At 72.6% G+C, this 57,671-nt stretch carries 45 protein-coding genes, 1 tRNA gene and 1 other RNA gene (2 of these 47 cut by a window edge); 13 read left to right on the top strand and 34 right to left on the bottom strand.

The features are described from left to right. Positions 1-11, bottom strand: the start of a protein-coding gene (locus ACFV9J_RS03370; RefSeq protein WP_385349134.1) for a YdcF family protein. 658 nt of this gene lie to the left of the window's left edge; the window shows 11 of its 669 coding nt (coding positions 1-11); it begins with the start codon at positions 9-11; its stop codon lies beyond the left edge, outside the window. A 14-nt stretch (positions 12-25) separates the two neighbouring features. Next, on the bottom strand, positions 26-1,126 hold the full coding sequence (locus tag ACFV9J_RS03365) for a helix-turn-helix domain-containing protein (protein WP_385349132.1): 1,101 nt from the start codon (positions 1,124-1,126) through the stop codon (positions 26-28). A gap of 154 nt (positions 1,127-1,280) precedes the next feature. On the opposite strand from ACFV9J_RS03365, the gene ACFV9J_RS03360 reads away from it, so the two are divergent. The 4 genes from ACFV9J_RS03360 to ACFV9J_RS03345 all read left to right on the top strand — a co-directional run bounded on the left by ACFV9J_RS03360 (position 1,281) and on the right by ACFV9J_RS03345 (position 3,695). Further along, entirely contained in the window at positions 1,281-1,709 is a 429-nt protein-coding gene (locus tag ACFV9J_RS03360) for a hypothetical protein (RefSeq protein ID WP_385349129.1), read from the top strand. Positions 1,710-1,717: 8 nt separating this feature from the next. After that, positions 1,718-2,104, top strand: a complete 387-nt coding sequence (locus tag ACFV9J_RS03355) for an ATP-binding protein (protein ID WP_385350082.1) — start codon at positions 1,718-1,720, stop codon at positions 2,102-2,104. A 154-nt stretch (positions 2,105-2,258) separates the two neighbouring features. Continuing rightward, positions 2,259-2,330 (top strand) — tRNA-Cys (locus ACFV9J_RS03350). Positions 2,331-3,074: 744 nt separating this feature from the next. Next, the gene (locus ACFV9J_RS03345; protein WP_385349126.1) at positions 3,075-3,695 is read left to right on the top strand and encodes a hypothetical protein; all 621 of its coding nucleotides are present in this window, start codon (positions 3,075-3,077) and stop codon (positions 3,693-3,695) included. On the opposite strand, the gene ACFV9J_RS03340 is transcribed toward ACFV9J_RS03345, so the two are convergent. From ACFV9J_RS03340 to ACFV9J_RS03295, 10 genes are all read right to left on the bottom strand, one after another. Next, positions 3,685-4,410: an SUKH-4 family immunity protein gene (locus ACFV9J_RS03340; RefSeq protein ID WP_385349123.1), complete on the bottom strand. Its 726-nt coding sequence runs from the start codon at positions 4,408-4,410 to the stop codon at positions 3,685-3,687. The two genes, ACFV9J_RS03345 and ACFV9J_RS03340, sit on opposite strands and share 11 nt — an antisense overlap. A gap of 172 nt (positions 4,411-4,582) precedes the next feature. Then, on the bottom strand, positions 4,583-6,904 hold the full coding sequence (locus ACFV9J_RS03335; RefSeq protein WP_385349120.1) for a xanthine dehydrogenase family protein molybdopterin-binding subunit: 2,322 nt from the start codon (positions 6,902-6,904) through the stop codon (positions 4,583-4,585). Further along, positions 6,901-9,357, bottom strand: a complete 2,457-nt coding sequence (locus ACFV9J_RS03330; RefSeq protein WP_385349117.1) for a 2Fe-2S iron-sulfur cluster-binding protein — start codon at positions 9,355-9,357, stop codon at positions 6,901-6,903. The genes ACFV9J_RS03335 and ACFV9J_RS03330 overlap by 4 nt, the downstream gene beginning before the upstream one ends. Then, entirely contained in the window at positions 9,354-10,247 is an 894-nt protein-coding gene (locus ACFV9J_RS03325) for a xanthine dehydrogenase family protein subunit M (RefSeq protein WP_052841719.1), read from the bottom strand. Before ACFV9J_RS03325 ends, ACFV9J_RS03330 begins: the two co-directional genes overlap by 4 nt. A 242-nt stretch (positions 10,248-10,489) precedes the next feature. After that, positions 10,490-12,133, bottom strand: a complete 1,644-nt coding sequence (locus ACFV9J_RS03320; protein ID WP_385350080.1) for a beta-N-acetylhexosaminidase — start codon at positions 12,131-12,133, stop codon at positions 10,490-10,492. Between the two features lie 16 nt (positions 12,134-12,149). After that, on the bottom strand, positions 12,150-12,995 hold the full coding sequence (locus ACFV9J_RS03315; RefSeq protein WP_385349114.1) for a carbohydrate ABC transporter permease: 846 nt from the start codon (positions 12,993-12,995) through the stop codon (positions 12,150-12,152). After that, positions 12,992-13,957 (bottom strand): carbohydrate ABC transporter permease, encoded by a 966-nt coding sequence (locus ACFV9J_RS03310; RefSeq protein ID WP_385349111.1) that lies wholly within the window; start codon positions 13,955-13,957, stop codon positions 12,992-12,994. Before ACFV9J_RS03310 ends, ACFV9J_RS03315 begins: the two co-directional genes overlap by 4 nt. Next, on the bottom strand, positions 13,954-15,252 hold the full coding sequence (locus ACFV9J_RS03305; RefSeq protein ID WP_385349109.1) for an extracellular solute-binding protein: 1,299 nt from the start codon (positions 15,250-15,252) through the stop codon (positions 13,954-13,956). The genes ACFV9J_RS03310 and ACFV9J_RS03305 overlap by 4 nt, the downstream gene beginning before the upstream one ends. A gap of 242 nt (positions 15,253-15,494) precedes the next feature. After that, a complete protein-coding gene (locus ACFV9J_RS03300; protein WP_356858584.1) occupies positions 15,495-15,779 on the bottom strand; it encodes a DUF3039 domain-containing protein in 285 nt (94 codons plus the stop codon). Between the two features lie 30 nt (positions 15,780-15,809). Next, complete coding sequence (locus tag ACFV9J_RS03295; RefSeq protein WP_385349106.1) at positions 15,810-16,382, bottom strand: YqgE/AlgH family protein; 573 nt, start codon at positions 16,380-16,382, stop codon at positions 15,810-15,812. Positions 16,383-16,615: 233 nt separating this feature from the next. On the opposite strand from ACFV9J_RS03295, the gene murA reads away from it, so the two are divergent. Next, positions 16,616-17,962: a UDP-N-acetylglucosamine 1-carboxyvinyltransferase gene (murA, locus tag ACFV9J_RS03290; protein WP_385349103.1), complete on the top strand. Its 1,347-nt coding sequence runs from the start codon at positions 16,616-16,618 to the stop codon at positions 17,960-17,962. Positions 17,963-18,166: 204 nt separating this feature from the next. On the opposite strand, the gene ACFV9J_RS03285 is transcribed toward murA, so the two are convergent. The 6 genes from ACFV9J_RS03285 to ACFV9J_RS03260 all read right to left on the bottom strand — a co-directional run bounded on the left by ACFV9J_RS03285 (position 18,167) and on the right by ACFV9J_RS03260 (position 25,208). Next, positions 18,167-18,448, bottom strand: a complete 282-nt coding sequence (locus ACFV9J_RS03285) for an HU family DNA-binding protein (protein WP_003950507.1) — start codon at positions 18,446-18,448, stop codon at positions 18,167-18,169. A gap of 352 nt (positions 18,449-18,800) precedes the next feature. Then, complete coding sequence (locus ACFV9J_RS03280; RefSeq protein ID WP_385349097.1) at positions 18,801-20,216, bottom strand: NAD-dependent malic enzyme; 1,416 nt, start codon at positions 20,214-20,216, stop codon at positions 18,801-18,803. Positions 20,217-20,641: 425 nt separating this feature from the next. After that, a complete protein-coding gene (locus ACFV9J_RS03275) occupies positions 20,642-22,978 on the bottom strand; it encodes a HelD family protein (RefSeq protein WP_385349094.1) in 2,337 nt (778 codons plus the stop codon). An 82-nt stretch (positions 22,979-23,060) separates the two neighbouring features. Continuing rightward, positions 23,061-23,849 carry an anti-sigma U factor RsuA gene (gene rsuA, locus ACFV9J_RS03270; RefSeq protein ID WP_385349091.1) on the bottom strand — a complete coding sequence of 263 codons (789 nt, stop codon included), beginning with the start codon at positions 23,847-23,849 and terminating at the stop codon, positions 23,061-23,063. 59 nt (positions 23,850-23,908) lie between these two features. After that, on the bottom strand, positions 23,909-24,433 hold the full coding sequence (locus ACFV9J_RS03265; protein WP_166661591.1) for a sigma-70 family RNA polymerase sigma factor: 525 nt from the start codon (positions 24,431-24,433) through the stop codon (positions 23,909-23,911). 184 nt (positions 24,434-24,617) lie between these two features. Beyond that, complete coding sequence (locus ACFV9J_RS03260; protein WP_385349088.1) at positions 24,618-25,208, bottom strand: CGNR zinc finger domain-containing protein; 591 nt, start codon at positions 25,206-25,208, stop codon at positions 24,618-24,620. 215 nt (positions 25,209-25,423) lie between these two features. Here ACFV9J_RS03260 and ACFV9J_RS03255 point away from each other — a divergent pair, with 215 nt between their 5' ends. Then, positions 25,424-25,987: a DUF1772 domain-containing protein gene (locus ACFV9J_RS03255; RefSeq protein WP_385349086.1), complete on the top strand. Its 564-nt coding sequence runs from the start codon at positions 25,424-25,426 to the stop codon at positions 25,985-25,987. A 612-nt stretch (positions 25,988-26,599) separates the two neighbouring features. Here ACFV9J_RS03255 and ACFV9J_RS03250 read toward each other — a convergent pair. The 7 genes from ACFV9J_RS03250 to stgR all read right to left on the bottom strand — a co-directional run bounded on the left by ACFV9J_RS03250 (position 26,600) and on the right by stgR (position 36,597). Then, a complete protein-coding gene (locus tag ACFV9J_RS03250; RefSeq protein WP_385349083.1) occupies positions 26,600-27,811 on the bottom strand; it encodes a uroporphyrinogen-III synthase in 1,212 nt (403 codons plus the stop codon). 109 nt (positions 27,812-27,920) lie between these two features. Continuing rightward, on the bottom strand, positions 27,921-29,279 hold the full coding sequence (locus ACFV9J_RS03245) for an MFS transporter (protein WP_385349080.1): 1,359 nt from the start codon (positions 29,277-29,279) through the stop codon (positions 27,921-27,923). Between the two features lie 132 nt (positions 29,280-29,411). Continuing rightward, on the bottom strand, positions 29,412-30,371 hold the full coding sequence (locus ACFV9J_RS03240) for a hypothetical protein (protein ID WP_385349077.1): 960 nt from the start codon (positions 30,369-30,371) through the stop codon (positions 29,412-29,414). 113 nt (positions 30,372-30,484) lie between these two features. Next, positions 30,485-31,717 (bottom strand): acyltransferase, encoded by a 1,233-nt coding sequence (locus ACFV9J_RS03235; protein WP_385350078.1) that lies wholly within the window; start codon positions 31,715-31,717, stop codon positions 30,485-30,487. A 110-nt stretch (positions 31,718-31,827) separates the two neighbouring features. After that, a complete protein-coding gene (locus ACFV9J_RS03230) occupies positions 31,828-34,032 on the bottom strand; it encodes a polysaccharide deacetylase family protein (RefSeq protein ID WP_385349075.1) in 2,205 nt (734 codons plus the stop codon). Further along, positions 34,032-35,324: a hypothetical protein gene (locus tag ACFV9J_RS03225; protein WP_385349073.1), complete on the bottom strand. Its 1,293-nt coding sequence runs from the start codon at positions 35,322-35,324 to the stop codon at positions 34,032-34,034. The genes ACFV9J_RS03230 and ACFV9J_RS03225 overlap by 1 nt, the downstream gene beginning before the upstream one ends. Before the next feature lie 301 nt (positions 35,325-35,625). Further along, positions 35,626-36,597 (bottom strand): LysR family transcriptional regulator StgR, encoded by a 972-nt coding sequence (gene stgR / locus ACFV9J_RS03220; RefSeq protein ID WP_385349071.1) that lies wholly within the window; start codon positions 36,595-36,597, stop codon positions 35,626-35,628. 83 nt (positions 36,598-36,680) lie between these two features. Here stgR and ACFV9J_RS03215 point away from each other — a divergent pair, with 83 nt between their 5' ends. Further along, the gene (locus tag ACFV9J_RS03215) at positions 36,681-37,976 is read left to right on the top strand and encodes an MFS transporter (protein WP_385349068.1); all 1,296 of its coding nucleotides are present in this window, start codon (positions 36,681-36,683) and stop codon (positions 37,974-37,976) included. A gap of 58 nt (positions 37,977-38,034) precedes the next feature. On the opposite strand, the gene ssrA is transcribed toward ACFV9J_RS03215, so the two are convergent. The 5 genes from ssrA to ftsE all read right to left on the bottom strand — a co-directional run bounded on the left by ssrA (position 38,035) and on the right by ftsE (position 41,979). Continuing rightward, positions 38,035-38,433: a transfer-messenger RNA gene (ssrA, locus tag ACFV9J_RS03210) on the bottom strand. A 113-nt stretch (positions 38,434-38,546) separates the two neighbouring features. Next, complete coding sequence (smpB, locus tag ACFV9J_RS03205) at positions 38,547-39,026, bottom strand: SsrA-binding protein SmpB (protein ID WP_052841735.1); 480 nt, start codon at positions 39,024-39,026, stop codon at positions 38,547-38,549. 47 nt (positions 39,027-39,073) lie between these two features. Continuing rightward, the gene (locus tag ACFV9J_RS03200) at positions 39,074-40,261 is read right to left on the bottom strand and encodes a S41 family peptidase (protein ID WP_385349065.1); all 1,188 of its coding nucleotides are present in this window, start codon (positions 40,259-40,261) and stop codon (positions 39,074-39,076) included. A gap of 68 nt (positions 40,262-40,329) precedes the next feature. Next, the gene (gene ftsX, locus ACFV9J_RS03195) at positions 40,330-41,247 is read right to left on the bottom strand and encodes a permease-like cell division protein FtsX (protein ID WP_385349063.1); all 918 of its coding nucleotides are present in this window, start codon (positions 41,245-41,247) and stop codon (positions 40,330-40,332) included. Between the two features lie 42 nt (positions 41,248-41,289). Further along, positions 41,290-41,979, bottom strand: a complete 690-nt coding sequence (ftsE, locus tag ACFV9J_RS03190) for a cell division ATP-binding protein FtsE (RefSeq protein WP_003975843.1) — start codon at positions 41,977-41,979, stop codon at positions 41,290-41,292. Between the two features lie 214 nt (positions 41,980-42,193). Between ftsE and ACFV9J_RS03185 the strand changes: the two genes are divergently transcribed. Next, complete coding sequence (locus ACFV9J_RS03185; RefSeq protein ID WP_003975842.1) at positions 42,194-42,388, top strand: hypothetical protein; 195 nt, start codon at positions 42,194-42,196, stop codon at positions 42,386-42,388. A 146-nt stretch (positions 42,389-42,534) separates the two neighbouring features. Here ACFV9J_RS03185 and ACFV9J_RS03180 read toward each other — a convergent pair whose 3' ends face one another. The 4 genes from ACFV9J_RS03180 to ACFV9J_RS03165 form a co-directional block, all read right to left on the bottom strand. Continuing rightward, a complete protein-coding gene (locus tag ACFV9J_RS03180; RefSeq protein WP_385349058.1) occupies positions 42,535-43,425 on the bottom strand; it encodes a hypothetical protein in 891 nt (296 codons plus the stop codon). Positions 43,426-43,751: 326 nt separating this feature from the next. Next, positions 43,752-44,858 (bottom strand): peptide chain release factor 2, encoded by a 1,107-nt coding sequence (gene prfB, locus ACFV9J_RS03175; RefSeq protein ID WP_385349055.1) that lies wholly within the window; start codon positions 44,856-44,858, stop codon positions 43,752-43,754. A gap of 76 nt (positions 44,859-44,934) precedes the next feature. Further along, positions 44,935-46,188, bottom strand: coding sequence for a serine/threonine-protein kinase (locus tag ACFV9J_RS03170; protein ID WP_385349052.1), 1,254 nt, complete (start codon positions 46,186-46,188; stop codon positions 44,935-44,937). A gap of 105 nt (positions 46,189-46,293) precedes the next feature. After that, positions 46,294-47,925 (bottom strand): serine/threonine-protein kinase, encoded by a 1,632-nt coding sequence (locus ACFV9J_RS03165; RefSeq protein WP_385349049.1) that lies wholly within the window; start codon positions 47,923-47,925, stop codon positions 46,294-46,296. 415 nt (positions 47,926-48,340) lie between these two features. Between ACFV9J_RS03165 and ACFV9J_RS03160 the strand changes: the two genes are divergently transcribed. The 5 genes from ACFV9J_RS03160 to ACFV9J_RS03140 form a co-directional block, all read left to right on the top strand. Beyond that, positions 48,341-52,033 (top strand): FHA domain-containing protein, encoded by a 3,693-nt coding sequence (locus ACFV9J_RS03160; RefSeq protein WP_385349046.1) that lies wholly within the window; start codon positions 48,341-48,343, stop codon positions 52,031-52,033. A 146-nt stretch (positions 52,034-52,179) separates the two neighbouring features. Further along, positions 52,180-53,574: an ABC transporter substrate-binding protein gene (locus tag ACFV9J_RS03155; RefSeq protein ID WP_385349043.1), complete on the top strand. Its 1,395-nt coding sequence runs from the start codon at positions 52,180-52,182 to the stop codon at positions 53,572-53,574. A gap of 4 nt (positions 53,575-53,578) precedes the next feature. Then, positions 53,579-54,943 carry a carbohydrate ABC transporter permease gene (locus ACFV9J_RS03150; RefSeq protein ID WP_385349039.1) on the top strand — a complete coding sequence of 455 codons (1,365 nt, stop codon included), beginning with the start codon at positions 53,579-53,581 and terminating at the stop codon, positions 54,941-54,943. Between the two features lie 91 nt (positions 54,944-55,034). Next, positions 55,035-55,952, top strand: coding sequence for a carbohydrate ABC transporter permease (locus ACFV9J_RS03145; protein ID WP_385349036.1), 918 nt, complete (start codon positions 55,035-55,037; stop codon positions 55,950-55,952). Between the two features lie 165 nt (positions 55,953-56,117). Next, positions 56,118-57,671, top strand: the 5' portion of a protein-coding gene (locus tag ACFV9J_RS03140; RefSeq protein WP_385349033.1) for a CDP-glycerol glycerophosphotransferase family protein. Its footprint extends 732 nt past the window's final position; the window shows 1,554 of its 2,286 coding nt (coding positions 1-1,554); its start codon is at positions 56,118-56,120; the stop codon falls past the right edge of the window.

Below are 57,671 nucleotides of genomic sequence, written 5' to 3'. Positions count from 1 at the left end.
TTGTCGCTCACGCGTTTCTCCCTGGTCACCGTCGCCGGGGGCCGATCGGCCCCTCCTTCATGGCCTTGATGCCCTCGATACTGCGCAGTTGGTGCACGAGTCCGTACCGCGCGGCTGTGCGGGTGGCTTGATCGAGGACCTGGAGCCCATCATCCCGCGTCGCTGTGTCGGAGAGCAGGACGTGGCCGTGGGCGGTGTCCAGCCGTACGCGTTGCATCGGTGAGTCGGTGGTCCCGCTGCTGCGGGCGATGTCGACGAAGTGCAGGGCCTGGGTGAGGTCGCCGGCGCCTCGGCGGGCAAGGGCGAGTTTCTGGTGGGCCACCGACCAGTCGTCGGGTTCGGTGAGGGCCTCGAAGTCTCGGGTCGCGGCCTGCATGACCCGGGTCGCGTAGTCATGCCGACCGTTCTTGCTCAGCGCCGTGCCCACCCACAGGCGGGCCCGGGCGCGGTCACGGTGGGAAAGACGGTCGTCGACGGCGAGGCTCTCGTATTGGCGGGCGGCTGCCTCCAGCCTGCCGGACATTTCCGTGACCACCGCGAGGGAAAGGTCGAGTTGGGCAACACGACGCGGGATGTCGAGCCGGGTGAAGACCGCGCGAGCACCGGCGTAGGAGTGCTGGGCGGAGAGTGGGCCGAGAACGGAGCCCTGATCACGCCTGAGGTCACCGAGCAGTGCCGTCGAGCGGGCAAACAGATACAGCCCCTTGTCATCCAGTCCCTGGGCATCGAACCGCGCCAACCAGCGGCTGAGCAGGCTGTCGGCGAAGGCGAAATTCTGACGGGAAAGGGCGACCACCACACGGTCCAGGTCGTCAGCCCACGATTCGTACTCCCAGGCTCGGGGTCCGGCGGCAGTGACGCGCCGCCCAGCGCCCTGCACAGTGCTGGCCATCTCGGAGAGGAGAGTCTCGAAGCGCAGGTGGGCAGGAGCGTCCGCACGTCCGAGGGCGGTGTCGAGGATGGCCCGGGTGTCGGGTCTGGGCTCGGTTTTCGCGCGCTTGCTCTCCCACTTCGAGACCGTCGCGACCGCCACACCGAGGTGCTCGGCAAAAGCCCGCACGCTCAGACGCAGGGCGAGACGCAGAGCCCTGGCCTCCAGACCGGTCCAGTGGTGCACGGTTGCCACGCCTCGCTCCCTTCCACCGCCATCGAAGCAGATGCAGGGGAAAGGGCGGGACGGAAGTAGGACGAAAGTAGAACAGCGGGTGATTGGCCGGGAGTTCGACGACCTCCATGCTCAGGAACGTCACCACGTGTCGGCCCTTTGGACGGTCTCTCCTATGGAAACTCTCACGGAACATCGCCTGGTCAGCGGACCTGTCGTCTACGGATTTCTGCGGCTGGTGCGCGTCTCCGAAGCCCGGAGGGAGGCGCTGGTCGCCTCGCTCGCCGATTACTCCCGCGGCCACGAACTGACGTTGTCCGGCATCTTCGCCGAACGCACGGCAGGCGCCGGCCCCGGCTCGGCCCCCTTCACCAGCCTGCTGGACGCGTTGGCCCTGCCGGACGTCTACGGCGTGCTCGCCCCGGCCCTGTCACACCTTGGCCCGAGGGCGATAGCCGCTGAACGAGGCCGAAGGATCGAGGCCGTCGGGTCCCGGCTGCTGCTGGTTCGCCGATCCCGCCCCACATGCCCGTCGGCCACCTCCATCACGGTGACCCACTGCCACAGCCCGGAAGCCGTCCGCCTCCTGGAGACCGAGTCATGAGGACAGCGATGAACAAAACGGTGCAGCGCTTCTTCGAGGCACGCCCCGAGTCGGTGGGGCAGGCGAGGAACTTCGTCTCCACGACCCTGACCGGTTGGGGCTGGGCGGAACGGCACGACGACATCCGCCTCTGCGTCTCCGAACTCGCGACGAACGCGATGATCCACGGCACTGTCGCCGACCACGGGTTCCTGGTCCGTCTCAACGCCGAGGACGGCTTTGTACGCCTGGAGGTGCACGACAGCCGCCGCCGACGCCCCGAGCCCCGTCAGACCGCCGCCACCGACTTGTCCGGACGCGGTCTCGTCCTGGTGGCCGCGCTCGCCGACGGCTGGGGCGTCCACGACCGCACACCGCTCGGAAAGATCGTTTGGTCCTGCTTCAAGGTCGCATGACGTATGACCGCGTCAGGACCGGGTCTTTGGCTGGGTGCCCACGGCTCGGGCGAGCGTTCATGAACGGCATATGGCAGTCGTGTTGCGGCCCGCCCGGATCCCTTGAGCACATCCCCGGCCCCGTCCTACCGTCGAGGCACCGAGTCACAGACCCGGCCGTGTGCCCGAGTGGCCCAGGGGCTCGCCTGCAAAGCGAGTTACGCGGGTTCGAATCCCGCCACGGCCTCTGCCCACCTGAAAGGGGGGACCCGGAAAGGTGTCTCCCTTTTACTCCTCCGTCTCAGACGCCGTCTGTGGCGGGGCGTAGGACGGCGTCATTGCCCTGCAAAGAATCGCTCACAGCATCAAGCAGATCGCTGTGGGCACGTCCGAGTGTGTACCTCTGTTGCTCCTCACGAGCCCTCCACTCAGCCCTGACTTCGTTCGTCGCCGTCATGATGCCGCGGGCCCACTCCTCAATCGCAGCGTGGTACTGCTCGATCAACTGCCAGAGCTCACGTGACGCCTGATGTACCCGAGCAGGTCTGAGGAGACGAAGAGGGAAGTAGGCCCTCGAATCTCGTTCACGCTGGAGCTATAGGCGCTCCAGACGTCGTGGTCTCCGCCCCCATACGCGCCCCACGGACCGCAGCCAGTCCACCCATGGCTGCGCCACCAAGCGCCCCGACCAGTCCGACACCCGCCGTCACCAACGCCACAAGTCCTTCGTCCATGGCGGGCAGGATGTCCCGGACGAAGAACGGATGCGCACGAATTCGGGCAGGTAGGGTCGCCACCTCTCTCATCGGAGAACTGTGGGCCGGAGCCGCCCCTAAGCCCGGGGCGGGCCGACCGCGACGATGGAGCACGTGATCTCCCTCCACATGAGCGAGAAGACCGGCACGCCCCGCGCGGAGACGGTCGGCGTACGATGACCATTTCGGGGGGGGACATGGTCAGGAGAACGTACAGGTGGTGCGCGGCGACCGCGGTGGCGCTGCTGCTGGCAGGTTGCGGAGAGTCGCCGAAGAGCGAGAGCACAACCGGCAAGGCGGCGCTCACGAAGGAACAGGTCGGCCTGACGCTGCCGGACGGCGAGGCCATGACGGGCTGGAAGCAGTCCCTCCAGCCCACAGCCGTTGAGATGGACAAGCTGTACCGCTCGCAGGCATGCCCCATCAATGGCAACGCCGGCTGCGAGAACTCCCGTTTCTTCGGCACCGCGGCCTTCCAGCGCGAAAACCCGCCCGCTTCCGTCACCTTCCAAGTCGTCGCCTACGACAGCGAAAAGGCCGCCCAGGACGCGTACGACGTGCTCTGGGACGGCTACTACGGCAACCAGGCCAGCGTGACGGGCCAAAAGGCCAGGAACCTGAAGATCGGCCCGATCGGTGACGAGCACGACGCCCGGCTCGGCACCTCCGGCTTCCATGGCGAGCCCGGCGCCATCACCCAGACCCGGGTCGGCACCACGCTGCTGTGGACCATGGAGAAGGCCGCGCACAAGGGTGACATCGACGAGGACGGCATTCGAGACCTGGCCTCGATGCTCGCCGAGCGGTCGCAGCAGGCTCAGAACGGCAACGAGCCCTCCGCCGCGCTCAACGGCTGACCGCGCGGCACCTCGGGCTCCGTGCCGCCCAACTGTCGGCGCCCGCTTCGTCGGTCCCCGCCACGGTCTCCAACCGCTCCGCCCGGCGCAGTGCCCAGAGGGTGAGGGCGAGGGCGGAGACGTCCGCCACCAGGGGGTGGAGGGTGCCGTCGGGTGTTCTCCACGTCAGGACGGTGCCCGTGGTGCCGTCGACGACCACGTGGGCGCCGTCCGCGAGGCGGCCCAGTCGTACGAGGTGGTCGGCGCCGGGCGGGGCCGGGTGCTCGGGGTGGTCCTCGACGTACTCCGCCAGGGTCGGCAGCGGCAGGTCGTCCGTGTCGAGGCGGAAGGGGTGGGCGTCCTCGGGCAGGCCCGTGTCGCGCAGGAAGCGGCGGGTGGGCTCGTGGGTGAGGGTCCTCGGGAAGTCGATGTCCTCGAAGCGGGTCACGCCCTGACGGCCGAACTCGCGGTCAAGGAAGCGGGGCGGCAGGTCCCGGGTGGTCCCCGGCTCCGCGCGGTGGGTCATTGCCAGGAGCAGGCAGCTCATCAGGGTGGACGTGTTCCACAGCGACGGCCGCTCGCCGCTCGCCTGGGGCCGCCGGGAGGCGCCGCGGGTCCAGGACGGGTCCTCCACCGTCGTCGCGAGGCGGACCCGGGTCAGCAGCGAGGGAGCCGCCGTCCGGGCATCCGCCGCCGCGCCCCGCGTGATCGTCGTACCGCCGGTGACCGCGTGCATCGTCTCCCCCGAGAAAGTATGGCCATCCGCGTGCCGGCGGTTGCCGTTCGCGCTCCTTCGGAGACTACGCGCCACCACTGACAACGCGCCTGCGCACGGACCCCGTTCACCTTGTAGGACGCACCGGGGCACGCACTCGTTGCCTCACGCGCGCGGGCGGCTCGACCGGCGCTCAGTGACCGGTGGCCACCGCGGCCTGCGGGCGGATCGGGAGGCGGTTCACCGGGCGTCCGGTGGCCGCGCGCACGGCGGAGGCGACGGCCGCCGGGGAGGCCACCACCGGGACCGCGCTGACGGCCTTGGCGCCGAAGGGGGCGACCACGTCGCGTTCCTCGACGAGCTTCACGATCCGGATGTCGGGGGTGTCGAGTGCCGTCGGGAGGGAGTAGCCGGTCAGGTCGGGGTGGCGGATCAGGCCGCGGGGGGTGCGGAGGTTCTCCGTGAGCGCGATGCCGACGCCCTGGGTGACGCCCGCCTCGATGCGGGCGGTCAGCTGGGCCGGGTTCAGGACGCGGCCGACGTCCTGGGCGACGGCCAGTTCCACCACGCGTACCGAGCCGATCTCGATGTCGACGTCGACCACCGCGCGGATCGCGCAGAAGGCCATGCCGACGAACGCGTCGCCCTGACCGGCCTCGTCCAGCGGTTCGGTGGGGTGCGGGCGGCACTGGGCGGTGGCCCACAGCTCCTTGCCGTCCAGCGCCTCGGTGACCGTCGTCGACAGCACCCCGTCGTAGGAGGTGATCTTGCCGTCGGCGATCTGGAGCAGCTCCGTGGACATCCCGAACTGGTGGGCCAGCGGCTGGAGGAGCTGGGTGCGGACCATCTTGGCCGCCCGTTCCACCGCGCCGCCCGACACCCACGTGTGCCGGCCGCGGCAGCCCGGCCCCGCCGGGGGCTGGTCGGTGTCGACGGGCGCCACCTGCACCTCGTCGACGCCGAGGGTGTCCTGCACGATCTGCCGGGCCAGGGTGGTGAAGCCCTGGCCGGTCTCGACGGCCGCGCACAGCACCGTCGCCACGCCGTCCTGGACCTTCACGGTGGCCGTGGAGACCTCGTCCGCGCCCTCCGCGCCGAGCATGTGCACCATGCCGATGCCGTAGCCCACTCCCCGGCGCACCGCGCCCGGTTCGCCCGCGCCCTCCGGGCCGCCGGGCAGCAGCCACTCGTCCGCGGGCGTGTCCTTGGGCAGCGCGGGGAGCGGGAAGTCGCGGACCGCCTGGAGGAGTTCGGCGACCGGCGCCGGGCAGGTGACCGTCTGGCCGGTGGGGAGGACGTCGCCGGTGGCCAGGACGTTGCGCAGCCGCACCTCGGCCGGGTCGAGGCCGAGCTTCTTGGCGACCTTGTCCATCTGCGCCTCGTACGCGGCGCAGACCTGCATCGCGCCCTCGCCCCGCACATGGCCGGAGGGCGGGTTGTTGGTGCGCACCGCCCAGCCCTCGATGAAGGCGTTCGGCACGACGTACGGGCCGCAGGCGAAGGCCACCGCGGCGGCCAGGGCGTCGGAGGAGGTGTCGGCGTAGGCGCCCGCGTCGAGCAGGATCTGCGCCTCGACCTTCACGATCCGGCCCTCGGCGTCCGCGTGGTGGCGGTAGCGCAGGAGGGTGGGATGGCGGTGGGTGTGCCCGAGGAAGGACTCCTCGCGCGTGGCGGTCAGTTTCACCGGGCAGCCGGTCTTCAGCGCCAGCAGTCCGAGCGGCAACTGGAAGCCCTGGTCCTCGCGGTCGGCGGTGGCGCCCGGCACTCCGGTGACGACGATCTTCACCTGTTCGGGCGACAGGCCGTAGCAGGCGGCGGCGATGTCGCGGTCGCCGTGCGGGTCGGTGGAGGCCAGGTACAGCTCCACGCCGCCGTCGGGGCGCGGTACGGCCAGACCCGCCTCGGCTCCTATGGGGGCCGGATCCTGGCGGCCGATGCGGTACAGGCCCTCGACGACGATCTCGCCGGCCGCCTCCGGGTCGCCGTGGCGCAGCGGGATGTGCCGGATCAGATTGCCGTCGGGGTGCAGCGGCTCGGCCTCGAAGGCCTGCTCGGGGTCGGTGACCGGGTCGAGCAGCTCGTACTCGACGATGACGGCGGCGGCGGCCATCCGCGCGGTGTCCGGGTGGTCGGCGGCGACGGCGGCGAGCGGCTCGCCGTGGTGGCGTACGGCCTCGGAGGCGAACACCGGACGGTCGGCCTGGCCACCGCGGCCGTGCAGCGGGCTGCCGGGCACGTCCTCGTGCGTGACGACCGCCCGTACGCCGGGCATCTCGCGCGCGTGGGTGGTGTCGATGGACACGATGCGGGCGCGCGGGTGCGGTGAGCGCAGCACCGCGGCCCACAGCAGGCCCTCGGCCCACAGGTCGGCGGCGTACGGGAAGGTGCCCTCGGTCTTGGCGCGGGCGTCGGCGGGCGGCAGGGACGCGCCGAGGCCGTGCGGGATCGGGTCGGGGACGGGGGTCGCCTCCTCGGCGGTCCCCTCGGCCTCCGCAGTCGCGGCGTCGTTGCTCACGCGTGGCCTCCGTCCCGGCCGTGGGTGCCGTGGTCTCCGTGGTCGCCGTAGGGCGGCCGGTCGTGCGGTCCTGGAGCGTCCTGCGCGCCGGGTGGTGGCGGGGAGTCGAACGCCGCCGGGTTGACGCCGCCCGCGCCGGGACCGGCCTGGTGCGGGATGCGGGGCTCCTCGGGGTCCGGTCCGGCCTGAGCGTCGGCGTCGGCGTGCGCCTCGCGTTCGGCGACGACCTCCCGGACCGCCTCCAGGACGCCCCGGTAGCCGGAGCAGCGGCACAGGTTGCCGCACAGGGCCTGGCGGGCCTCCAGCTCGGTCGGGGCCGGGTTGCCCTCCAGGAGGTTGTGCACGGTCATCGCCATGCCGGGCACGCAGAAGCCGCACTGGACGGCGCCGCGCCGGGCGAGCGCCCGCTGCACGTCCGACGGCTGCCCGTCGGTGGCCAGGCCCTCGACCGTACGCACCTCGCTGCCCGCGGAGGTGACGGCCGGGACCAGGCAGGAGGCGACGAGCCGCCCGTCGACCTGTACGTTGCAGGCGCCGCACTCGCCCTGCGAGCAGCCGTCCTTGGCGCCCGCGAGGCCGAGCCGCTCGCGCAGCACGTACAGCAGCGACTCGCCGATCCAGGCGTCGGTGACGGGGCGGTCGGCGCCGTTGACACGCAGCACGTAGGAGGCGAGGGGGTGCTCGTCCTGCGGCCCGGCGGGCGCGGACGGCTCCTGGGCACCGTCGGGGACGCCGTCGGCGGCGGCCTCGGGCCCGTCCGCGTCGCTCCCGGCGTCCGCCGCGTCGCTCCCATGACCGGTCGGGTCGGTCGGGTCGGTCGAATCGATCGGGTCGGACGAGTCGGTCGGGTCCGACGCGTCGGCCAGGACGCCCTGGGGGCCGGCCGAGGACTCGGGCCGCGGTTCTCCCGCGGGTGCCTGCCCGTGTTCCGGGGCGGCCTCGGGCACGCGCTCCCGGCCGGCGGTCGCCGCCCGGTCCGTCACGGGGTCTCCAGCGGCCTCCGGACGGGATCCGGCCCGCGCCTCCTCGCCGGGGCCCGCGGAACGCCCTGCCGGGCCCTCAGGGGCCTCCTCGGGCCCACGGGGTCCGTCGGTGGCGGTCCCGCTTCCGGCGGGGGTCCCGTCGGGCGCCCGTACGCCGGGACCGGCCCCGGCGGCCTCGGCCGCGGGCTCGGTGTCGTCACCGGGCGCGCGGTGATACGAACCGTCGGCGGTACGGGGCCCGTCCGGGCGCACGGCGGGGTCGTGCCCGGACGCGGCCGGTTCGTGCCCGTGCCCCGGCCCGCTCGCGGTGGAGCCGGGTGAGTGCGCGTTCGGGACGGGGTCGGTCCCGGGCGCGGGCGAGCCGGGGCCGTGCGGGCCGACGGCGGCGTCGGGGCCATGGTCCGCGCCGGCGGCGGAACCGGGCCCGCGGCCTTGGGCGCCCGCGGTGGAGCCGTACTCGGGCCCGCCCGCGGCGGCGTCGGGGCCGTGCCCGCCGACGGCGGCGTCGGAATCGGGGTCGGGGTCGGGCCAGGCCGCCCTCGCGGCGGGCCCGGGTCCCCGAGCGGACGCGGTCGAGCCCGGCCCGTGGGAGTCGGTGGCGGAGTCGGACCCGTAGCCCGCGTCGGCACCCGGCCCGGGCCCGCTCGCGCCGGAGCCGTGTCCGTGCCCGCTCGCGGTGGGCCGCTCCTCGTCGGTCGGTCCGGCCGGTCCGGTCCGCGGCGCGTCCTCGCCCCACGGCTGCCCGGCCGGCTGCGTCGCCCAGGGCGCGGGAGCGCCGCCGGGGAGGGTGGCCGGGGCACCGGTGCCCCACTGCTCGGCCAGGGACGACGTGGTGAACTCGCCCGACTCGTCCGGCAGGTCGCCGTCGGCGACGGGGATGGACCACTGCCCGGTCACGTCCTGGCCGGACGCCTGCCGGGCCGCCGCGGCGTCCGCCTCGGCCCGGGACGCCTGCGCGGCCTGCGCGGCCTGCGCGGCCTGGGAGAAGTCCCACTGTCCGGTGGGGCCCGGCTGGTAGGCGAACCGGTCGTCGTGCCCGGGGACGCCCTGCCCGGCGTGCACGTCGTAGGGCGCGGCCCCGCCGTACGGGTCCTGCTGGGCCGGGTAACCGCCGTACCCCTGGTGGGCGGCGGGGTCCTGACCGGCGTCCGGGGCCTGCCACTGGGTGCCGTCCACGGGCGCGGACGGTGCCGACGGTGCCGCCCAGGAGCCGGTGGCGGCGGGGTCGGTGCCGGCGGTGGTGGCGGGCGCGACCGTGATCTGGGGCGGCACGTAGCCGTGTCCGGGCGCGGCGAGCGGGCTGTCGGAGGAGGCGAGGAGCGCGTCCACGCCGCCCTCGGGGAGCTTCACGAAGGCGGTGGCGCCGTCGTCGTAGTCGCCCTGGGGCAGCGGGTCCCAGCGGCTGCCGCCCGGCGGGGTGCCCTGGCCGTGCTGATCGCCGTGCGGGTCGCCGTGCTGGTCGTCGGTCACGACAGGGCCCTCCCCAGTGCTCGTCGGGCCAGCGCGGCGACGGTGCGCCGCAGGTGCAGTACGGCGGGCGGAAGTTGCGGCACGGAGCCGTCCTCGTCCGGGGCCGCGTCGGGGATGCAGGCCGCGGCGACGTACTCGCCGAAGCCGTGCAGCGCCTCGGGGACGACGGCCCGGCCGTTGTCCCAGTCGATGAGCGAGGCCACCCACTGCTCGGCCTCCAGGGGCCGCAGCGGCATCGGCGCGATGGCGCCCACCGCGCACCGCACACCGCGCCTGGCCGGGTCCAGGACCAGCGCCACCGAGGCCGTGGCGCGGCCGGGTCCGGTGCGGCCGGTCGCCTTCAGGAAGACCTGCGGCGCGTGCAGCAGCGGCACGCGCACGTAGCCGATGAGTTCTCCCGCGCGGAGCATCTCCATGCCCGCCAGCAGGTGCGAGACCGGCATCTCCCGGCGGGCCCCGTCCGGGCCCGCGATGATCAGCGTCGCCTCCAGCGCGGCCAGCACCGGCAGCGCGTCCCCGGTGGGGGCGGCCGAGGCGATGTTGCCGCCGAGGGTGCCGGCGTTGCGGATCTGCGGCGGTCCGGCGGCGCGCGCGGCGGCGGCGAGCGCCGGGATGAGCGCGGCGAAGTCGGGGCGGCCCATGCGGGCATGGGTGAGGCCCGCGCCGAGCAGCGCGTGCCCGTCCTGGTACTGCCAGCCGCGGATCTCGCTGATCCGGCCGAGACCCACCAGCGCGGCGGGCCTGAGCTGCCCGGAGTTGACGGCCGCCATCAGGTCGGTGCCGCCCGCGACCGGAACGGCCGCGGGCATCGCGGTGAGCGCCGCCACGGCCTCGTCCAGTGTCGTGGGCAGCGTGACGGCCTGCGCCGCCTGCGGTGCGTGCGTGGTCAAACCGACTGCCCCTTCCCGCTGTCCCACCTGGTCCCGCCCATGTCGCCGTACGGTACGACCTGACAGGGCGGACGTGGCAACTCTGGCACATCTTCGCAGGGCCCGGACGCAGGGGTCCGCTAGGAGGCATTCGCCCGCCTCGTCGGCTAGATGGCCCGTTTTCGCACGGGATCTCCGATGATCGGAGTTACGCGCGATGGGCGCGAGTTGCCACTCTTCGGTGATGTTTAGGGGCGTTTCTCTTACTTGTTCGGCGGCGGCCCGTCCATCGGGCGGCCGAGCACACCGGGCCGCCGCTGCCAGGGCCGCGGGCCGGCCGGCGGGCGGTAGGCGACGCCCAGGGCGTCGAGCCGCCGGTAGTGGGTGGCCATCCGCCGCTCGAAGGCGGCGTAGTCCCGGTCGGCCGGGGCGGGCAGGGCGCTCCAGGCGACCTCGGCGAAGGCGGCGAGCCGCGGGAAGAGCTGGTAGTCCACCCGCTCCTGGTTCTCCGTCACCTCGGTCCACAGGTTCGCCTGGGTGCCGATCACGTGTCCGGACTCCTCGGGGGTCAGTTCCGCCGGAACCGGCTCGAACCGGTAGACGTCCTCCAGGGTGCGCACGAAGGCGATCGGCACGGGTTCGTCCTCGCCGCCGTCCTCCCGGAAGTTCAGGTACACCTGCTGCTCGGGGCACATCACGACGTCGTGCCCCGCGCGCGCGGCGGCGATCCCGCCCGCGTAACCGCGCCAGGAGGAGACGGCCGCGCCCTTGGCGAGTCCGCCCTCCAGGATCTCGTCCCAGCCGATGAGCCGGCGTCCGCGTCCGGCGAGCCAGGTGTCGAAGTGCTGGATAAACCAGGACTGGAGTTCGTCCTCGTCGGCGAGGCCGAGTTCCGCCATCCGCGCCTGCGCGGTGGCCGAGGCCCGCCACTGGTCCTTGGGGCATTCGTCTCCGCCGATGTGGACGAACTCGGAGGGGAAAAGCTCCAGGAGTTCCTCGAACACGCCCTCGTAGAAGCGCAGGGTGTTCTCGGTGGGGGCGAGGACGTTCGGGGATACGCCCCAGGTGTCCCAGACGGAGAGCGCGGTGGTGTCGATCACATCGGTGTTGCCGAGTTCCGGATACGCCGCGATGGCCGCCTGCGAGTGTCCGGGCACGTCGATTTCGGGGACGACGGTGATGTGCCGCGCGGCCGCGTAGGCGACGATCTCCCGGATGTCCTCCTGCGTGTAGTAGCCGCCGTGGGGTTTGTCCTCCCACAGCGGCGAGGCCCGGTGACCGAATTTCGTGCGCGAGCGCCAGGAGCCGGTCTCGGTGAGCTTCGGGTGGCGTTTGATCTCGATGCGCCAGCCCTGGTCGTCCGTCAGGTGGAAGTGCAGGACGTTGAGTTTGTGGGCGGCCATCAGGTCCAGCTGGCGCAGGACGCCGTCCTTCGGCATGAAGTGCCGCGAGACGTCCAGCATCAGGCCGCGCCAGCCGAAGCGGGGCGCGTCCTCGATACGGCCCAGGGGCAGCCGCCACCGGCGGCCGGGCAGCGGGGCGCGCCGGAAGGCGTCCGGGCCGAGCAGCTGGCGCAGGGTCTGGGCGCCCCAGAAGAGTCCGGCGGGACCGCCGCCGGTGAGCCGCACCCCGTCGGGGGCGATGTCGAGGCGGTAGCCCTCGTCGGCGAGTTCCCCGTCGAGGGACAGCCGGACGACGCCGCCGCCCCCCGCGCCGGGTGCCAGCGGCAGGCCGGTGGCCGCGCCCAGGGTGGCGCGCAGCCAGCGCTCGGTGTGCCCGGCGCCCTCGTCGGCCACCAGCCGGGTGTCGGGGCCGAGGTCGAAGTAGGCGTCCTGGGCCACCGCGTGCCGCGGCCGGGGAATCACGTCGGCCGCGTCCGTCACGTGCGTCACGTCCGTCACGTCCATCAGGTCCGTCACGTTGTCAGTCCTTTACCGCTCCGCCGAGGCCGGAGACGAGTCGTCGTTGTACCAGTACGAAGAAGACCAGCACCGGAATCGTCATCACCGTGGACGCGGCCATGACGCCGCCCCAGTCGGGATCGTCCGGCTTGTAGAAGACCAGCAGCGCCATCGGCAGCGTCGACTGGGAGGTGTCACTGATGATGAACGACTTGGCGAACAGGAAGTCGTTCCAGGTCGAGATGAAGGAGAAGACGCTGGTGGCCACGAGCCCCGGGAAGACCAGCGGGAAAAGGATCTGCCAGAGAAAGCGGCTCCGGCTCGCCCCGTCGATGTAGGCGGCCTCCTCCAGGGCCTCCGGCACCGCTTTCACGAAGCCCCGCAGCATCCAGATCGCGAAGGGCAGCGAGAAGGCGATGTGGGGCAGGATCAGCGAGCCCAGCGTGTTCAGCTGGCCGAAGTCCCGCATGAGGAAGAACAGCGGGATCGTGAGCGCCTCCACGGGCACCATCTGGGCCACCAGGAACATGATCAGCAGGGTGGTCCGGAAACGGAACCGGAAACGCGTCACCGCGGTCGCCGCGAGGAACGCGATCAACGCCGAGGCGATCACCACGGAACCCGCCACGATCAGGCTGTTGAGAAAGTAGCGGCCGAATTCCTGCTGTTCGAACACCCGCCGGAAGGAGTCCAGCGAGGGGGCCAGCGTCCAGGGCCTGGGCTCGCTCGACTCGATCTCCCCGGCCGGCTTGAAGGCGCTCAGCACCATCCAGTACAGCGGGAAGGCGACGACCACCGCGATCAGCAGCGCGGACACCTCGGCCGCGAGCCGCCACGGACGGCGCACCCGCGCACGCAGAAGATTCACAGCTCCTCCCCCTGGCGGCGCAGCAGCCGCAGGTAGACCAGCGTCACCGCGAGCAGGATCAGCAGCATGACCACGCCGATCGCGGAGCCGAGGCTGTACTGCGAGGACGCGAAGGCCTTCTGGTAGGCGTAGACGTTGAGGACCATGTTCTGGCCGGCGATGCCGCCGCCGCCCGTCATGACGTAGATCTGGGTGAAGACCTTGAAGTCCCAGATGACCGACTGGATGGTGACGACCACCAGGATCGGCCGGAGCATCGGCGCGAGCACCGAGCGCCAGATCCGCCACTGCGAGGCCCCGTCCAGCGCGGCGGCCTCCAGCACCTCGGACGGTACGGACCGGATCCCGGCGTAGACGGTCACCATGACGAACGGGAAGGAGCACCAGACCACTTCGAGCAGCACGAGCAGGAAGGCGCTGTAGCGCCCGTACGTCCAGGAGTGGTCGCCGAGGCCCAGCATCCGGTTGACGGGCCCGAAGTCCGGGTCGAACAGCAGCAGCCAGACCGTCGACCCGGTCACCGCCGGGGTCGCCCACGCGCCCAGCCCCGCCAGCATCAACGCCAGCCGCGGCACGGCCCGCACCCGCGTCAGCAGCACGGCGAGCGCGCACCCGACGGCCAGCGTGGACACCACACAGGCGGCCGCGAACACGATGGTGGCGAGCAGCACCCGCCAGAACTCCCCGTCCCCGAACAGCTCGGCATAGTTCCCGAACCCCTGAAAGGTCGCCGGCTCCCCACCACTGACCTGAGCCTGCGTGTACTCCAGAAACGAGATCAGCCCAAGCTGATAAACGGGGTAAACCAGCAGCCCACCAAGGACCACAAGAGCAGGCGCGAGATATATCCAAGGGGTAGCAGAGGAGCGCCCAAAGGGGCGCGGGGAACGGCGCGACAAGCCACGACGCACCGTCACCCGCCCACGCACCGCCCCCTTCGAGCTACTAGGCGACACAGTCATCCGGCGGAGCCAAACGCATCGTCCATCTTCGCCGCCGCGTCCCCCGCCGCAGCGCCCACGTCCTTCTTGCCGCTGACCACCTCCTGGAACATCGTCGGCAGCACCAGCGAGGAATCGATCGTCGCCCACGCGGGAGACGCCGGGACGAACTTCGTGCCCGCGGCGAGCGTGTCGACGAACGGCTTCACGAACGGCTCCCTGGCCGCCACCTGCTGCCGTACGTCCGTGAAGGTCGGCAGGAAGCCCATCGCGTCGAACAGTTCGCCCTGCGCCTTCTTGGACGCGAGCCGCTTCATCAGGTCGACGGCGAGGGTGCGGTGCGAGGTGCTCTTCAGGACGCCGATGTTGTTGCCGCCCGCGAAGGCGGGGGCGATGGAGCCGGGTTCGACGCCGGGCAGCGGCACCACCGCGTACTTGCCCTTCACGGCACCGGCCTCCATGGCCTGGTGGCTGAAGTCGCCGCCGATGGCCATGGCCGCCTTTCCGGAGGCGAAGGCGGTGACGGTGTCGTTGCCGGTCATGCCGGCGCACTTGGCGGCGGGGCAGTTGGCGTCCCCGAACAGGGACGTGTACGCCTTGATGCCCTTCTTGGCGGCGGCGCTGTCGATGGCGGAGGCGTAGGAGCCGCCCTTGCCGGTGGCGATGTCACCGCCGTTGGCCCAGATGAACGGCATCGCGCCGTAGGTGTAGGCGCCGCCGACCGCGATGCCGTAGAGGTCGGGCTTCGCGGCCCGGACCTGCTTGGCGGTGGACGCCAGTTCGGCCAGCGTCCTGGGGGCCTTGAGGCCCAGTTCGTCGAAGACGTCGGTGCGGTAGTAGAGGGCGCGGACGCCGACGAAGTAGGGGGCGCCGTAGACCTTTCCGTCCACGGTGACCGACTGGCGGGCGGTGGGGTCGGCGTCCTTGGCCTCGTCCCAGGCCGCGAACTCCTTGGATATGTCGGCGAGTCCGCCGTCCTTCACATAGCCGGCGGTGTCGGTGTTGCCGAACTCGATGACGTCGGGGGCGCTCTTCGGGTCGTTGAAGGCGGCCTTGATGCGCTGGGCGCGGGTCTCGACCGGGATGTACTCCACGGTGACCTTCGTGTCCGCGTGCGCCTTCTCGAAGTCGGCGAGGGCCGCGTCGACGACCTTCTCCTTCGGCTTGTTGTTGACCTCCTGGAACAGCCAGACGCGCAGGGTGCCGCTCTTCTCGTCCTTGCCGGAGGAGGAGTTGTCGGACGCCTGGGGTGCGCAGGCCGTCGCGGCGACGACGGCCGCGGCCAGCAGTACGGCAAGGCGGGGGGCGAGCTTCATGGAGTCTTTCCTCCGGACGTGCGTTGCAACATATGCAATGACGGTTTCGCTCTGCACAACACCCAGGAGCGTAGGGAGACATGAACCTGTCCACAAGAGGTCTGAACCAATTCGTAAACCTCTTTGTTAATCAGCCCCCACGCACGAAGGCCCCCGGAGTGTGCGCGGGCACACTCCGGGGGCCTTCGGGAAGATCTGAGGGGTCTGTACGGGCAGCGGCGCCGCTTCCCGGCGCCCGGCGCCTACTTCTTGTCGCCGCCCTTGCCCTCGTCCCCGCCGCCGCTCATGGACTCGTAGATCTCCTTGCACATGGGGCAGACGGGGTACTTCTTCGGGTCGCGGCCCGGCACCCAGACCTTGCCGCACAGCGCCACGACGGGGGTGCCGTCGAGGGCGCTCGCCATGATCTTGTCCTTCTGGACGTAATGCGCGAAGCGCTCGTGATCGCCGTCGCCGTGGGACGTCTGCGGCGCCGGCTCGACGAGGGTTCCCGTACCTGTCCCGCGCTCGGGCTCGAGAGTGCTCATAACGGCCAAGGGTACTGAAGCTCACACGCTTCAGTTGAGCGAAGGGTCGTCCGGATACGTCGCCACCATCGCCAGGTCGCCCCGCTGGCGGCGCAGCACCTCGCGCCAGAGTCTCTCGGGGAACGGCGAGGAGACGTCACCCGGCTCGGACTCGACCACGTACCAGGCGCCCTCGGTCAGCTCGTCCTCCAGCTGGCCGGGCCCCCAGCCCGCGTACCCGGCGAAGATCCGCAGGGCGCCCACGGCGGACGCCAGCAGCTCCGGCGGCGCCTCCAGGTCCACCAGGCCGATCGCGCCGTGCACCCGGCGCCAGCCCAGCGGCGCCCGCTCGCCCGACGCCCCGCCGGGGACGACGGCGACGCCGAGGGCCGAGTCCAGGGACACCGGGCCGCCCTGGAAGACGACGCCCGGCTCACCGGCCAGGTCCGCCCAGCCCTCCAGGATGTCGCCCACGTCGACGGGCGTGGGGCGGTTGAGGACGACACCGAGGGAGCCCTCCTCGTCGTGGTCGAGGAGGAGCACCACCGCACGCTCGAAGTTCGGGTCCGCCAGGGCGGGCGTTGCCACGAGCAGTCGCCCCGTGAGCGAGGACACCTCGGTCATGCCAGACATGATCCCGCATGTTCCCCTCCGGTGGGGAGGCAATCGGGGGCACGGGAGTGAACACGCACCCGCGCACGCCCCTCGATCGTGACCCCCCGTACGCGCCGGTGAACACCGCGTGTTGTGACAAATCCATGACGTTGCCGGACCGTGCGGAGGCGCATGGATGGGGGGTACAAGACGATTACCCTTTCCCTTCTGGCCCCTGCCCAACCCCACGGAACGCGAGATTCATGACCGTCAACGGCGCTGATGACGTACTGCTTGTCCACGGCGGAACCCCGCTGGAGGGCGAGATCCGGGTCCGCGGTGCGAAGAACCTCGTGCCGAAGGCAATGGTGGCCGCCCTGCTGGGCAGTGCGCCGAGCCGGCTGCGCAACGTGCCGGACATCCGCGACGTGCGGGTCGTACGCGGACTGCTGCAACTGCACGGGGTGACCGTCCGTCCGGGCGAGGAGCCCGGCGAGCTGGTGATGGACCCGACCCACGTGGAGAGCGCGAACGTCGCCGACATCGATGCCCACGCGGGCTCGTCGCGCATCCCGATCCTGTTCTGCGGCCCGCTGCTGCACCGCCTCGGGCACGCCTTCATCCCGGGTCTGGGCGGCTGCGACATCGGCGGCCGGCCCATCGACTTCCACTTCGACGTGCTGCGGCAGTTCGGCGCGACGATCGAGAAGCGGGCGGACGGCCAGTACCTGGAGGCTCCGCAGCGGCTGCGCGGTACGAAGATCAACCTGCCGTATCCGTCCGTCGGCGCGACCGAGCAGGTGCTGCTGACGGCCGTGCTGGCCGAGGGCGTCACGGAGCTGTCCAACGCGGCGGTCGAACCGGAGATCGAGGACCTGATCTGCGTCCTGCAGAAAATGGGCGCGATCATCGCGATGGACACCGACCGCACGATCCGCGTCACGGGCGTGGACGAGCTGGGCGGTTACACCCACCGTGCCCTCTCGGACCGCCTGGAGGCCGCCTCCTGGGCCTCCGCGGCCCTGGCCACCGAGGGCAACGTCTACGTCCGCGGGGCCCAGCAGCGCTCGATGATGACGTTCCTGAACACCTTCCGGAAGGTGGGCGGCGCCTTCGAGATCGACGACGAGGGCATCCGCTTCTGGCACCCGGGCGGGCGGCTGAAGTCCATCGCCCTGGAGACGGACGTGCACCCCGGCTTCCAGACCGACTGGCAGCAGCCGCTGGTGGTGGCCCTGACGCAGGCCACCGGGCTGTCCATCGTCCACGAGACGGTGTACGAGTCCCGGCTGGGCTTCACCTCGGCGCTCAACCAGATGGGCGCCCACATCCAGCTCTACCGCGAGTGCCTCGGCGGCTCGGACTGCCGCTTCGGCCAGCGCAACTTCCTGCACTCGGCCGTCGTCTCCGGACCGACCAAGCTGGAGGGCGCCGACCTGGTCATCCCCGACCTGCGCGGCGGCTTCTCGTACCTGATCGCCGCCCTCGCGGCCCAGGGCACGTCCCGGGTCCACGGCATCGACCTGATCAACCGCGGCTACGAGAACTTCCTGGACAAGCTCGTCGAGCTGGGCGCGAAGGTGGAACTCCCGGGCAAGGCCCTCGGCTAGACACCTCGCGGAAACGCCGATGGGGCGGGCACCCAACTCGGGTGACCGCCCCATCGGCGTTACGTCGAACGCCCCAAAGGGGCGCGGGGCTGTATCGACTTGCGGCTCCGCCGCGCGGACGCGACCAGCCACAACCGGCCCGCGGCCATACGACGACCCGCAGACCCGCAGCCCCGCAGTCCCCCGGCGCTGAAAGCGGAGCGCTTACTTACCCTTGGCGGCTTCCTTGAGCTTCGAGCCCGCGGAGACCTTGACGCTGTAGCCGGCCGGAATCTGGATCGGCTCGCCGGTCTGCGGGTTGCGGGCGGTGCGAGCGGCACGGTGGGTGCGCTCGAAGGTCAGGAAGCCGGGGATGGTGACCTTCTCGTCGCCCTTGGAGACGATGTCGCCGACAACCTCGGCGAAGGCGGCCAGCACGGCGTCGGCGTCCTTGCGGGTCACCTCGGCGCGGTCGGCCAGGGCGGCCACCAGCTCACTGCGGTTCATGTTGTTACTCCCGTGTTCTTCTTGCCGTTGAGGCGTGCCACGCGGCGGAGCCGCATGTTGGGCACAGCGATGCCGATGCTGCCAGGGCCCTCTGACATTCCCCGGACCCGGGTCGGTCGTCAGACCCTCGCGCCCAGGGAGGCATCCTGCCTCCACCTGCGGCGGTAAAGCCAATCCGGCACCCCCAGGAGTCGTGAGAACACCCTTGGGAGTCACACGCCGAGAGGGCCTGAGCCTTGCGCAACCCTAGAGGGCGATCCGAGGCCCGACATCCCGCGACGCGCCGGAGGGGCGGCCTGCCGTGGTGATCCTCACCACCACGCCACAGGCCGCCTTCCCCGACCGGGGGAAACTACGCCACCACTCCGGCGGCCTTCGCCGCGTCCCGCACGGCGCCCGCGACGGCACCGGCGACCTTGTCGTTGAAGACGCTGGGGATGATGTAGTTCGGGTTGATCTCGTCCTCGGTCACCACGTCCGCGAGGGCGTGTGCGGCCGCGAGCATCATCTCGGTGTTGACGGTGCGGGACTGGGCGTCCAGCAGGCCGCGGAAGACACCCGGGAAGACCAGCACGTTGTTGATCTGGTTCGGGAAGTCCGAGCGGCCGGTGGCGACGACCGCGGCCGTCTCCCGGGCGATCGCCGGGTCCACCTCGGGGTCGGGGTTCGCGAGCGCGAACACGATCGCGCCGTCGGCCATGGCGGCCACGTCCTGGCCGTCCAGGACGTTGGGGGCGGAGACGCCGATGAAGACGTCGGCGCCGTGCACGGCCTCCTTGAGGGTGCCGGTGAGGCCCTCGGGGTTGGTGTTGTCGGCGATCCAGCGCAGGGCCGACTCCGGGGCGGCGTCCACCAGGTCGGCGCGGCCCGTGTGCACGACGCCGTGGATGTCGGCGACGACGGCGTTCTTGACCCCGGCGGCGAGCAGCAGCTTGAGGATGGCCGTACCGGCCGCGCCGGCGCCGGACATGACGACCCGTACGTTCTCGATGGGCTTGCCCACCACGCGCAGGGCGTTGGTCAGGGCGGCCAGGACGACGATGGCGGTGCCGTGCTGGTCGTCGTGGAAGACGGGGATGTCGAGGGCCTCGCGCAGCCGGGCCTCGATCTCGAAGCAGCGGGGCGCGGAGATGTCCTCCAGATTGATGCCGGCGAAGCCCGGGGCGATGGCCTTGACGATCTCGACGATCGCGTCGGTGTCCTGGGTGTCCAGGCAGATCGGCCAGGCGTCGATGCCGGCGAACCGCTTGAACAGGGCCGCCTTGCCCTCCATCACCGGCAGCGCGGCCTTCGGGCCGATGTTGCCCAGGCCCAGGACGGCGGAGCCGTCCGTCACGACCGCAACCGAGTTGCGCTTGATGGTGAGGCGGCGGGCGTCCTCGGGGTTCTCGGCGATCGCCATGCAGACCCGCGCCACGCCGGGCGTGTAGACCATGGACAGGTCGTCGCGGTTGCGGATGGGGTGCTTGGACTGCATCTCGATCTTGCCGCCGAGGTGCATGAGGAAGGTACGGTCGGAGACCTTGCCCAGGCTGACGCCCTCGATGCCGCGCAGCTGCTCGACGATCTCGTCGGCGTGGGCGGTCGAGCCGGCCGCGATGGTGACGTCGATGCGGAGCTTGTCGTGGCCCGAGGCCGTGACGTCGAGGCCGGTGACCGAGCCGCCCGCGGACTCCACCGCCGTGGTGAGCTGCGAGACGGCGGTTCCGCCGGCGGGCACCTCCAGTCGGACCGTCATCGAGTAGGAGACGCTGGGCGCCGTTGCCATGGCCGACTTCCTCTGCTTTCACCGTGTAACTGGGTTGTGCCGTCCGATCGTCGCACCTACCACTGGGTACGCGGTAGCCGCCCCGGATTGCGAACTTTTTGTTCGCTCCGATTTCGGAAAACGACTTCCACCATACGAGAAGTAGCCCGTCGGGGGAAGGGGGCACCGGACGCGGCGGGCGGGACGCGCCCGGACCGCGGAAGGAACGCGGAAGGAACGCGGAAGGAACCCGCGGGACGGGAATTGTCTTGCGGGGATCGTTTGTTACCTTGGACGTGGCACCGGCTCGATCCAAGCCCCCGGGCCCAACCTTCGTCGCTACGAGCGACCACTTGCCGCGAGGCGAGCATGGCGGGTCGGTGCCACTTGAACGCAGCGGAGGCCCGCGCCGGGACGGCGCGGGCCTCTCGCGTGACCGGGGGCGCTCAGTCGCGCAGCAGGTCCGGCACCCCCGAGGCGTCCGGCTCGTCCCGTTCGCCGGAGACGACCGTCAGCTGCTGGGTGGCCCGGGTCAGGGCGACGTACAGCACGCGCAGTCCGGCGGGCGACTCGTCGGCGATCTCGGCCGGGGAGACCACGACCGTGGCGTCGTACTCCAGGCCCTTGGCCTCCAGGCTGCCCAGCGCCACCACGCGGTCGCCGAGCCCGTCCAGCCAGCGCCGGGCCTCCTCGCGCCGGTTCATGGCGACCACGACGCCGACGGTGCCGTCGACGAGGCCGAGCAGCCGGGCCGCCTCCGCGCGGACCGTCCGGGCGAGGGATTCCTCCACCACCGCGAAGCGCGGTTCGACGCCGGTCGAACGTACGGCCGACGGGGACGGCGAGCCGGGCATGGCAAGCGCCAGGACCTTCGCCGCCAGCTCGGCGATCTCGGCCGGGTTGCGGTAGTTCACGGTCAGCTCGAAGCGGCGGCGCGGGCGGGTGCCCAGAGCCTCGTCACGGGCGGCGGCCGCCTCGTCGGGGTCGGACCAGGAGGACTGGGCCGGGTCGCCGACGACCGTCCAGGTGGCGTGCCGGCCGCGGCGGCCGACCATCCGCCACTGCATGGGGGTGAGGTCCTGTGCCTCGTCGACGATGACGTGCGCGTACTCGGTGCGCTCCTGCGCGAGGCGCTCGGCGCGCTCCCACTGGGTCTCCTCGCGCTGCGGCATCAGCTCCTCCAGGCCGGTGAGCTGGTCCAGCGGGTCCTGCTCGCGCCGCTTGCGGGGGCGGGCCGGGGTGCCGACGATCGCCTGGAGTTCGTCGAGCAGGGCGATGTCGTGCACGGAGTGGCCCTCGCGCCGCAGCGAACGGGCCACCTTGCGGACCTCGCCCGGGTTCAGCACGCGCCGGGCCCAGCGGCCCAGGCGGCGCTCGTCCGCCATGGCGGCCAGCACGGCGCCCGGGGTCAGCTCGGGCCACCAGGCGTCCAGGAAGCCGGTGAAGGAGTCCTCGGAGCTGACGTCCTCGTCGAAGGAGGAGCGCAGCTCGGCGGCCAGCTCGGGGTCGCTGTGCCGGGCCCCGGCGCCCGACTTCTCCCACAGGGCGTCCAGGAGCAGCCGGCGGGCGCGCGGACGCAGCAGGTTGACGGGCGCGGTGCCGCCGAGGACGGTGCGGCGGATGCCGGCCAGCTCCTCGGCCTCCAGCTCGAGGCGGCGGCCGAAGGCGACGACCCTGAGCAGCACCGGCGAGTCGGCCGGCTCCAGCGCGCCGCGCGCGGCCCTGCGCAGTACCCGGAGCATGCGGGCGGAGCCCTTGGCCCGGGCGGTGGCCGGGGAGTCGTACAGCGTGGCCTCCGCTCCCGCGGCGTCGTCGGCCAGCGCACCGATCGCGCGGATGGCGACCTGCCCCTCCTCGCCCAGGGAGGGCAGCACGCCCTCGGTGTACGCCACGAGCAGCGGCGTCGGCGAGACGATCAGGATGCCGCCCGCGTACCGGCGCCGGTCCTGGTAGAGCAGGTACGCCGCCCGGTGCAGCGCGACGGCGGTCTTGCCGGTGCCGGGGCCGCCCTCGACGTAGGTCACGGAGGCGGCGGGGGCGCGGATCACCCGGTCCTGCTCGGCCTGGATGGAGGCCACGATGTCCCGCATGGAGTGGGTACGGGCCTGGCCGAGGGCGGCCATCAGGGCGCCGTCGCCGACGACGGCCAGCTCCTCGCCGTCCAGCCGGGCCGTGATCTCGGGCCGCATCAGGTCGTCCTCGACGCCGAGGACGCGCCGCCCCTTGGAACGGATCACCCGGCGGCGCACGACCCGGCCCGGGTCGACCGGCGTGGACCGGTAGAAGGGGGCGGCGGCCGGCGCCCGCCAGTCGATGACCAGCGGCGCGTAGTCCTCGTCCAGGACGCCGATGCGGCCGATGTGCAGGGTCTCGGCGATGTCGGCCGTGTTGTCGGGCCCGAGGGCGCCCTCGGCGGGCTCGACGGCCGTGTACGCGCCGTCCGGGCCCTTCTTGCCGTCCTTGCCGAGGAGCAGGTCGATGCGGCCGAACAGGAAGTCCTCGAACTCGTTGTTCAGGCGGTTGAGGTGGATGCCGGCCCGGAAGACCTGCGCGTCGCGCTCGGCGAGGGCGCCGGGCGTGCCGACGTGGCCGCGCTGGGCGGCGTCGTGCATGAGGAACTCCGCCTCGTGGATCTTCTCCTCGAGGCGGCGGTACACGCGGTCGAGGTGCGCCTGTTCCACGTCGATCTCTCGGTCCCGTACGGAGTCCGCCCGTGCGGCGTCCCTGCGTGCCGGGTCGTGCTCCGAGTCGACCGCTGAATCCTGTTGAGCCTGTGCGGCCACCGGGCCCCCTTCTGACGTGCTGGGCAGCCGTCAAAAATACGCGAAGGGGGCCCGGGAAGCTACGGCGCGCCCGCGGCCCGCGCTACGCGTCGACCTCCACGAGCCGCTTCCCGTCGAAGGTCATGACCTCGAAGTGGGAGATCTGGTTGGGTTCGAAGGCGGCGCCGCCGTGCACGTAGAGCGGCTTCCTGGCCTTCTCGGTGGTGGCGCCCGGGATGCCGTAGCCCCAGTCGGGGACCGTCCAGGAGGTGAGCGTCTCCCGCTCGCCGTTCTTGCCGACGGCGACCAGGGAGCACTTCTGGGGGCCCTTGAGGTTCTTCAGCTCCAGGACCGTCTCGGTGCCCCAGGCCTTCTTCTCCAGGGCCACGGTCGCGCTGACCCGCGTGCCCGGGTCGGTGGCGGTGACCCGGTCCGGCATGGCGGCGAAGGCGGACTCGGCGGGGCTCGCGGCCTGCTGCGTCGCCTCGGTCCTGCGGCCGCCGCCGTCGTCACCGCCGCCGCCCCCGCCGCCCGTGGTCGCCACGGCGGCGAACGGGCCGCCGATGATCAGCGCGGCCGCGGTGCCCACCAGGTAGAAATTGCGGCGGCGTTTGCTCGCGCGGCGTTCGGCGACCTCGTCGACGAGCTTCTCCGAGAGCCGCGCGCTGGGCTTCACGGTGAGCGACTCGGCGACGGCGGGCGTCCCGGTGCCCGGCAGGTCCGCGAGGGCCGCCATCATCGGCTCCATGCCGGCCAGCTCGTCGAGCTGCTGGGCGCACCACTCGCAGGTGGCGAGGTGGGCCTCGAAGGCCGTCGCCTCGGCGTCGTCGAGGATCCCGAGGGCATAGGCGCCGACGGTCTCGTGCTCGTTCGGCGCCGGTGTTCCCTGCATGGGGACAGAGTTACCCGTGTCCCCCGGGCCGAATCCCTGTACTCCCCCGTAGCCGCTCATCACGCCGTCACCCCCCGCTCCTCCAGAGCCAGCTTCATCGAACGCAGGGCGTAGAACACCCGGGAGCGAACGGTGCCGCTGGGTATGCCCAGTGTCTGCGCCGCCTCATTGACGGTACGCCCCTTGAAGTACGTCTCGACGAGGACCTCCCGGTGGGCCGGGGTCAGGTCGTCGAGCGCGTCCGACAGCGTCATCAGCCACAGCGCCTTGTCGATCTCGTCCTCCGCGGGGATGACCTCCAGCGGCGACGGATCGACCTCCTGCGGCCGGGCCTGCCGGCTGCGGTGGCCGTCGATGACGATGCGACGCGCGACCGTCACCAGCCAGGGGCGTACCGATCCGGTCGCACGGTTGAGCTGACCGGCGTTCTTCCAGGCACGGATGAGCGTCTCCTGGACGACGTCCTCGGCGCGCTGGCGGTCCCCCGCGACCAGCCGCAGCACGTAGGCCAGCAAGGGGCCGGCGTGCTCGCGGTACAGCGCGCGCATCAGCTCCTCGTCGGGTTCCGAGGACGTCTGCGACATGCGATGTCGGGCCCTCGCACCACGTTCATTGGCCACGACGGAATCCTTGCGCACGCCCACCTCCGATGTCCGGGGGTTCCCCCAGTCGGTCGCTCGCCCATTCGGTACGGACGCGAAGTGCGGCGTGTTCAAAACGAGATGAGGGATTTCTCCAAGGCGCGGTACGAACGGGACGCGGGCGGACCTACCGGGACAGCGCGACGCGGCGGCGGTGCCGGGCGACGCGCTCGCGGTTGCCGCAGACCTCGCTGGAGCACCAGCGTCGGCGGCGGCCGCGGGAGGTGTCCACGTACACGATGGGGCAGTTGTCGCCGGCGCACTGCCTGAGGCTCGCCCGCGCGACGGGGTCGGTGAGCAGTTCCACGGCGTCCCGGGCCAGCGCCCCGAGCAGCGCGGCGCACCGCGGTGGCACGGTCAGCTCCCGCACCAGCGTGCCGTCCGCGCCGGGGACCGCACGGGGTGCGGGGGGTGCGGCGAGGGCGAGTTCGTTGACGCGGGCGAGGGCGAGTTCGTAGGGGCGGTTGCGGGGCACCGGCCGGCCGCGCACCAAGCGGGCGGTCTCGCCGCGCAGTTCGCGGAAGCCGGTCAGCCAGGTGGGGTCGGCGTGGGCCAGCGGGGTGCCGGGCGGGACGAGTCCGGAGCCGGTGATCCAGGCGCGCAGGGCGTCGACGGAGTCGAGGCGTTCCGCGGGGTGGGTGGTGGTGATGAGGTCCAGACTGATCCGCCCGGTGTCGAACCGCAGCTCGTACGGGTCGGTGGCCGTACCCAGTGCCATGTTCCTGTCACCGCCTAGGGCTTGCCCGCTCAGGCACGGGCCCGGAAAGGGGAGCAGGGAGACCGCGCGCGGACCGCTTGCGGAGCGCTCCCCTCTACAGTGCCTGCCCGCACCCGCGCCCGGAACCCCTCGTACCGCCCCCTCGTGGACGCTCGCGTATGCGCCCGCGCGCCCGGGCCATGTCCGGCGCGGCGCGGCGCCCGTTGACTGGACGCATGACAGACATCAACGGGGAACGGCGGGCCCGTGCCGCCGGTGGAGTACTGGTCGCGGCCACGGTCGCCGCGGGGCTGATGGCCGGGGCCTTCTACGTCTTCGCCTGCGCCGTGATGCCGGCGCTGGCGCGCAGCGAGGACCGGGTGTACGTCGACGTGATGCGCGACATCAACGACGTGATCCAGAACCCGGTGTTCCTGCTGGTCTTCATGGGCGCACTCGCCCTCGCGGGCCTCGCGGGGTGGCAGTCGCGCGGGCTGCCGGGCAGCTGGTGGGTCTGGGCGGGCGCGGTGGCGTACGCCCTCGCCTTCCTGGTCACCGTGGTCGGCAACGTCCCCCTCAACGACGCCCTGGCCCGCCCCGGCGACCCGGCGGCGCTGCGCGAACGGTTCGAGGACCCGTGGGTGGCCTGGAACGTCGTACGCGCCGTGCTCTCGACGCTGGCAACGGCCTGCCTGGCCGCGGGCCTGACGACCCGGAACCGACGCCCGGCGCGATCCGCACCCCACACACCCCAACAGCCCACGGCACCCCACGGAACCCCCCACCCAACCGACCACTGAGCACCGGGCACCGACGGACACCCCACCGGCGCACACCCGCGGCCTGCCTCACCGCGGACCCGACGACACGGGACCACCTGCACGGCCTGCCGCCCCGGACACCACAGCGACTCACGGCGACCCACCGGGCACCCCACCCGACCGACCACTGAGCACCGGGCACCGACGGACACCCCACCGGCAGACACCCGCGGCCTGCCTGACCGCAGGCCCGACGGCAGGGGACCAGCGGCGCGGCCTGGCTCCCCGGACACCACCGCGACCCACGGGGCACCCCACCCGACCGGCGACTGAGCACCGGGCGTCGACGGACACCCGTGGCCTGCCGAGACCGCGGGCCCGACAACATGGGACCACACGCGCGGCCTGGCGCCGCGGGCGCCTCGCCGGTGGGCGCCGGTCCGCGTACGGCCGGCCGGCGGGCACCCGGCGCGGCGTCGTAGGGCGTGCCGTCTGCTGATCGGCCCGGGGGCCAGGGCCCGCGGTGGGGCCGTATCGTGCGTGGCCCGCACCACGCATCACAGCCCGCGCCCGCGTCCAGTCCACGCCGCCGGGACCGGCGCACGTGCCGCCGTATCGCGTCCGGCCCGGAGCGGCCGTGCCCGGCGGGGCTCAGTCGGTCGTGTACTTGGCGTCCGTGGCCGGGTCCAGGGCGAGGCGGTAGCCGCGTTTGACCACCGTCTGGATCAGCTTCGGGGTGCCGAGGGACGTGCGCAGGCGGGCCATGGCCGTCTCGACGGCGTGTTCGTCGCGGCCGGTGCCCGGCAGGGCGCGCAGCAGCTCCGCGCGGGGCACGACCCAGCCGGGCCGCCGGGCCAGGGCGCGCAGCAGGGACATGCCGGCGGGCGGCACGGTCCGCAGCTCCCCGTCGACGAGCACCGCGTGGCCGCGGATCTCCAGCCGGTGCCCGGCGACGGGCAGGGCCCGGGCGCGGGCCGGCAGCTCCTGGCACAGCAACTGGACGAGGGGCCCGAGCCGGAAGCGCTCGGGCTGGACCGTGTCCACGCCGTGCGCCTGGAGCGGCACCGCGGTGACCGGCCCGACGCAGGCGGGCAGCACGTCGTGGCCGAACGCGGCGAGCAGCTCCGGCAGCAGGCCCCGCTCCTCGGCCCGGCCCAGCAGGGACACCGCGGCGGGCGCGCTGGTGAAGGTCACCGCGTCCACGCCCCGCGAGACCGCGGCGTCCAGCAGCCGGTCCACCGGACCTAGGTCCTCCGGCGGCAGCCACCGGTACACGGGCACGCCCACCACCTCGGCCCCACCCTCACGCAGCGCCTCCACGAACCCCGGCAGCGGCTCGCCGTGCAGCTGTACGGCGATCCGGCGGCCCGCCACGCCCTGTTCCAGGAGCCGGTCCAGGACCTCGGCCATGGACTCCGAGGCGGGTGACCACCGTTCGGTCAGTCCGGCGGCCCGTACCGCGCCCTTGACCTTGGGCCCGCGCGCCAGCAGTTCCACCGTGCCCAGCCGCTCCAGCAGGGCGTCGCCGAGCCCCCAGCCGTCGGCGGCCTCGACCCAGCCCCGGAACCCGATGGCGGTGGTGGCGACGACGACGTCCGGCGCCCGGTCGACGATCCGCTTGGTCGCGGCCATCAGCTCGCCGTCGTCGGCCAGCGGCACGATCCGCAACGCCGGTGCGTGCAGGACGGTGGCCCCGCGCCGCCCGAGCAGCGCGCCCAGTTCGTCGGCCCGGCGGGCGGCGGTCACGCCCACGGTGAACCCGGCCAGCGGGCCGTGGCCGTGGCCGGGCTGCCGCGCTCCGTCGCCCACGCCACCCGCGCCACCCGTGCCACTCACGTCGCTTACGTCGCTTACGTCGTCCATCGCTCGCCGCGCTCCGATCCGTTCACACCCACGTGCACAGTCACGTGGCGACCGAGCCTGTCAACCGTGCGTGACGGGCTCGGTTCCGCTTCATGTCACCAGTGTTACGTCACACCTCGGCGTAGCTGCGCCGTGTCTTCGCCTCCGCCGGTCCCACCCCCGTCCCGCCGCGCCCTGTGGGACGGCGAAGGTATACCGACCAGGTCACCGCGATGCACACGGCGTAGCAGGCCAGGAAGGCGACGAAGGCGCCGGTGCCCGAGCCCGAGGAGAGGAAGGACTGACGGAAGGCCAGGTTGATCCCGACGCCCCCGAGGCCTCCCACCGCGCCGATCAGCCCCATCGACGCTCCCGACAGCCGCCGCCCGTGCCGCACGGCCTCCTCTCCCGTCAGCCCCTGGGCCAGCGCCTTGGAGTGGAAGATGTGCGGGATCATCTTGAACGTCGAGCCGTTGCCGAGCCCACTGAGCAGGAACAACGCCACGAACACGGTCACGAACAGCGCCAGCGACCTCTCCATGCTGGCCACGACGAGGACCGCGGTGGCCGCGGCCATGGCGACGAAGTTCCACAGGGTGATCCTCGAACCGCCGTACCGGTCGGCGAGCCTGCCGCCCAGCGGGCGGACGAGCGAACCGAGCAGCGGTCCGACGAACGTGAGACAGGCCGCCTGCAGCGGTGTCCGCCCGAACTGGGTCGTCAGCACCTGTCCGAAGGCGAAGCTGTAGCCGATGAAGGAACCGAAGGTGCCGACGTACAGCACCGACATGATCCAGGTGTGGGCGTCCCGGGCCGCGTCCTTGGCCGCTCCGGTGTCGTTCTTCACCGTGGTGAGGTTGTCCATGAAGCGCGCGGCGAGGACGGCGGCCACGAGGATCAGCGGGATGTAGATGCCGAGCAGCACCCGGGGCCCGCCGCCCGCACCGATGATCGCGAGCGCGACGAGCTGGATGACGGGCACACCGACGTTCCCGCCGCCGGCGTTGAGGCCCAGCGCCCAGCCCTTCTCCCTGAGCGGGAAGAAGGCGTTGATGTTGGTCATGGAGGAGGCGAAGTTGCCGCCGCCGATCCCGGCCAGCAGCCCGACCAGCAGGAACGTCGAGAAGGACGTGCCGGGCTCCATCACGACGAAGGCCGCGAGCGTCGGCACGAGCAGCATGCTCGCCGAGATGACCGTCCAGTTCCGTCCGCCGAAGACGGCCACGGCGAAGGTGTACGGCACCCGTACGACGGCCCCGACGAGGGTCACCACGGACGTCAGCAGGAACTTGTCGGCCGCGGACAGCCCGTACTCCGGGCCCATGAAGAGCACCAGCACGGACCACAGGGTCCAGACGGAGAACCCGATGTGCTCGGAGAGCACGGAGAAGGACAGGTTCCGCCGGGCCGTTCGCCGCCCCGTCTCCTGCCAGAAGGTCTCGTTCTCGGGATCCCAGTACTCGATCCAGCGTCCGCCACGGGCTTTCATCGCGCCTCCACGGTGCTCCACAGCTCGGTGGCACCGACGCTAGGCAGGACGCGTTTCGGGCTGGTGGGGCTGTGGATGACCGGGAGGGAACGTCGCTCTCACCCGGCACGGGCGCGGGGTGAGAGATCGCGGTCAGCCCTGCGGGGGCCGGGGCTGCCAGTGCGGGTTCTGCTGCGGGTGGCCCTGCGGCGGGTACGGCTGCTGCGGTTGCGGCGGCGCGTACGGCTGCGGCTGCGGCTGCGACTGCGACTGGGCGTACGGCTGCTGCTGCGGCGGCTGGGCGTACGGCTGCGGGGGCTGCTGGGGCGGATACGGCTGCTGGGCCTGCGGGGGCGCGTAGGGCTGGGCCTGCGGAACCGGCTGCGGGGCGTACGGCTGCTGGACCTGCTGCGGCCCGCCGTACGGCTGCTGCTGCGGGGGCTGGGCGGCGTACTGGCCGGGGGCCGGCTGTCCGTGGCCGCCGGGCATGGCACCGAACGGGTTCCCGTGCCCCGGCAGCTGCCCGCCGGGCGGCAGGTACCGCACCCGTCCCGTCTCGTCGGCCATCGGCACGAAGCCGGCGGCCTGCAGCCGGGCGGCGAACTTGGCGTTGCGCTTGCGGGTGACGAGGAAGCCGATGCCCAGGGCCGCCATGAGGACCAGCCAGATGATCCCGGAGATGAGGAAGTCGTCGGACGAGCCGCCCTCGCGGAAGGCGATGACCACACACGCGACGGTGCCGCCGAGCGCGCCGTAGCCCATGTTCTTCTGGGCGTTCTTGCCGGTGAGGTCGAAGTTGATGCGCGCCTTGAGGAGTTCGAAGGCGTCCGGCACGAGCGGTGGCAGGGACACGCCGTCGCCGGCGTTCGGGTACTGCGCCCAGTTCTGCGCGGCCCGGGTGCGGGCCTGCGGGCTCGGGTCGGGGACGAGCAGCATGGTGAGCGCGGCGTTGTTGCCCCCGCTCTGGCGCACGTCGGCGTATTCGTACCCGAACTGCTGGGCGACGAAGGCGAGCTTGGCGAGCTTCTTCACCGAGGACATCCGGCTGGTGAGCTGGACCGGCTCCCCGCTCGCCATCAACTCCAGCATCTTCTGCGTCTGCCGCTTGCTCATCCCGCTGCTCCCCCTGACCGGCTCACGCCACCCTGTTCGCTCCCGCAACCGGGGCAGTCTCGCACGCGGGGCCGACCCACGTCAGCCCCGGTACGAGTCAGCCCCGGTGCGCGTCAGCCCCGGTGCGCGGCGCGGGCCCTGGGACGCTTCGGTGCCGTGCGCTTCCCGCCGTCCGGCCACAGCTGGGGGCTGCGCTTGGCCGCCACGTCCTCCATCCAGCCGAACCAGACGATGCAGCTCCCGATGAGCAGCCAGGCGATGGCCAGGACCGGCCAGGGGCTCTCCAGCAGCCACGGGACGTTCTCGTACATGACCTCGAAGCCCCACAGCTGGTCCCACAGCGTGGCCGCGATCAGGATGCAGACGTTGTGCCACAGGTAGATCGTCACCGCGCGGGAGTTGAGCAGGGTGATCAGCCGGTCCCAGCGGCGCAGCCGGCGCGGCCACTCGGTCCACGACGGGCTGACGTGCAGGAGCAGCAGCACCGTGGCGAAGGACCAGACGGCCTGCGCGAAGGGGATGGAGTCCAGGTCGTACCCGGTCTTGAAGCCCTCCCGGAAGGCGTACCACAGGCCCAGTGCGGCGATCACCGGGGCCACCGAGGGCACGACGTAGCGCGGCAGCCGTTTCAGGACGCCTTCCTGGTGGGCCATGCCGAGGACCCAGCAGGCCCCGAAGGTGCTGAAGTCCGTGAGCGCGGACGGGAAGCGCTCGCCCGGCAGGTTCAGGTAGCCGAACTGGAAGGCGGCCGACAGGGCCAGCGGCGCGAGGATCGTCAGCCACGGCAGGGCGCGCAGCGCGCGCAGCAGCACCGGGGAGAGCAGGACGTACCAGAGGTAGGCGCGGATGTACCACAGCGGCCCGCCGAGTTCCGCGGCCCAGTCCTCGCCCAGGATGCCGTGGATGCCCGGCACGCTCTCGGCGAAGGGCGGGTCGCTCAGCGGCAGGACCCAGTAGAGGAGGTGGAACCACCACCACCCCGGATGCCCGTCCTCGTTCGGCCCCCAGCCCTGGAGCACCATGCCGGTCACGCCCACGACGCCCAGCAGCCACAGCGGCGGCAGCAGGCGTCGCATGCGGCTGCGGACGACCTGGACGGCAGGCCGCTTGAGGCTGCGGGCCATCAGGTTGCCCGCGAGGGCGAACATGACGCCCATGGACGGGAACACCACCGGCAGCCAGGCCCAGCCCATCAGGTGGTACAGGACCACCCGGAAGAGCGCCACCGCCCGCAGCAGGTCGAAGTACCGGTCGCGCACGGGAGCGCGCCGGGCCTGCTTCTGCTGGGGCACCACCGGCCCGCCGGTGTCCGTGCCCACGGGCGGGTGGAGGGGTGGTGCGGTCATGTGCGGGGCGCTCCGGGGCGGGGCGGGCGAGGCCGGGAAGGGCGTGGTCGGGAACGGCGTGGCCGGGCCGTGCGCGGGGGTCGGCCGCGTCGGGTCGTACGGCGGGGTGGTCATCCGACCGGCCTCCCGTCCATGGCGCCGGACCGCCGCTGGGGCGGCACGCCGTCGGCGCCGGGCGGCGGCGCGGACACCCCGCCGCTGCGCCGCAGCTTCTGCCAGCGCAGCCGGCCGCCGGTGAGTGCCGTGATCCAGGACTGGAGCAGCACCACGTACATGATCTGGCGGTACAGGATCTGCTGGAGGGGCAGCGAGATGAGCGGGGTCAGCTTCTCCCGGTCGAGCCGGAAGGCGTACGCCGCGCACACCGCCTGGATGGCCAGGACGCCCAGCCACGCCACGATCGTCTTCTCGGTCGGGCCGAAGACCAGGCCGTAGAGCAGGAAGACGTCGATCAGCGGGGCGAGCAGCGGGGCCAGCACCATGAACAGCGAGACGAAGGGCAGGCCCACCCGGCCGAAGCGGCCCGAGGGACCCTTCTCGATCACCGCGCGGCGGTGCTTCCAGATGGCCTGCATGGTGCCGTACGACCAGCGGTAGCGCTGGGACCACAGCTGGCCGACGGACTCCGGGGCCTCGGTCCAGGCGCGGGCGTTCTCGGCGTAGACCACCCGCCAGCCGGCGCGGTGCAGCGCCATGGTGACGTCGGTGTCCTCGGCGAGCGTGTCGTCGCTCATGCCGCCGATGGGTTCCAGGGCGGAACGGCGGAAGGCGCCGACCGCACCGGGGATGGTCGGCATGCAGCCGAGGACGTCGTACATCCGGCGGTCCAGGTTGAAGCCCATCACGTACTCGATGTGCTGCCAGGCGCCGATGAGGCTGTCCTTGTTGCCGACCTTCGCGTTGCCCGCCACGGCGCCCACCTTCGGGTCGCCGAAGGGCTGGACGAGTTCGCGGACGGTGGAGGGCTCGAAGACGGTGTCGCCGTCCATCATCACGACGATGTCGTACCGGGCGTTGGCCAGGCCCCGGTTGAGCGCGGCCGGCTTGCCCGCGTTGAGCTGCCGGATCACCCGGACATTGGGCAGGCCGAGGCCCTCCACGATGCGGGCGGTGCCGTCGCTGGAGCCGTCGTCGATGACGACGACCTCGATCGGGTGGTCGCTCTCCATGAGGGAACGCACCGTGTTCTCGATGCACTTGGCCTCGTTGTACGCCGGGACCAGCACCGTGACGGGTTCGGTGACCGCCGGTCCCCAGCGGAAGCGCCTCCGGCGCACCCGGCGGGCGTGGACGCCGGACAGGAGCAGCATCAGCACGAAGCGCCCGATGACCAGCGTGCCGATGACCGCCAGGCCCACCACCAGGCCGTCGGTGAGCTTCTCCGAGGCCTGGACCAGGAAGACCCACGCCCTGCCCTTCCAGAGTTCGGCGCCGGTCACCGGGCTCATGGCGCTGGGCACGTCCAGGGCCTCGGTGAGGTTGTCGAACTCGTAGCCCTTCTTCTTCAGGTCGGGCAGGAACCTGTCCAGGGCCTGCACGGTCTGGTGGCGGTCGCCGCCGGAGTCGTGCATCAGGACGATGGCGCCCTTGCCGTGGTGCGGGGTGGCGCGGCGGATGATCTCGTCGACGCCGGGCTTCTTCCAGTCCTCGCTGTCGGTGTTGTTGACGACGACGAGGTAGCCGCGGCTGCCGATGTACTCGGTGACCGGCCAGGACTTGTTGTCCATGGCGTCGGCGAAGGAGGAGTACGGCGGCCGGAACAGCGAGGTGCGCACCCCGGCCGCGCCGGTGATCGCCAGCTGGTTCTGCGACAGCTCCCAGTCGATGCGCTTCTTGGACTGGAAGGAGAGGTCGGGGTGGTTGAAGGTGTGCAGGCCCACCTCATGGCCCTCGTCGACCATGCGCTCGACGAGGTCCGGGTAGCGGGAGGCCATGGTGCCGGTGACGAAGAAGACCGCGTGCGCGTCGTGCTTCTTGAGCACGTCGAGGACCCGCGGGGTCCAGGTCGGGTCGGGGCCGTCGTCGAAGGTGAGGACGAGCCGGTGGTCGGGCACGCTGAGGCTCTCGGTGCGGCCGCCGCGCACGTCGATGACCGGGCCGCCCTCGAGGATCTTCTCGGGCACGTCGGTGGTCGCGGCGGGCGGCTGGACGCGGTGGTCGGCGAGGATCTCGCTGTGCACGTATCCGCGCAGCATGAGCATCGCCACCAGGGCGACCAGGACGAGCAGCGGAAGCAGCAGGCGCAAGGGCAGGCGACGGCGGGAGCCCTCACGGGCGCTGCGCGCGGCCCCGTGACGGCGGGTGCTGGATGCCATCAGAGGGTGTTCTCCGGGGACAGGGGAAGGGAGGGGGACGTGGAGGTGTCGGCGGCGGGCTCGGCGACCACGACGGAGGCGCCGGCCGGACCCGCGACGGGGTCCGGGCCGCCCGCGCCGTTGGCGTTGGTGCCACCCGCGCCCGGGTCGGTGTCCGTGGTGGAGCCGCCGGTGGGCTGGGTCGGGCCGACGGAGGGGTCGACGCCGCCCGTCGGGGCGGACGGGTCCGTGCCGGTGGACGGCGGCACCTCGGTGGACTGCGTCGGGTCGGGGCCGGTCGCGCCGGAGCCGCCCGGGTCGCGGCCGCTGCCGGTCGCCGAGGACTCGGGGTCGGCGCTCGTACCGGGCTGCCCCGTGCTGCCGCCCGGCACGCCGGCCGTACCGGACGCGGGTGCCTCGACGCCCGGTTCGGTCGTCACGCCGGCGTCGGCCGAGGGAGTGGCCCGCGGGGTGGTGGCGTCGCCGGTGCCGGAGGGCTGCGCCGACTGCGAGGGCGCCGGGGAGGTGTCGACCTGGCCGGCCGGTGCGCCCTCCTCCTGGCCCGGCACGGGCATCCAGGGCGCGTCGGAGTTGCCGGAGAGCAGCGTGGAGACGATGACGACGGCGTAGACCGCGCAGGCGATGCCGACCAGGATGCCGAGGCGGCGGTAGAGGCGGCTGCGGCGGCCGGACGCGTCGACGAAGACGGGCCCGTCGGAGGCCTCCGGGCCCCGCTTGCCGTGCCCGGTGTCGGCCCGCAGGAGCACGCCGTCGCCGAGGTGGACGGCGTCGAGCTGGACGGTGACCTCGTGCGGGTCGTGGGTGTGCCCGGCGGCGCCGGTGCCGGTGCCGGTGCCCGCGTCGCCGTCCGTGTCCGGCGTCTCCTGCCAGGGGTCGCGCAGTGCGGCGGTGGCGGGGCCGGGGGAAGGCGGGGGCACGGGGAGAGGTGCGGGTGCCGGTGCGGGTGCCGGTGCGGATGCGGGGAAGGCGCGGGTCGGCGGGACCGGGGCGGCGGGGCCGGCCGGCGGGAGGACGTCCGTCCGGTCGGGGTCCGGGCCGGTGCCCATGCCGGTGCCGGTGCCGCGGGTGTGGCCGGTGCCGGGCGCCGGGGCGGCGTTGCCGTGGTCGGCCCCGGCCGGGTCGGTTCTGCCCCAGGTTATCCGCCCCTGGGCCAGTGGGTCCGGGCCCGGCTCGCGCGGCGCGCGGCCGCCTATTCGGGAACCCGGGATCTGCGTCCGGTCGGCGTCGGAACTCCCGCGGCCACGCGGGCTCTCACCGGATTCGCCGAACCACCCCGGACCCGACGCGGTCATCGGGGCTCCCCCGGCCGGCGGCAAGGCCCGGGTAGGGGGCAGCACCTCGGTGGCGTCAGCATCTCGTCCAGCCTCCGAGAGATCACGAGCCCCGGACTCGACCTCGGGCCACTCCGGTTGGGCGTCTTTTTGCCAATTCTTCACGCGCGCGCACTTCCCCCCACGGAACACTTCCGGGTGCGCACACGACTCCGAGCACTCGTCGGCCGAACCGGCCCCCACCAGGTTCGAGCGCCCCCTGTATCACACCGTGCTCAGGCAAAGAATGTAGCGCACGCGGAGGATGTGTGGTTGCCGCGTGTCACTTGTGGACGGACATCACAGCGGCGTCGGCGGCCGGAATCCATCCCTCAGCGGGAGCCTCGAGCCAACCGTTTTCGGTCGCGACCTGCGCGGCTGCCCGGCGCAGCGCGTCGAGCGCGGGATGCACCAGTCCCTTTCGCCAGACGAGCGAGACCGGCGAGAGCGGCACGGGGTCGACGAGCGGGCGCACCACGGTCGAGGGCATGGCCGGAAAGCTCTCCACGGCGAGGATGGGATTGCGCGTCTTGTCCATGATGCGCCGGAACTCCTCCTCGCCGACCGCCAGCGGTACGGGGGACGCCACATGGATGCCGCGTCCCTCGAACAGGCGGTGCGCGAGGTCGGTCCACTCCGGCGTGCGCGGGTTGCCGGCCCCGGCGTACACGGCCTCTCCGGCGAGCGCGGAGAGCGGCACCCGCTCCAGCCGGGCCAGCGGGTGGTCCTCGGGCAGGACGACCGCCATGGGCTCGTGACGCACCGGCTGGTGTCCGAGTCCCGCCCGCAGCGCCGCGGGCAGCCCCGCGAACCGGCCGAAGGAGGCGTCGAGGCGCCCCGCGGCCAGTTCACCGGCGGCGTGGGTCAGTCCGCTCTCGTAACGCGCCATCAGTTCCTGCTCGGGCGCGAGCGACCGGGCCCGCTCCAGGACCAGGCGGCCGGTGACCAGCCCCGGGGAGTTGAGGTCGACCAGCAGCGGGCGGGCCTGCCCGAAGGCGGCCAGCAGTTCCTCCTGCGCCTGGAGGACCCGGCGGGCGTACGGCAGCAGCCGCTCGCCGTCGGCCGTCGGCGTCACCTGCCGGGTGGTCCGGACGAACAGCTCGGCGCCCAACTCCCGCTCCAGGCGCCGCACGTCCCTGCTGAGCGCCTGCTGGGCGACGTAGAGGCGGGCGGCGGCGCGGGTGAAGTGCAGTTCCTCGGCGACGGCGACGAAGGCGCGCAGGAGTCGCGGGTCGAGGTGGGCGGGTGCGGGCATCCGGCGAACTTACAACGGCGGTGCGTGAATGGCCACGGAGAAGGTGTTGGACCCCCCGATCGCCGCCGGGCGACGGTGGACCCATGCCGCAGCCGACCCCAGCGCACCCCTCCCGTCCCACTCCGGCCTCCCCCGTCCTGGCCGTCACCGCCGACACCCTGGTCGCGGCCGACTTCCGCCCCCGCGTCCGGCGCCGGCCACCCGGCCCGTACCGGCGGCTCCTGTCCACTCCCGGCGCCCGGGCGTTCACGATCGGGAACCTCACCGCCCGGCTACCCATGGGCATGTTCAGCGTCAGCGCCGTCGTGATGATCGCCGGCACCCGGGGCTCGTACGCCCTCGCCGGCGCCGTCACCGCGACCGGGCTGGCGGCGACGGCGCTGGTCGCCCCGTGGACCGCGCGGCTCGTGGACCGGTACGGCCAGGCGAGGGTGGCCGTACCCGCCACCCTGTTCGCCGCGCTGGGCTCGGTCGCCCTGCTGCTGTGCGTGCGGTACGGGGCGCCCGCCTGGACCCTGTTCGCCGCGTACGCCGCCACCGCCACGACGCCCAACACCGGCGGCATGGCCCGCGCCCGCTGGGCCCACCTGCTGGAGGGGGACGCCGACGCGCTGCACACCGCCAACTCCTTCGAACAGGCCACGGACGAACTCTGCTACATGTTCGGGCCGGTCCTCGCGGCGTTCCTGTGCACCGCGGTGTTCCCGGAAGCGGGCACGCTGGTGGGCGTGGTGCTGCTGGTGACCGGCATGCTGCTGTTCACCGCCCAGCGCGCGACCGAGCCGCCGGCCCGCCCGCGCCCTACGGCGAAGGCTCCCTTCCGGGCCCCGGGCATCCCGTCACTGCTGGTGGTGTGCCTGGCGATGGGCGGGGTGTTCGGCGCCATGGAGGTCGTCACCATCGCGTTCGCTGACGCACAGGGACATCGCGCGGCGGCCGGTCTGGTCCTCGCGTTGCAGGCGGCCGGTTCCTGCGCGGCGGGTCTGCTCTACGGCGCGATCAGGCCCGCCGGGCCGCCCGAGCACCGGCTGCCGTGGTGCGTGGCCGCGATGACGGCCCTGCTCACCCTGCCGCTGCTCGCGGCCTCCCTCAGCGGCTCCCTGCCCCTGCTGGCGCTCACCCTGCTGATCGGCGGGATGGCGACGGCTCCGACGATGGTCACCACGATGACGCTGGTCCAGCACCGCACCCCGGAGGGCCGCCTGAACGAGGGCATGACCCTCGCGGTGACCGGCCTGCTGGGCGGCATCGCCTGCGGCAGCGCGGCGGGCGGCTGGACGGTGGACCACGCCTCCCCCACCGCCGCCTACGGCATCCCGGTCACGGCGGCCGCGACGGCCCTCCTCCTGACCCTGCTGCCGGCCAGACGGTCACTGTGAACGCAGGAACCCCCTGGGTCGCCGACACGTGGCCGGTGACCCAGGGGGTTCCCTGGGAATGTGGAGATGGCGGGAATCGAACCCGCGTCCAACGGTGCGGAATCAGGGCTTCTCCGTGTGCAGTCCGCTTCGATTTTCTCAGCCCCGGAGATCACGCGGACAAGTCTCCGACGGGCTCAGTCACTGTTTGGTTTCCCTCTTCACCCCGTGACCGGGATCAAGGTTTAGTCCCCTAGCTGATGCCAGGATCCGGGTCGGGAACAGCCCCGGGCTGACACTCCCTTAGTAGGAGGCTCGCTTCGCTACCTGAGATCAGGCAGCGAGGGCGAAGGCCTGCTGGGAGGAATCGCGCTTGGTGTTGGCGATTATTTTTTCGGCCTGTGGTTTACGAGATCATGGCCGCTTCCTCGACACGCTTCCCCTGCTTCGACAGCCGCTGTCGAAACCGATCATCCCCATGTTGATTTTTCAAGTCCTCCGAAGAGGGGCTCGCACCCTCTGTGGAGTGCTGCTGCCATCGTACGTGACCAACGCGTACGGGTGCCAGCCTATTCCCGGCGGCGGGCGGCGTCAGGCCCGCTGCTTGCGCCGGATCGCGGAGATCGTCCGCTCCGCCTCGCGCCGGTCCTGCTTCTCCCGGAGGGTCTGCCGCTTGTCGTACTCCTTCTTGCCGCGCGCCAGCGCGATCTCGACCTTGGCCCGCCCGTCCTTGAAGTAGAGCGCCAGGGGCACGATCGTGTGACCGGTCTCCTGGGACTTCGACTCCAGCTTGTCGATCTCCACCCGGTGCAGCAGCAGCTTCCGCTTGCGGCGCGCGCTGTGGTTGGTCCAGGTGCCCTGGCTGTACTCCGGCACGTGCACGTTGTGCAGCCACGCCTCGTGACCGTCCAGCTGCACGAACCCGTCGGCCAGCGAGGCCCGCCCCTGGCGCAGCGACTTCACCTCGGTCCCGGACAGCACGAGGCCGGCCTCGTAGGTGTCGAGGATCTGGTAGTCGTGCCGCGCCTTCTTGTTCTGCGCGATCAGCTTGCGCCCTTTTTCCTTAGCCATAGTGCGGTCCATTTTGGCACTACGGAGGGGCCTGGCGGAAAGCCGATTTACGCGGTCGGCCCGAGCCCGCTCAGCACCGTCCGGGCCCGGGCGAGGGCGGCCGGGTCCGCCGGGTCGACCTCCAGGTCGGGCGTGATGCCCGTGCCGTCGACGCCGCGCCCGGAGGGGGTGCGGTAGTGCCCGACGGTCAGCTCGGCCACCGAGCCGCCGGGCAGCCGGCTCGGCATCTGCACCGAGCCCTTGCCGAAGGTGCGGGAGCCCAGGACGACCGCCCGGCCGCGGTCCTGGAGGGCCCCGGTGAGAAGCTCGGCCGCGCTCATCGTGCCGCCGTCGACGAGCGCGACCAGGGGTCTGGTGGTGTCGCCGCCGGCTTCGGCGTGCAGGGCCCGCTGGTCGCCGTCGACGTCGTACGTGGCGACCAGGCCGCCGTCGAGGAAGGCGGAGGCGGCGGTGACGGCCTCGGTGACCAGGCCGCCGGAGTTGCCCCGCAGGTCGAGGACGAGACCGGCGCCGGACGGCACCCGGGCCGCGGCCTCGCGCACCTGCTCGCCGACACCCTTGGTGAAGGAGGTGACCTTGAGGACGGTGAGGCCGTCGGCGAGCGTGCGGACGGTCACGGGGTCCGTGGACAGCCGGGCCCGGCGTACGGTCTCGGTCCACGCGCGCGTGCCGCGCTCCAGGCCCAGCCGGACGGCGGTGCCGGCGGGCTCCGGCTCGGCGTCGCCGCGGAGTATGGAGACGACCTCGGTGACGGGCCGCCCGTCGACCCGCTCGCCGTCGACACTGCGCAGCCGGTCGCCCTCCCGGATCCCGGCGTCGGCGGCGGGCGACCCGGAGCGCACCCGGGTCACCTCGATGCGGCCGTCGCGCTCACGGCGCGCGGAGAGCCCGACGCCGGTGTACCGGCCGTCGAGGGCGTCCTCCAACTCCTCGTACTCGCCCTCGGAGTAGACGGCGCCCCAGCGGTCCCCGCTGCGGCTGACCGCGCGTTCGGCGGCCTCCACGGGGGACTTGCCGTCGGCCATGGCCTCGGCCGCCGCGCGGGCGACGTCGTCGTGGCGGCCCTGCTGACCGGCCGGGGCGGCCGAACGGGCCGTACCGGGCCCGGGCTTCCGGTCCGTCCCGGGCAGCGAGCCCGAGGCCGCGCCCGCGACGAGCACGCTCGCGAACACCAAGGTCAGGGCGGCCCCGTGGCGTACGCGGCGGGGCTGACAGAACAGGTCACGGCCTGACATGCCGGTGAGTCTAGGACAACGCGTAAGGGCCGCACGGTCCGTTGACCGCGCGGCCCTCTTGGTATGTGTCACACCTTCAGGTACTTGCGCAACGCGAAGAACGCGGCCAACGCGGGCATCAGCAGGCTCGTGGCCAGGATGAGCGGCAGCTTCGTCAGGACGGCGTCCCAGCCGATGAAGTTGATCAGGTTCAGCTTCTCGGACAGCGCGAGTCCGTGATCGATGATGAAGTACCGGGCGATCACCAGGAATCCGCAGGCGACACCACCGCCGATGAGACCGGCGACCGCCGCCTCCATGATGAACGGCGCCTGGATGTAGAAGCCCGACGCGCCCACGAGGCGCATGATGCCGGTCTCGCGGCGCCGGCTGAACGCCGAGACGCGCACGGTGTTGACGATCAGCATCAGGGCGACCACGAGCATCAGGGCCATCACCGCGCGGGCGGCCCAGTTCATGCCGTTGAGGAGGCCGAAGAGGTTGTCCAGGATGCCCTTCTGGTCCTGCACGGACTGCACGCCGTCCCGGCCGTCGAAGGCGGTCGCGATGACCTGGTACTTCTCCGGGTCCTCCAGCTTGATCCGGTACGACTCCTGCATCTGGTCCGGCGTGAGGGAGCTGGCCAGCGGAGAGTCGCCGAACTGCTCCTTGTAGTGCTTGTACGCCTCGTCCTGCGACTCGTACGTCACCTTCTCGACGACGGCCATCTCGTCGAGGTCGGACATGATCTGCTTCTTCTGGTCCTCGGTCACCGCGCCCTTGGCGCAGTTGGGGTCGGACTCGGCGTCGCTCTTGTTGCAGAGGAAGACCGAGACGTTGACCTTGTCGTACCAGTAGCCCTTCATGTTGGTGACCTGGTCGCTCATCAGCAGCGAACCGCCGAACAGGGCCAGGGACAGGGCGACCGAGACGATGACCGCGAAGGTCATCGTCAGATTGCGGCGAAGACCGACTCCGATCTCCGAGACTACGAACTGGGCGCGCATGGCGTCTCGTTAAGCCTTTCGTTCCTCGTCGTCAGTGGCTCGTCAGTGCTGGTAGCCGTAGACACCGCGTGCCTGGTCCCGGACGAGGCGGCCCTTCTCCAGCTCGATGACGCGCTTGCGCATCTGGTCCACGATGTTCTGGTCGTGCGTGGCCATCACCACGGTGGTGCCCGTCCGGTTGATCCGGTCGAGCAGCTTCATGATGCCGACCGAGGTCTGCGGGTCGAGGTTGCCCGTGGGCTCGTCGGCGATCAGCAGCTTGGGCCGGTTGACGAAGGCGCGCGCGATGGCGACGCGCTGCTGCTCACCGCCGGACAGCTCGCCGGGCCTGCGGTCCTCCTTGCCGCCGAGTCCGACGAGGTCGAGGACCTGCGGCACGGACTTGCGGATCTCGCCGCGGGACTTGCCGATGACCTCCTGGGCGAAGGCGACGTTCTCGCCGACCGTCTTGTTCGGCAGCAGGCGGAAGTCCTGGAACACCGTCCCCAGCTGGCGCCGCATCTGCGGCACCTTCCAGTTGGACAGGCGGGCGAGGTCCTTACCCAGGACGTGCACCTGTCCGTGGCTGCACCGCTCCTCGCGGAGGATCAGTCGCAGGAAGGTGGACTTTCCGGAGCCGGAGGACCCCACGAGGAAGACGAACTCGCCCTTCTCGACCTCCAGGGAGACGTCCCTGAGGGCTGGGTGGCTCTGTTTGGGGTAGACCTTGGAGACGTTGTCGAATCGGATCACGGATGCACCACGGGTCGCCGGGGGTAGATGTGCGTGACCATACGCGAACCGGGGAGCGGACCGCAGTCACCGGTCGGGGTTGCGTATCAGTTGCGCGTTTTGTCCCCACGGGAGGGCGCGCGGGGCCCTGCGGAACCTGGCACAGTGGAAGGGGGAACGTTCGCGTCGTCGCGGGCGTTGTCCACAGGGAGCCGGCGGCAAGGAGGGTGAGCGCATGACGTACGACCGGTTGGTGTGCGCGAACTGCGCGGCGCCCGTGAGTGAGGGCAGGTGCCCGGTCTGCCGGGCCAACCGCGAGCGGCTGCAGCAGGAGAGCAACTTCTTCGCGGGGCTGAATCCGACGACGCTGATCGCGCTGCTGGCGGTGCTGATCGCCGCGGTGGCCCTGCTGGCCCACCAGACCGTCTGACGGCCCTGGAGCGGCCCTGGGGGCCGCCAGGACACGGACGGGCGGACGCGGGCACGGAGAGTGGCCCAGGACACGGGAGGGGCCCGGAGCGATGACGCTCCGGGCCCCTCCTTTCGCGTGCGCGGTGCGTACGCGGACGGCTACCGTCAGGCAGCTGCCCCGCGGCCGTTCATCAAGCGCGGCAGGAAGCGGAAGCCGATGCCGCCGGCGATCATCGTCGCGGCGCCGACCAGCAGGAACGTGGTCTCCGCGGCGCCGGTCTCGGCCAGCTCGTCACCGTTGCCCTGGGCGGCGGTGTCGGAGGCCGGGGCCTCTTCACCGGTGTCGGTCAGCGCGGAGGAACCCTCCTCCTGAGCGACGTTGTCGTTGCCGCCGCCATCGGGGGTGGTGTTGTCGCCGCCACCGGCACCGCCGGCGTTGCCGCCGTTGCCGTTGCCACCGTTGTCCCCGGTGCCGCCGTTGCCGTTGCCGCCGTTGTCGCCGGAACCGCCGTTGTCACCGTTGCCGCCGTTGTCACCGGCGCCACCGTTGCCGTTGCCACCGTTGTCGCCGGTGCCGCCGTTGTCACCGCCCTCGGACGTGCCGGTGGAGGTGCCCTCGGACGTACCCTGCGAGGTCCCCTCGGACGTCCCTTCCGAGGTCCCCTCGGAGGTGCCGACCGAAGTGCCCTCGGACGTGCCGACCGAGGTCCCCTCGGAGGTGCCCACGGACGTGCCCTCGGACGTCCCTTCCGAGGTGCCCTCGGAGGTGCCGACCGAAGTGCCCTCGGAGGTGCCCACGGACGTGCCCTCCGAGGTCCCCTCGGACGTGCCCTGCGAGGTGCCCTCGGTCACGCCGACACTGGAGCCCTCGGTCAGGCCGCCGTCCTCCTCGCCGCCCTGGACGCTGACGCCGAGGCCGAGACCCTGGTCGTCGGCGCTGGCGCTCACACCGATCTCGAGCGCCGAGGCCGCACCCGCGGCGGTCAGGGAGGCACCGGCCGCGATCACGGCGCCGGCCGCTATGCGCGCGACACGGATGCGCGTCTTCTTCGTCATGTAGTTGCTACCCCCAGTAGCCGTTTTAGTCGTCGAGGCCGCACTCGGGGGCCGTGATCGACGGGGGTGGCTGCATGTGTGCTCAAGCCCCCCGGTTCACATGCGCCCCAGAAATACGCATGCCGCGCCTCACCATTCCGAATGTTCAAAGCAACGTCAAGGCCATTGCGTACGCGATGTCCGGGTACGGGACGTATGCCGGACACAATGGGTGTGACTGTGATGCAAAACCCAGACATCACCGGCGAACGGGAGGCAGAGAAAAGGCAACCGCCGCCGAAGGGGCGGCAGTTGCCTTGTCGACAAAGCGGTGGTTCCGCCTCGCGTTACTTCTCCCGCTGCTTGCGCCAGCGAATTCCGGCCTCCAGGAAACCGTCGATCTCGCCGTTGAACACGGACTCGGGGTTGCCCACTTCGTGCTCCGTACGCAGGTCCTTGACCATCTGGTACGGGTGCAGCACGTACGAACGCATCTGGTTGCCCCAGGAGTTGCCCCCGTCGCCCTTGAGGGCGTCCATCTTGGCCTGCTCCTCCTGGCGGCGCCGCTCCAGGAGCTTGGCCTGCAGGACGTTCATGGCGGTGGCCTTGTTCTGGATCTGGGAGCGCTCGTTCTGGCAGGAGACGACGATGCCGGTGGGGATGTGGGTCAGGCGCACCGCCGAGTCGGTGGTGTTCACGCCCTGGCCGCCGGGGCCGGAGGAGCGGTACACGTCCACCCGCAGCTCGGACTCGTCGATCTCGATGTGGTCGGTCTGCTCGACCACGGGGAGGATCTCGACGCCCGCGAAGGAGGTCTGGCGGCGCCCCTGGTTGTCGAAGGGCGAGATGCGCACCAGCCGGTGCGTGCCCTGCTCGACGGAGAGGGTCCCGTAGGCGTACGGCGACTGCACGGCGAAGGTCGTCGACTTGATGCCGGCCTCCTCCGCGTACGACGTCTCGTAGACCTCGGTCTTGTAGCCGTGCTGCTCGGCCCAGCGCAGGTACATGCGCTGGAGCTTCTCGGCGAAGTCGGCGGCGTCCACGCCACCCGCCTCGGCGCGGATGTTGACGAGCGCCTCGCGCGCGTCGTACTCGCCGGAGAGCAGGGTGCGGACCTCCATCTCGTCCAGCGCCTTGCGGACGGCCGCCAGCTCGGACTCGGCCTCGGCGCGGGTGTCCGGGTCGTCCTCCTCCTCGGCCATCTCGAAGAGCACCCCGAGATCGTCGATCCGGCCGCGCAGGGCCTCGGCCTTCCGCACCTCGGCCTGGAGGTGCGAGAGCTTGCTGGTGATCTTCTGCGCCGCCTCCGGGTCGTCCCACAGGGAGGGCGCGGCCGCCTGCTCCTCGAGCACGGCGATGTCTGCCCTCAGCCTGTCGAGGTCCAGGACGGCCTCGATCGACTCCATGGTCGAGGAGAGGGACTTCAGCTCTTCGGATACATCGACGACTGCCACGCATCCAGCGTAACGGCTCCGTCCACCGGTCCACGCCGGGCGGGTGCGGGCACGGACGCCCGCGGGGTGCCGGGCCTCAGGGAGCGGCCGGTGCCGAGTTCCGCGTGTCCTGGGGTCCGCCGCCGTCCTCGTCACCGCCCGTGGCCAGCCACGTACCGACGCCGATCGCCGCCACCAGGGCGACGGCGCCCGCGCCCACCGCGATCCGGCGGCGCCGCGTGGCGGCGCGGTTGCGGGCCGAGCCGGGGCGCGGGGCGCCCGACGCGCGCGGGGCGCGGGCGGTGCCGCGGGCACCGCCGGCCAGTTCGTCGGGCGCGGGGACGCGCATCGAGGTGTGGGTGTCGCGGTTGGAGTCGACCGGCTTGGCGCCCGGCACCAGGGGCACGGCTCCCCGGCGCCGAACCGGTTCCGCGGTGGGCGCGGGGGCGTCCGGGGACCCCGCGGACGCGTCGGGGTCGTCCTCCGGCTGCTCGGCGTCGGGCTCGTCCACGTCCAGCGGGGCCATTCCGGCGAGCATCGGCAGCAGCTCGCGCAGCCGGGCGCTCAGCTCGGAGGCGCGCAGCCGGGAGGCCGGGGCCTTGGCGAGGCACTGGACCAGGAGCTGCCACAGCTCGTCCGGGATGCCCGGGAGCGGGACGACGGTCTCGGTCACGTGGCGGCGCAGCACCGCGCCGGGGTGGCCGCCGCCGAACGGCGTGAAGCCGGCCAGCAGCTCGTACAGGACCGTGGCGAGCGCGTAGATGTCGACCGCCGCGCGCGGGGGCAGGCCCTCGACGATCTCCGGGGCCAGGTAGTCGGGCGTGCCGATGATCTTCGTGGCGCGGGTGCGGCGCGGGGTGTCGATGAGCTTGGCCACGCCGAAGTCCGTCAGCAGCGCCGGGTGCGAGCCGCCGGGGCCGAGCGGGCCCTGCATGTCGAGCAGCACGTTCTCCGGCTTGACGTCGCGGTGCACGACCCCGGCGGCGTGCGCGGCGGCCAGCCCGTCGGCGACGTCGGCGGCCACGGCCACCGCGGCCTCGGGCGCCAGGCGCCGCTCCCGGTCGAGGCGGGTGCGCAGGTCCGTGCCGCGGACCAGGTCCATGACCAGCGCGAGGTCGTTGCCGTCGACCACCAGGTCGCGCACGGAGACGACGTGCGGGTGGTCCAGGCCGAGCAGGGCGGTGCGCTCCTGCACGAAGCGCGAGACGAGTTCCTGGTCGGACGCCAGGTCCTCGCGCAGCAGCTTGATCGCGACGGGACCGTCGGGTCCCTCGCCCAGCCACACCGTGCCGGCGCTGCCCCGCCCGAGGATCTGGTGGGCGGTGTACCGGCTGCCGATCTTCCGTGCCAAGACTGCTCCTACCGACGCGTGTTGCGCCTAAAAGTACGCGTCCGAGGAGCCGGGCTTCACCGCGGAGGCGGAAATCACCCTCCGGATGTCGACAAGTCTCCAGACTCAGCCTCCGCCGGAGCCGCCCAGCTCCCCGATCCAGTCGGTCACGGTGGTGAACCAGTCGGTGAGCTGGTCCCAGTAGCCCTTGCCGGTGCCGATCCAGTCCTGGAGCGGGCTCAGCTCCCAGACCAGCCAGCCGGCCACGAACAGGATGACGACGGTGAACAGGCACCCCTTGAGGCAGCCCAGGCCCGGGATGCGCATGGGGTTGGCGCTGCGCTGCCGCGGCGGCCTGGGCTCGCGCCGCGGCTGCTGCGGCTCGGGCGCGGGCGGCGGGGCGTACCGCTGCGGCTGCTGGGGCTGGGGGGTGGCGTACCGCTGCGGCTGTTGCTGCTGCGGGTAGCCGTAGCCGGGCTGCTGGGGCGGCGGGCCCTGCGGGGCCTGGCGCGGCTGCTGTGGCGGGCGGGAGACCTGCCGCTGCGGGCGGCGGCGCAGCGGGTCCTGGTTCGGGTCGAGGTACTGGACCTGCGTCTGTTCGTTGCGGTCGCGGGCGGCGCGCAGCTGGTTCTGCCAGGGGTGCGGGTCCTCGGGTCCGCCCTGTCCCGGGGCGCCGGGCTGTCCCGGCGGCACCGGCGGCATGACGGCGGTCGGGTCGGGCGCCCCGGTGCTCGGGAGTACGGCGGTGGGGTCGGCGGCGCCCGCCGGGCCCGAGGTGTGCGGCAGGACGCTGGTCGCGCCGTTCGGGTCGTAGGCGGCGTCGGGGGCGCCCGGGACCTGCGCGGGCGCCGGGTCGGGGGCGAGGAGCGCGCCCACGTTCTCGGCGGCGCCGATCTGCGCGCTGTTCGCGTGCACGCCGATGCCCTCGGCGACGACGCGCAGGCCGCGGGCGAGGTTCTCGGCGCTGGGACGGTCGTCGGGGTTCTTGCGCAGGCAGCGCTCGATGACCGTCCACAGCGGGTCGGGGACGGTGGAGGGGCGGCGCGGCTCGGCGCTCAGGTGCTGGTGCAGCACCTCAAGGGCGGAGCCCCCGCCGAACGGGGGGCGGCCGGTGACCAGCTCGTAGAGCAGGATGCCGGCGCCGTAGACGTCGACGGCGGAGGTCTGCGGGCGGCCCTCGGCGGACTCCGGCGCCACGTACGCGGGCGTGCCCACGAACTCGTGGGTGCGGGTGAGGCCGGGCGAGTCGGCGAGGCGGGCGATGCCGAAGTCGGTCAGCATCGGGTGCATCTCGCCGCCGGCCTGCTTCAGCAGGACGTTGGCCGGCTTCAGGTCGCGGTGGACGACGCCGTCGGCGTGGCTGGCGGCGAGGGCGTCGGCGATCTGCGCGGTGAGCAGAGCGGCGGCAACCGGGGTGAGCGGCCCGTTTTCGCGCAGGTACCGGTGCAGGTCCGGTCCGTCGACGAGGTCCATGACCAGGGCCAGCAGCTCGCCCTCGACGACCAGGTCGCGGACCCGGACGATGTTGGGGTGGGTGAGCCGGAGCAGCACGGAGCGCTCGCGCAGGAAGCGCATCACGATGTCGGCGTCGCTCGCGAGCTCTTCCTTGAGGACCTTGATCGCGACGGTCTCGCCGGGCTGTCCGGCCACGGCCGCCTCGGCGCCCGCGGTCTCCCGCTGGCGGGCACGCCATACGGTGCCCGTGGCACCGCGGCCGAGGGGCTCCTCGAGGAGGTACTTGCTGCCTACCGGCCGCACGTCATGCGCTCCTAGTTGCTTGCTGGCTGTTCGGACCCACTGTTACAGACCCAGTCGGTGTCCCACACCCAGTCGGTCCCAGTCCGACCCAACTGTAGTGCCGCCCCCCGGACCACGTTCGAAGGAAAGACGCTCGACCCGGTCCCGTGGTTGCCGCTGCCCGCACGTGACCGATCTCAAGCGGACGGCATTCGATCATCCGCAGGGCACCTGTCAGGCATTTTTGGGGGCAGAGCCGACCAATCAAGATCATTTGACGGCGGGCGGCGGGCGCGTTGTCAGTGGCAGGTGCGAGGATGCGTGCAGTACTGGCCGACGTGTTCGTGTGACGGTGGGGGAAGTCCGCGGTGGGGGACCGCGGTGACGGCTTCCGTCCCGGCGTGCGGGCGCCCGCGCGAAGGGACCGCTTACGGCGATGCAGATCCGGCTGACCGTCGTAGACCCGCTGGGCCCGCATGCTTCGGCTGCTTCGGCTGTCCCGGCGGGGGACCGCTCCGCGCGGTGTGACGTACTCGTCACCGCCCCGGCCGGCACGGCCCTGGCCGCGGTCGCCTCCGCGCTGGCCGCGACGCTCCCCGGCGAGGGACCGGGCTCCGGCCAGGTGGTGCTGTACGCCGGTGCGCAGCGGCTCGACGCCCAGCGCAGCACCCTGGGCGAGCCCCCGCTGATCGACGGCGCCGTGCTCTGCCTGGGCGCCCCGGGCGAGCCCGACCCGCACACCGAGCCGGCGGACGTCCCCGCCCAGCTCCACGTGGTCGCGGGCCCCGACGCGGGCGGCGTCCACCTCCTGCACGGCGGCCAGATCCGGCTCGGCCGCTCCGCCGACGCCGACGTCGCGCTCGACGACCCGGACGTCTCCCGCATGCACTGCGCCGTGACCGTCGGTCCCGACGCCCGCGTCTCCGTGGCCGACCTCGGCTCCACCAACGGCACCACCCTGGACGGCACCCGCGTGGGCGACCGCCCGGTGCGCTTCCCGCCGGGCGCGCTGCTGCGGATCGGCGAGTCCGCCCTGCGGCTCGTGCCGGTGCCGCCGGTGGCGGAGGTGCGGGTGGCGACGACGCCGGACGGGGAGGGACACGTACGGCTGTCCGGCCCTGGGAGGTCCTCGTCGGACGCCGGGGACGGCGACGCGGTGGCCCACGCGCGCGTGGCCGACGGGGCGGAGGGCGACCCGCGCGGGTCCGGCGCGGCGGGCGACTCCGCACCCGGCCCCACGGCCCACGGCACCGGGGCGGACAGCACGGCCCGGCCCCGCGGACGTACCCACCACGCGTACGGCACGTCGGCGTACGGCAGGGGCGCGGCGCCCGTCGAGCCGCCGCAGGTCCCGGGCCAGGGCGGCGCGCCCCGCATCGAGAGCCACGGCACCGGCCCCGTGGCGGGCCTGCCCCGGCAGGCCCCCGCAGGAGGCGAGACGCACGGCGGCACGGGGGGCGCGCGGGACGCGGGGGCGTACCCGGCCGGCGGACCGGGAGCGGGCGGGTACCGCGCTCCGGGCCCGCCCGACGAGGACGCACACGGCACCGGACCGTCCACGCCGGGCCCGTACGGCACGAGCGCCCGGGGCAGCGACGCCTACGACGCCGGCGCGACCGGCGGGGCCCCGTCCCGCACCGGCGGTCCCGGCGTGGACGCGTACGGCACGGGCGCGTCCGTCCCCAGCGCCCTCGGCGCGGGTGCTTCCCGCACCGGGCGCAAAGGGACCCCCCTGCGCGGGACCGAGGCGCCGCAGGAGGTGCGCCGGCGCGGCGGGATAGGAGCGTGGGCGCGGCGGCTGACCGGAGGCCGCGGAGGCGCTCCGGAGACCACCGGCGGGTCCGACGCCCACGCGTACGACGAGGCGGCGGCCGTCGGATCGGCACCGGCGGCCCCGCCCGGCACCTCGCGCGCCCCGGAGACCTGGCCGGACCCCGCCTCACTGCTGCTGACGGCGCTGGGGCCGGGGCCCCGGCTGTGGGAGCGCGGCCCGGAGCACCCGGAGGCGCTCACCGTGCGGCTCGGTACGGCCGACCGGGTGGCGCCGGGCGGTGACGCCCCGCTGCCCGCGGTGCCGGTGACCGCCGGTCTGCGCGAGGTCGGCGCGCTCGGCCTCGCGGGTCCGCGCGAGCGGCTCACCGGGCTGGCCCGCTCGGTGCTGGCCCAGCTCGCCGCGCTGCACTCCGCCGACACCCTGGAGATCGTCCTGATCAGCGCGGACCGCTCCCGTCCGCTCGCCGAGCGGACCGCCGAGTGGTCCTGGCTGGGCTGGCTGCCCCAGGTGCGCCCGGGACACGGCCAGGACTGCCGACTGCTGCTGGCCCACGACCGCGAGCAGGCCACGGCCCGCGCCGCCGAGCTGCTCCGCCGCCTGGACGACCACCTCGGGGACGAAGCCCGGTCCGGTGCCCGCCCCCAGGACACGGCCGAGGACACCACAGCGCCCAGGAGGGCTGCCGCGGGAGCCGTCCGGCCGCAGCCCTCCTGGGCGCGCCCCGACGACGGCACCGACCCGGCAGGCGGCTTCACCGGGCCGTACACCGTGGTCGTCGTGGACGGGGATCCCGGCGGTGCGGACGTGCGCGAGGCGGTGACGCGGCTGGCCCTGGAGGGACCGCGGGCCGGTGTGCACGTCGTGTGCCTCGCCGAGACCGCCGCCGCCTCCCCCACCTCCCCGGTGACGCGGACGTACGAGGCGGCCTGCGCGGTGTCGCCGGTGTTCCGGGAGTGCGGCGCCGTGGCGCTGCTCAGCGGCGACGTGGCGACGACCCTGCGGCTGCTGCGCGTCGCCCGCACGGGCACGAACCCGGGCACGAACACCCCGGCCGCTCCCGCCGGTCCGGTCGGTCACGGCACCCTCGGCACGCTGGACGCCGTCTCCCTGCCCTGGGCCGAGCGCTTCGCGCGCGCCCTGGCCCCGCTGCGTACCGACATCTCCGCCACCGGCGGCGAGCAGCACACGCGCGTGTCCGCACCGCTCCCCCGGACGGCCCGGCTCCTGGACGAACTGGGCCTGGCCCGCGCCACCCCCGCCTCCCTGATGGCCCGCTGGGCCGCCGCGGCCGACGACACGGAGTCCCTCGGGGGACGCGCGCAGGCCGTGCTGGGCGCCGGTCCGCGCGGCCCCGTCCTGGCCGACCTGGCCGCCGAGGGCCCGCACCTGCTGATCGAGGGGCCCGCCGGGAGCGGCCGCACCGAGCTGCTGCGGGCGTTCGTCGCCTCGCTCGCCTCGGCCGAACGCCCCGACCGGCTCGGCGTCGTCCTCATGGACGGCCGCGACAGCGTGAGTTCGGGCGGCGCCCGCGGCGAGGGCCTGCGCGTGTGCACGGACGTACCGCACGTCACCACCCACCTCACCGCCAACGACCCCGTGCGGATGCGGGAGTTCGCCCAGTCCCTGAGCGCCGAGCTGAAGCGGCGCGCCGAGCTGCTCGGGCGGTCGGACTTCGCCGAGTGGCACACCGGGCGCGAGGTGTCGGGCCGGCTCGTCGCCCAGCGCGGCCCGGCGGCCGCGGGGCCCGCGCCGGTCTCCGACTCCGGGGACGTGGAGTCCCCGCCCAGCTCCACCCTGCGGCTGCGCCCGGCCGCCGCCCGGCGCCGCACCGGTCCCGTCCCGCCCCTCCCCCGCCTGGTCGTGGTCGTCGACGACCTCGACGCCCTGGTCACTCCCCCGCTCGGTTCCCCCGGGCGGCCGGCGGCGGGGTCGGTGATGCGGGCGCTGGAGGCCGTCGCGCGGGAGGGCGAGCGGCTCGGCGTCCACCTGGTGGCCGCCACCGCGCCCGACGGCCGTACGGACCGCACGGAGCCCGCCCTGCGCGCGACCCTGCGCGTCACCCTGGACCCGCCGGTGCCGGGCCCGGACGAACCGGCGCCCGGACGCGGGCGGTTGGCCCGCCCCGACGGCCGCACCACCGCCTTCCAGGGCGGCCGCGTCACGGGCCGCATCCCCCGCACGGCGACCCTGCGCCCCACGGTGGTCCCCCTGGAGTGGCACCGCATGGGCGACCCGCCCACCCGCCGCCCCGTCCGCGAACTGGGCAACGGACCCACCGACCTGGCCCTGCTGGCCAGCGCCCTGGAGAGAGCGGCCCGAGAGGTCTCGGCGGCGGAAGTCCCGTCTCTCCTGTAACGCCGGACGCCTGATCATGGTCACGACGCGGTCACGAAACCCCGCTTGACCGCGGACGCGCCCTTGCCGCCCTCACCCCCCTGGCGTACACCAGAGCGCACGGGACAGCGCCGAGCGTTCGACGAGGAACGAAGAACGGGGCAGTGATGCGCACGAGCAGCACCATCCGGACACGCGGAACCGTCAAGAGGACCACCCGAGTCGCAGCCGCCCTCGCCGCGGGAGCGCTCGCGCTCTCGCTCACCGCGTGCGGCGCCGACGAGGACAACGGCAGCGGTGACAGCGACGACGAGGGCGGCGGCAAGCAGCCGGGCGCCTCCGTCACCCTCCCGAAGTTGGACGGCGAGAGCCTGGAGGTCGCCGCCGTCTGGACCGGCACCGAGCAGGAGAACTTCAAGAAGGTCCTCGCCGAGTTCGAGAAGCGCACCGGCGCCAAGGTGACCTTCGTGCCCGCCCAGGACCCGATCATCAACTTCCTCGGCTCGAAGATCGCGGGCGGCGCCCCGCCGGACGTGGCGATGCTCCCGCAGCCCGGCGCCATCAAGCAGGCCGTGGACAAGGGCTGGGCCAAGCCGCTGGGCGCCGAGGCGACCAAGGAACTGGGCGAGAACTACTCGCAGGGCTGGCAGGACATCGGCAAGGTCGGCGGCAAGACGTACGGCGTGTACTACAAGGCCGCCAACAAGTCGCTGATCTGGTACAACGCCCAGGTCTTCGAGAACGCCGGCGCCGCCGAGCCCAAGACCTGGGACGAGCTGCTCAACACGGCCCAGATGGTCTACGACTCGGGCGTCACCCCGTTCTCGGTGGGCGGCGCGGACGGCTGGACGCTCACCGACTGGTTCGAGAACGTCTACCTCTCGCAGGCGGGTCCGGAGAAGTACGACCAGCTCGCCCAGCACGAGATCAAGTGGACGGACCCGTCCGTGAAGGAGGCCCTCACCACGCTCGCCGAGATCTGGGGCAAGGACGACTACGTGGCGGGCGGTGCGTCCGGGGCGCTCCAGACGGAGTTCCCGGCCTCGGTGACGCAGACCTTCACCGGCGGCGACCAGCCCAAGGCGGGCATGGTCTACGAGGGCGACTTCGTCCAGGTCAACATCGGTGAGACGAAGGCGAAGGTCGGCACGGACGCGAAGGTGTTCCCGTTCCCGGCCGTGGGCGACACCGCGCCGGTGGTGTCCGGCGGCGACGCGGCCGTGGTCTTCAAGGACTCCAAGGCGGCGCAGGCGCTGGCCACCTGGCTGGCCTCGCCGGACGCGGCGGAGATCCAGGCGAAGCTCGGCGGGTTCCTCTCGCCCAACAAGAGCGTCGACGCGTCGGTGTACCCGAACGACGTGCAGAAGAAGATCGCCGAGGCGCTGGTCGCGGCCGGTGACGACTTCCGCTTCGACATGTCGGACCAGGCCCCGCAGGCCTTCGGCGGCACCCCCGGCAAGGGCGAGTGGAAGGTGTTGCAGGACTTCCTGAAGAACCCGAAGGACGTCGCGGGCGCCCAGGCGAAGCTGGAGGCGGACGCGGCCGCCGCCTACGGCGGCTGACGCGATGACGTCGGCCACGGCGGCGGGAGCCTCGCGGGGCCCCGCCGCCCCCAAGTCACCCAAGTCACCCAAGTCGCGCAGGAGCGTGACCGGCACCCGCAGGTCCGTGGCGGCGCTGTTCCTGCTGCCCGCCCTGGTGCTGCTCGGCGCGCTCGTGGTCTACCCGATCGGGTACTCGCTGATCCGCAGCTTCTACGACCAGTCCGGCGACTCCTTCGCCGGGTTCGACAACTACGAGACGCTCTTCACCGACGACGGCATCCGCACCGCCCTGAAGAACAACGTCATCTGGGTGGTGTTCGCGCCGACGGTCGCCACCGCGCTGGGCCTGATCTTCGCGGTGCTGACCGAACGCATCCGCTGGGGCACGGCGTTCAAGCTGGTCGTCTTCATGCCGATGGCGATCTCGATGCTGGCGGCCGGCATCATCTTCCGCCTGGTGTACGACCAGGACCCGGACAAGGGCGTCGCCAACGCGGTGTGGGTCGGGGTGCACGACACGTTCGCCGAGTCGTCCGCGTTCCCGAAAGCGCACCCGGGCCGCGACTCGCCGCTGGAGCCCGCCGGCGGGGGCGCGTTCGTCACGAAGCAGCCGGTCGGCGCGGGCACCCCGGTCGCCCTGCCCCTGGTGGGCGTCGCCCCCGACCTGATGCCCGACGGCGCGAAGAAGGCCGTGTCCGCCCAGCCCGAGGACGGCAAGGTCACCGGCACCACCTGGCAGGACTTCACCCGCGGCAAGGGCGTCGGCAAGCTGGGCGGCGTCGACGCGGCCGAGCTGGGCTACGCCGGGATGAAGATCGAGGCGGTCAAGGACGGCGAGGTCGTGGCGACGACCACGGCGGCCGGGGACGGCACCTTCACGCTGCCCGCGGCGGCCGACGGGGCACTGCTGAGACTGCCCGCCGACAACTTCGCGGAGCCGTACAACGGCCTGAACTGGCTCGGCCCCTCCCTCGTCACCCCGGCGATCATCGGATCGTACGTATGGATGTGGGCGGGCTTCGCGATGGTGCTGATCGCGGCAGGACTGGCCGGGATGCCCCGGGAGCTGCTGGAGGCCGCCCGGGTGGACGGCGCCAACGAGTGGCAGGTCTTCAGACGGGTCACGGTGCCCTTGCTGGCGCCGGTCCTCGCGGTCGTCGTCGTCACCCTGATGATCAACGTGCTGAAGGTCTTCGACCTGGTCTTCATCATCGCCCCGGGCTCCTCCCAGGACGACGCGAACGTGCTGGCCCTGGAGCTGTACCGCAAGGGCTTCGCCTCCGACCAGCCGGGCGTCGCCAGCGCCATCGCGGTGTTCCTGCTGCTCCTGGTCATCCCGGTGATGTGGTTCAACGTACGGCGACTGCGGCGGGAGGTCAGGCGATGATGTCGCGTCCGCGGTGGAACGGCTGGGGGTCCGGGGGCCGCCCCCCGGGATGGCGCAGTAACGTACGGCGACTGCGGCGGGAGGTGCGGCGATGACCGCGGACGCGGGTTCCCTGACCCCGGCGGCCGCCCAGCCGCCCGAGACGGTCGTCAAGGCCAGGCAGCCGCTCGCGTCCCGGCTCGCCGAAACCGTCAGCGGCGGGCTGGTCCGGGTCTTCCTGATCGTGGTGGGCCTGTTCTGGCTGGTCCCGACGATCGGGCTGCTGCTGTCCTCGCTGCGCACGCCCGAGGACATGGCGGCGAGCGGCTGGTGGAAGGTCTTCACCGAGCCGTCCCAGCTGACCTTCCAGAGCTACGAGGAGCTGCTGAAGAACGGCGACATCACCTCGTCCCTCCTCAACACCGCGCTGATCACCGTGCCCGCGACCGTCCTGGTCGTGGTCATCGGGGCGCTGGCCGGGTACGCGTTCGCGTGGATGGACTTCCCGGGCCGCGACTGGTGGTTCCTGGCCGTGGTCGGGCTGCTCGTCGTGCCCGTGCAGGTCGCCCTGATACCGATCGCCGAACTCTTCGGGAAGATCGGCCTGTTCGGTTCGATGCTCGGCGTGATCCTCTTCCACGTCGGCTTCGGCCTGCCCTTCGCGGTGTTCCTGCTGCGGAACTTCTTCGCGGAGATCCCGCGGGAGCTGCTGGAGGCGGCCCGCCTGGACGGCGCGGGCGAACTGCGGCTGTTCGTGCGGGTGGTGATGCCGCTCGGCGGGCCCGCGATCGCCAGTCTCGGCATCTTCCAGTTCCTGTGGGTGTGGAACGACATGCTGGTCGCGCTGATCTTCTCGGACTCCGGGAGCCAGCCGATCACGGTCGCGCTGCAGACCCAGGTACGGCAGTTCGGCAACAACATCGACGTGCTCGCGCCGGGCGCGTTCATCTCCATGGTGATCCCGCTGGCCGTGTTCTTCGCGTTCCAGCGGCAGTTCGTCTCCGGCGTGATGGCGGGCGCCGTCAAGTAGCCGCCGCGACAACACCCTTGAGGGGGCGGGCCGGTCACCGGCCCGCCCCCTCATCCGTACGGGCACGACGTCCCCCGAATGCCCCGGGGACCGTAACCAAGCGGGTCCACCGGCCGTTGCCGGGCAGAACGCCCGCACCGATCCCGCCGACCGATGGAAGTCCCCGTGCCCAGGTTCAGTGTCATCGTTCCCGCGTACCAGGTGCAGGCGTATCTGCACGCGTGCCTGGAGTCGGTGCTGGCCCAGTCGTACCCGGACTTCGAGGTGATCGTGGTCGACGACTGCTCGCCGGACGCCTGCGGCGCGATCGCCGACGAGTTCGCGGCCCTCGACCCGCGCGTCCGCGTCATCGGCCTGCCGCGCAACGAGGGGCTGGGCCCGGCCCGCAACGCCGGCATGGAACGGGCGGGCGGCGACTACCTGGTCTTCCTCGACGGCGACGACACCCTCACCCCGCACGCGCTGCGGGGCATCGCCGACCGGATCAAGGAGACCGGCGAGCCGGACGTCCTGGTCTACGACTACGCGCGCACGTACTGGACCGGCGAGACGGTCCGCAACCAGGCCGCCGCGCACCTCACCGAGCAGGGCCCGGCGCCGTTCCGGCTCGCCGACCGGCCGGGACTGCTGAAGCTGCTGATGGTGGCCTGGAACAAGGCGGTGCGACGGGAGTTCGCCGTGCGCGAGGGCTTCGCCTTCCCGCCGGGCTACTACGAGGACACGCCGTGGACGTACCCGGTGCTGATGGCGGCGGGCTCCGTCGCCACCCTGGACCGCGTCTGCGTCCACTACCGGCAGCGGCGGCGGGGCAGCATCCTGGGCACGCCGGGCGAGCGCCACCTGGACGTCTTCACGCAGTACGACCGCGTCTTCGCGTTCCTCGAGACGCGCATGGAGACACACCCGCAGTCGCGCAGGGAGCTGGCCCGCTGGCGGCCGCTCCTGTACCGCCGCATGGCCGACCACCTCACGACGGTGTACACCCGCCCCGGCCGCCTCCCGCTGTCCCTGCGCGCCGAGTTCCTGCGCCGGGCCCGTGTCCACTGCCGCCGCTACCGGGTCCCCGGCGCCCGGGCCCCGCTGCCCGTCCGGCTGCGCCACGCCCTGCTCCGCCTCGGCCTGCGCCGCACCTACGGCGCCCTGCGGCTGGCGTCGGCCCTGCGCCGCCGTACGGCGGGGGTCGCCGCGGGGCTGCTGCGCGCGGCCCGGACCGGCGCCCTGCGCCTGCACTACCGCGTCCAGCGCTGCCTCCCGCTCCGCGCCGACCGGGCCGTCTTCGCCGTCGAGGGCGACCGGGGGTACGGCCGCGACCCGGGCGCGCTGGAGGAGGCGTTCCGCCGTCTGGCGCCGCACGTGCGCACGGCGTGGGCCGCCGACCGGGTGCACCACCACACCGTGCCGCCCGGCACCCGCCGCCTGGTCCCGGGCACGGCCGCCCACTGGACGGCCCTGGCCCGCTCCCGCTACCTGGTGCGCGAGGGGGCCTTCGGCCCGGGCCTGGTCAGGCGGCGGGGCCAGATCCTGGTCCAGACGCAGGCCGGGACGCCCCTCAAGCACATGGGCCTGGACCTCCAGGAGCGCCCGGCCGCCGCCCAGGGCACCGACTTCGCCCGGCTGCTGCGCGAGGTCGACTCCTGGGACTACGTGGTCTGCGCCAACCGCCACTCCTCCCTGACCTGGGAACGCGTCCACCCGGGCGACTGGACCGCCCTGGAGTAC

It is taken from the genome of Streptomyces sp. NPDC059906 (genome assembly GCF_042730645.1).
GTDB classification, from domain to species: domain Bacteria; phylum Actinomycetota; class Actinomycetes; order Streptomycetales; family Streptomycetaceae; genus Streptomyces; species Streptomyces rubrogriseus.
The sequence above is the reverse complement of the archived record's forward strand: the minus strand, read 5'-3'. Positions and strand labels throughout refer to the sequence as shown.

Excerpts from the sequence above, each read along its gene's own strand:
- ACFV9J_RS03300 (WP_356858584.1), bottom strand. The coding sequence starts at position 15,779 with ATGAGCACTCTCGAGCCCGAGCGCGGGACAGGTACGGGAACCCTCGTC.
- murA (WP_385349103.1), top strand. The coding sequence starts at position 16,616 with ATGACCGTCAACGGCGCTGATGACGTACTGCTTGTCCACGGCGGAACC.
- ACFV9J_RS03320 (WP_385350080.1), bottom strand. The coding sequence starts at position 12,133 with ATGGACGTGACGGACGTGACGCACGTGACGGACGCGGCCGACGTGATT.
- ACFV9J_RS03340 (WP_385349123.1), bottom strand. The coding sequence starts at position 4,410 with ATGCACGCGGTCACCGGCGGTACGACGATCACGCGGGGCGCGGCGGCG.
- ACFV9J_RS03230 (WP_385349075.1), bottom strand. The coding sequence starts at position 34,032 with ATGGCATCCAGCACCCGCCGTCACGGGGCCGCGCGCAGCGCCCGTGAG.
- ACFV9J_RS03200 (WP_385349065.1), bottom strand. The coding sequence starts at position 40,261 with ATGTCAGGCCGTGACCTGTTCTGTCAGCCCCGCCGCGTACGCCACGGG.
- ACFV9J_RS03225 (WP_385349073.1), bottom strand. The coding sequence starts at position 35,324 with ATGACCGCGTCGGGTCCGGGGTGGTTCGGCGAATCCGGTGAGAGCCCG.
- ACFV9J_RS03245 (WP_385349080.1), bottom strand. The coding sequence starts at position 29,279 with ATGAAAGCCCGTGGCGGACGCTGGATCGAGTACTGGGATCCCGAGAAC.
- ACFV9J_RS03355 (WP_385350082.1), top strand. The coding sequence starts at position 1,718 with ATGAACAAAACGGTGCAGCGCTTCTTCGAGGCACGCCCCGAGTCGGTG.
- stgR (WP_385349071.1), bottom strand. The coding sequence starts at position 36,597 with ATGCCCGCACCCGCCCACCTCGACCCGCGACTCCTGCGCGCCTTCGTC.
- ftsX (WP_385349063.1), bottom strand. The coding sequence starts at position 41,247 with ATGCGCGCCCAGTTCGTAGTCTCGGAGATCGGAGTCGGTCTTCGCCGC.
- ACFV9J_RS03285 (WP_003950507.1), bottom strand. The coding sequence starts at position 18,448 with ATGAACCGCAGTGAGCTGGTGGCCGCCCTGGCCGACCGCGCCGAGGTG.
- ACFV9J_RS03180 (WP_385349058.1), bottom strand. The coding sequence starts at position 43,425 with ATGACGAAGAAGACGCGCATCCGTGTCGCGCGCATAGCGGCCGGCGCC.
- ACFV9J_RS03185 (WP_003975842.1), top strand. The coding sequence starts at position 42,194 with ATGACGTACGACCGGTTGGTGTGCGCGAACTGCGCGGCGCCCGTGAGT.
- rsuA (WP_385349091.1), bottom strand. The coding sequence starts at position 23,849 with ATGCAGGGAACACCGGCGCCGAACGAGCACGAGACCGTCGGCGCCTAT.
- ACFV9J_RS03235 (WP_385350078.1), bottom strand. The coding sequence starts at position 31,717 with ATGACCGCACCACCCCTCCACCCGCCCGTGGGCACGGACACCGGCGGG.
- ACFV9J_RS03150 (WP_385349039.1), top strand. The coding sequence starts at position 53,579 with ATGACGTCGGCCACGGCGGCGGGAGCCTCGCGGGGCCCCGCCGCCCCC.
- ACFV9J_RS03260 (WP_385349088.1), bottom strand. The coding sequence starts at position 25,208 with ATGGCACTGGGTACGGCCACCGACCCGTACGAGCTGCGGTTCGACACC.
- smpB (WP_052841735.1), bottom strand. The coding sequence starts at position 39,026 with ATGGCTAAGGAAAAAGGGCGCAAGCTGATCGCGCAGAACAAGAAGGCG.
- ACFV9J_RS03310 (WP_385349111.1), bottom strand. The coding sequence starts at position 13,957 with ATGACTGTGTCGCCTAGTAGCTCGAAGGGGGCGGTGCGTGGGCGGGTG.
- ACFV9J_RS03265 (WP_166661591.1), bottom strand. The coding sequence starts at position 24,433 with ATGTCGCAGACGTCCTCGGAACCCGACGAGGAGCTGATGCGCGCGCTG.
- ACFV9J_RS03160 (WP_385349046.1), top strand. The coding sequence starts at position 48,341 with ATGCAGATCCGGCTGACCGTCGTAGACCCGCTGGGCCCGCATGCTTCG.
- ACFV9J_RS03360 (WP_385349129.1), top strand. The coding sequence starts at position 1,281 with ATGGAAACTCTCACGGAACATCGCCTGGTCAGCGGACCTGTCGTCTAC.
- ACFV9J_RS03280 (WP_385349097.1), bottom strand. The coding sequence starts at position 20,216 with ATGGCAACGGCGCCCAGCGTCTCCTACTCGATGACGGTCCGACTGGAG.
- ACFV9J_RS03240 (WP_385349077.1), bottom strand. The coding sequence starts at position 30,371 with ATGAGCAAGCGGCAGACGCAGAAGATGCTGGAGTTGATGGCGAGCGGG.
- ACFV9J_RS03305 (WP_385349109.1), bottom strand. The coding sequence starts at position 15,252 with ATGAAGCTCGCCCCCCGCCTTGCCGTACTGCTGGCCGCGGCCGTCGTC.
- ACFV9J_RS03295 (WP_385349106.1), bottom strand. The coding sequence starts at position 16,382 with ATGACCGAGGTGTCCTCGCTCACGGGGCGACTGCTCGTGGCAACGCCC.
- ACFV9J_RS03145 (WP_385349036.1), top strand. The coding sequence starts at position 55,035 with ATGACCGCGGACGCGGGTTCCCTGACCCCGGCGGCCGCCCAGCCGCCC.
- ACFV9J_RS03250 (WP_385349083.1), bottom strand. The coding sequence starts at position 27,811 with ATGGACGACGTAAGCGACGTAAGCGACGTGAGTGGCACGGGTGGCGCG.
- ACFV9J_RS03255 (WP_385349086.1), top strand. The coding sequence starts at position 25,424 with ATGACAGACATCAACGGGGAACGGCGGGCCCGTGCCGCCGGTGGAGTA.
- ACFV9J_RS03155 (WP_385349043.1), top strand. The coding sequence starts at position 52,180 with ATGCGCACGAGCAGCACCATCCGGACACGCGGAACCGTCAAGAGGACC.
- ACFV9J_RS03215 (WP_385349068.1), top strand. The coding sequence starts at position 36,681 with ATGCCGCAGCCGACCCCAGCGCACCCCTCCCGTCCCACTCCGGCCTCC.